Origin of the sequence: Irregularibacter muris (genome assembly GCF_024622505.1) — a bacterium.
Classification (GTDB): Bacteria; Bacillota; Clostridia; order Eubacteriales; family Garciellaceae; genus Irregularibacter; species Irregularibacter muris.
The window spans coordinates 346,027-403,480 of the sequence record NZ_JANKAS010000002.1; the positions used below are offsets into that span (position 1 = coordinate 346,027).

The following is a 57,454-nucleotide window of genomic DNA, read 5'->3' on the forward strand; positions in this document are numbered from 1 at the left end:
ATCTCTTCTTCCTCTTCTTCCACCTTTTTTAATTCATTATTACTTTCCTTTGTAGCTATAATAGGAGTAATCTGAGTAGGTGCATTTTCATCAAATTTTTTGAATGTATTCCAATTAGGTTCTACTAAAATCTTTTTTAAATCTTTAATTAAATCCTGTGCATTAGGATATCTTTCTTCAGAATTCTTTTTTAATAATCGCATTATGATTTCATTTAAACCTTCAGGAATAGTATTATTTTTTTCAATAGGGGCCATTAATTCCCCTTGCAGATGTTGTAATGCCACTGACACCGATGTTTCTCCATTAAATGGCACCTCACCTATTACCATCTCATATAAAACTATTCCCAAGGAATACAAGTCTGATTTTTCATTTACAAAACCACCCCGTGCTTGTTCTGGAGAAAAATAATGCACTGATCCCATTGTATCCTCTACTTGGGTCAAAGTAGAACTTGTTATTGCTCTAGCAATTCCAAAGTCTGTAACTTTGGCCATGTTATCATTTGTGATAATAATATTATGGGGTTTAATATCTCTATGAATAATATGATTTTTATGGGCATGATCTAAAGCTGAAGCAATTTGAATAGCTATATCTACAGCTTTTTCCCAGGAGAGTTTTTTATTCTCCACAATATATTCTTTTAAAGTTTTTCCCTTAACTAGCTCCATGACTATATAATGAATATTTTCTTGTACGCCTACATCATATATGTTCACAACATTAGGATGAGAAAGGCTTGCAGCTGCTTGGGATTCTCTTTTGAATTTTTTTATAAATTGTTCATCATGGATAAATTCTTGTCTTAATATTTTAACGGCTACAAATCTATTTAATAATTGATCTTTTGCTCTATATACAATAGCCATTCCGCCTTGTCCAACTTCTTCTATTAGTTCATAACGGTTTCCCAATAGTTTACCTACTAACATTTGTCTATTCACCACCTAACATTGAAAAATAATTAAAGTAATATTGTCAGTTCCACCCTTGGCATTTGCCAATTGAACTAAGGAATTAGCAGCTTCTTGAAGGTCTACGTTACTTTCTATAATATGCTTAATCTCACTCTCCGAAACTAAGTTAGATAGTCCATCTGTACAAAGCAGAATAATATCTTCATCCTGTAATGTATAATGATACGTATCAGATTTAACATTTAAATCTGTACCTATGGCCCGGGTTATAACATTTTTTTGTGGATGAGATCTTGCTTGTTCTTTAGTAATGGTGCCTTCCCTAATTAACCCTGCAACCAAGGAATGATCCTCTGTGAGTTGTTCTATACCCTCATCATTTATTCTATATACTCTACTATCCCCAATATGGCTTATGTATAGTTGATTTTGTCTATAAAGAACAGAAGTAAGTGTCGTACCCATTCCATGTAATTCTGGTTTTTCTAAGGACACATTATAGATATTAGAATTTATATTATTTATGAGCTTTTGAATACGCTCGCTCTTTTGGTATGTTTTATTAATAATATTCTGTTTAACGAAAAATTTTTTAAGTCCTTCAATAGCCATAGCGCTTGCCACCTCACCCGCTTGATGACCACCCATTCCATCTGCAACTGCAAACACGCAATAATCAGGAGAATGTTCTTGTATTACCAATAATGAATCTTCATTATTTTCTCTTATCCTACCAACGTCGCTTTTGTAACCAATTTTCATTTTAACACCTCACTATATTGTAGAATCATATAACCTCTTCAGCATCTTATTTTTTCATTGAATCAAGATATCCCTTTCTCAATTGGCCACAAGCCGCATTAATATTACTTCCCATTTCCTTTCTTATGGTTGTAGGTATTTTAAAGGATTCTAATTTTTCCTTAAAGACCTGAATTTGACCCTTTGTACTTTGTTGAAAATCTCTTTCCTTTATAGGGTTAATAGGAATAAGATTAACATGACAAAGTAGCCCCTTCAATAGACTTCCAAGTATCTCAGCATCTCTTATTTGATCATTTTTATCATGAATTAACGCATACTCAAAGGTTATTCTTCTATTTGTTTTTTTAATATAATATTGACAGGCTTTCATTAGTTCATCCAATTTATATTTTTTAGCTATCGGCATGATTTCCATCCTCTGGATATCATTGGAAGCATGAAGGGAAATGGATAAATTGATTTGAAGATTTTCATCTGCTAGTTGAATTATCTCAGGTACTAAACCACAAGTAGATAAAGTAATGTGCCTTTGGCCTATATTCAATGAGTCTGGATGATTGACTAGGTGTAGAAATTTCAGAACTTCTTCCATATTGTCTAAGGGTTCTCCACTGCCCATTAATACGATATTGGATATTCTCTCTCCTATTACTTCTTGGGCTTTTAAAACCTGATCTAGCATTTCCCCAGCAGATAAATTACGGGTCTTGCCATCTAAAGTAGAAGCACAAAAGGAACACCCCATTCTACAACCCACTTGAGTAGAAATGCAGATTGTATTTCCATAATTATATTTCATTACTACACTTTCTATAATGTTGTCATCTTCCAAAGCAAATAATAACTTAATTGTTCTCCCATCTATTCCTTGATACTTTTCTACAATTTTCAATCTAAAAATATAATATTCTTTGTCTAGTTTTTCCTTGAAATCATTAGGTAAATTGGTTATCTCATCAATACTATTGATTCCTTTATATATCCATTGAAACAATTGTTTCCCCCGATATTTAGGTTGCCTATAATTCTTAACAACCCTATTTAATTCCTGTATATCCATTCCCAGCAGGTTGTTTTTACTCAAATTTTTATCTCCTTTTTTATCTTTTACTTTTATTGCAACAATAAACAATCCTATTATATCAAATATCTTCTTTACAACAAACATTTACTTTTATCTATAACACAATCATGGGGATAAGAATATATTATTATTAGGAATATCAATATTTATGATTAGATTACTCAAATATAAAATTTCCTATACTGAAAGGAGATCTACTATGAACTATTATGATTGGCTTGCTTCCCAATACGCCTATATGTATCCAGATTTATATAATACAATGTTGCCACTAATCGAAGAAGAATTGGATAAATGGGGGAGAGATGATTTAAGTCCTTATCAGATGGATGAACTTGTTGATAGCATTATGAGAAGATATAATGGTCTCTATCCACAAGCTCTACAACGGGGGTATCGAGATCAAAATACAGTAAGAAATATTATTCTAGTACTTCTATTGTCTAGATTATTTAGACGGGGCAGCTATCCAGGATACTCAAGACCTTTTTATTGATAACATGATAAAACCCCATTATACGATTTAATGGGGTTTTATCACGTTATATTCTTTGCATCCTACATATAAAAAAGCCATCGATGTCGTCGACGTGAGGAAAAATCTGCAAATACCCCTTTTGAATTTCTTCATGGGTTTTCATTGGATCTGCTATTGCTTCTATAGGCAATAATTTAAATGATGAATTGCTGTCTAAAAATCCTTCTATAATATCCTGGTTTTCTTCGGGATTAATCGTGCATGTGCTGTAAACTAAAAAGCCATCTTTCTTTACATAATTAGAGGCATTTTGTAGAATTTTTATTTGCATTTCTCTAATACTTGCAATATCCTCAGGGTTTTTATTCCATTTTAGGTCTGGTTTTCTCCTTATGATACCTAAACCAGAACAGGGGGCGTCAACCAATACCCTATCTGCTTTATTAAATAGTTTCTCATCTATTTTTAGAGCATCAAAGTCCTCTAATTGAATATTAGTTATTCCTAATCTTTCAACGTTCTTTTTAACAATAGTTAATTTATGCTGATAAATATCTCTTGCAATAACTTTACCCGTATTTTTCATTATCTGAGCAATATGAGTGGTCTTTCCACCGGGAGCGGCACAAGTGTCTATGACCAGCTGATCTTCCAGTGGATTTAAAATATGGGCAACCAACATTGAGCTTTGATCTTGGATTTGAAATAACCCCTTTTTAAAGCTTGGGCTGTCTTCAATATTTGAAATGTTATGGACAATAATTGCTTCTGCACACCATTTCCCTTTCTTAACTTCAAAACCTTCCTGGGATAGCAATTCCATAAGCTCCTCCCTAGAAATCTTTAGGGTGTTCGTTCTTATAGTGATATCGGGACTTAAATTATTTTTTTCTAGAATTTCTTTGGCAGCTATTGGGCCAAAATCCTCAATATATTTTTTTACTAACCATTTTGGATGGGAATAGATAATAGATAAATATTTAATTTCATCATTTCTTTCAGGCATTAAGTCACCGCTATTGGCTCTTATAATATGTCTCAGCACACCATTAATATAGCCTCCTATTTTATGATGCCCATATTTCTTTCCTAATTTTACACTTTCATTTACTGCTGCCGACTTAGGAACTTTATCTAAAAAAACGATTTGATAAATTCCCAAACGTAAAATGTTTTGTACCCATGGAGATATTTTTTTAATGGGTGTTTTTGAAAACTTTGAAATTATCCAATCAATTCTAGATTTATTTCTTACAACACCATAGACCAATTGGGTAATAAAAGCCCGATCTATTGCACTTAGATCAGACGTATTTAAAGCATTTTTTAAGCTTATGTTGCTATATGCATTATTTACATTCACATCATATAGAACTTTTAAGGCTATCTCTCTAGGTCTATCTACCAATATGTTATTCTTCATTTAATCTCTTCTACCCCTTATCATTAATAGCCTCAATAACTGTGACAGTGCTACTACGGTTGCCGCTACATAGGTCAATGCTGCTGCTTGAAGAACCTTTTTAGTGGGTACCAATTCACCTGATGATAATAGTCCTTGGTTTTCTAATAATCCTATAGCTCTATTGCTGGCATTAAATTCTACAGGCAAGGTAATAATTTGAAAGAGTACCGCTACCAAGAAAAACAATATCCCAATATCCATCATTCCCGTAGCTGGAAACATTAAGCCAATGACAAAAAGAAACCAAGCTGCTTGGGAACCAAAACTTGCTATAGGAGCTATGAAATTTCTAATCATAAGCGGTGCATAGCCCTTAGCATGTTGTATGGCATGACCTACTTCATGGGCCGCTACCCCTACAGATGCTACCGAAGAGCCATTATATACAGCATTGGACAATCTTAATACTTTTTTTCTTGGATCATAATGATCACTTAAATGTCCTCCAGTTAACTCTATAGGCACATCATATAGACCTTGAGAATCTAAAATTCTTCTTGCTACCTGCATGCCAGTATATCCTCGACTATTCCTTACTCTTAAATATCTATCAAAGGTTGTTTTTACCTTTCCTTGGGCATATATTGCAAATATCATAGCTGGAATCAATAAGATAAAACTCATATCTCCCCAATATAGCATTCTTTATTCCTCCCCATTCAAAAAATATAATATTGCCTCTTCTACCTTTGTTATACTAACCATGGTATTATGACAGGGGCCTTCTGGCCTCTCATTTACCACTCCTAAAATTGGTATTATTTTTATATCTTGTATACCACTTGATAAATCTCGTTCACATGCGATCGCTACTATAGCTTTAGGTTTTCTGTCAATAATGGTACTTCGTGCCAAGGTACCCCCTGTTACAATAGCAAATTGTGTCCCATATTTTGTAGATAATTCTATTAAATCTTTTACAGCACAACGACCACACATTTTGCAGTTATATATGTTATTGGTAATTTTATGGGGACAGTTTGCCCACTGGATACAATGGGGGGATAATATTAGTATTTCATTTGCCTTGACCTTTATCCTTTCTTTACTGACTATATAGTTATTGACCTGAGCAAACTCCCCTCTTATTCTATCTTTTTCTATGCCCATTAAGTTTCCGATCATATAAATGAGGGGATAAAAAACTACAAAAGACTTTTTTAACCATTTTAAAAACAATGGATTTGACTTCTTATTCGGATTAGAAAACAATATAGTTATACCAGCAACCATAATAGAGAACAAGCTTATTATTAAAAGAATCAGAAAAAACATTAATGCATTGTGATAGATGTTTAGATTATCCGTAATAATAAATATGCCTAAGACTATAGCAAATAAAAGTATGGTAAAGATTGTAGCTGCTAATAGTTGGGCAAATAACCTATAATCTTTTTTTACTTTACTATTCATCCTATTCACATCTACCTTGACCTAAAATAGTACCCTTTTGAATCTGATTACCCAACACAAAGGCATCTACACTCATTCTTTTTCCATTAGGCATTTGTATTTGGGAGATAACTATACAGCCATCACCTGTCTTTACAATCCAACCTACATGAGGAATATGCTGTAAAATTTCACCTGGTTTTCCAGAGACATCCTTATAATCATCAAAAATACCAGCTTTCCAAACTTTCATTTTCTTCCCTAATAATTCTGTAAATGCTCCAGGCCATGGATTGGTACCCCTTATTAAGTTAAAAATATGATCAGCCGACTGTGACCAATCAATTTTTCCAACATTCTTATCTAACATAGGTGCATAGGTATGCATTGTATGATCTTGGGGTATGGATATAATCTTATCATTTTCAATATTATCTAAGGTATTCAGTAGAGTTTTTGCTCCTAAATTTGCCAATACATCATGAAGTTCCCCAGCGGTCATATCCTCTTTAATTTCTACTTCGTCCTTTAGAATCATATCTCCAGTGTCTAGTCCTTCATCCATATACATAGTGGTAATTCCTGTCTTTTTCTCTCCCTTTATAATTGCCCAATGAATGGGGGCGGCTCCCCTATACGCAGGAAGTAAAGAAGCATGCACATTTACACATCCCTTTTCAGGAATAGTTAGAATTTCCTTTGGTAAAATCTGTCCGTAGGCAATAACCACTATAATATCAGGTTTTAATGCTTTAAGACTTGAAATAAAGGACTCCTCCCTTATTTTTTTAGGTTGTAGTACCTGTATATTATGTTCCAATGCCACTTCCTTTACTGGGGGCATTTTAAGTTTTTTCCCCCTACCACTAGGCCTATCTGGTTGAGTAATAACCGATAAAATTTTATGTTTACTTTTTATTAGTGCCGATAAAGATGGTACAGCAAAGTCTGGCGTACCCATAAATACAATATTCAAAATAATCACCTACTTATCAATATATCTTATCACTTTATCTGTAAATAATATCCCATCTAAATGATCTATCTCATGACAAAAAGCCTGGGCTAAGAAACCTTCCGCTTCATGTTGAACTTCTTGCCCCTCTATATCTATGCCCTTTACAATTACTTTTTTAGGTCTGTCAACTACTCCAGATTTTCCGGGAATACTTAAACATCCCTCAACTACTTGCTGTTGTCCTTCATCATGAATAATTTGGGGATTTACTATGACAACTGGCCCCTCACCCACATCAATTACAACTAACCTTTTTAATATCCCCACCTGGGGAGCTGCAAGTCCAACTCCTTCAGCATGATACATGGTCTCAAGCATATCTTCAGCCAATATTTTTATCTTATCGTCTACTTTATCTATTGGTCGAGATTTTTTTCTCAATATTGGGTCTGCATCTAAACGAATATTTCTTATAGCCATATTCTTCCTCCTTATTCTTTCCACGTTTCTACTCCTATTTTATCATAATATATTTTATAAATCATATTATGCTCATAGGATTAATGTCAATAGCAATATTAAGATTATTACTTTCTTCTACTCCTTTAGGATACCCCTTTTTTAGAATATGACTAAAGAGTAAAAGGTCATTTGTTTTTATAATAAGATGCCATCTATATTTATTCTTAATCTTGGATATAGAACACGGCACAGGTTTAAATATATCATTGATTAGATGTCCTTTCCCTGCCTCTCTTAAATAATCGGTTAACTGAAGGTAAAATGTGTTTATCTTTCTTATTAAACTTTCTTCATCTTCACCAGTAAACACGATGTTGATTAATTTTTTGAAGGGAGGATACTGCATTTCTCTTCTTAGATTTATTTCTTCCTTGTAAAAATTATCATAATCGTGCTGTTGGGCATGGATTAGGCTATAATGGCTGGGCTCATAAGTTTGTACGATAACCTGACCCGAAAGAACACTTCTACCTGCTCTACCAGCTACCTGAGTTGTTAATTGGAAGGTACGCTCAGCTGCACGAAAATCAGGCAAATTCAATGATGTATCTGCAATAATTACTCCTACCAATGTTACTCTAGGAAAATCCAACCCTTTAGAAATCATTTGAGTGCCTATAAGGATATCCGCCTCCTGGTTTTTAAAAGCATTGATTATCTGATCATGAGATCCTTTTTTCCTAGTTGTATCGACATCCATACGTAATATCCTAGCCTGAGGGAATTCTTTTTTTATAATGGTCTCCACTTTTTGTGTGCCTGTTCCAAAAAATCTAATTTTTCTACTTTTACAGCAGGGACATATCTTTGGAGTTGGTTTAGTATAGCCACAATAATGACATAGCAACCTATGATTGTTTTGATGATAAGTTAATGAGACATCACATTTTGGGCATTTTTCCACATACCCACATTTCCTACATGACACAAAGGTAGAATAGCCCCTCCGATTTAAAAATAAAATACTTTGATGTTTCTCTTGAAGATTTTGCTCTATGGCTCTTCTAAGTTCTTTACTTAATATGGAATAGTTCCCTTCTTTTAGTTCATTTCTCATATCCACTAGGGTAATATCTGGCATTGGGATATGATCTATTCTATTTTTAAGGGATAATAAATGATACTCCCTGTTCTCAGTGCTATGATAACTTTCAATAGAAGGGGTAGCACTTCCTAATACTAGATGACAATCTACAATTTCGCACAATTTTTCTGCAACTTCTTTGGCGTGATATCTCGGCCTATTGGAAGACTTATAACTTGTTTCATGTTCCTCATCAATAATGATTAGTCCTAGGCTTTTTAATGGGGCAAAGATAGCCGATCGGGCTCCTACCACAATATTTGTTTTTCCAGCCTTAATCCTTTTCCACTGATCGTATTTTTCCCCATGGGATAAATGACTATGTAGAACAGATACCTGTTCACCGAAACGACCAATGACTCGCTCTACCATTTGGGGCGTTAAGGAAATCTCGGGTACCAAAAGAATAGATTGTTTTCCCATTTTTAGCATTTTTTCAATCATATTTAAATATATTTCGGTTTTCCCACTTCCAGTTACCCCATGAATAAGCATTTTCTGAGAAGGCTTTTTAATCAAATACTCAAATTGCTCAATAATATTTTTTTGTTCCCCTGTTAGCGTTTTTCTAGGGTTTTGAAAATTTCTGTTATGATAAGGGTTTCGAAATACCATTTTTGAAGTGATACTAATTAATTCTTTTTTAAGTAAACTTTCTATAGAGCTATTAGAAATATTGAGTTTATTTTTTATATCCCTTAATTTATAGGGAAAATGATCTAGATGCATAATTATTTCTCTCTGTTTATGCGCTGTATTTTTAATCTCCTTAAGGTAATCTTCTTGGCTTTTATATTTTCCTGATAACATGATGTATTTCTCTTCTTTTTCTCTAATGCCCATATAGAATTTCTCTTGTACATCCAAATAGTTTTCCCTAACCATTTTTTTTATTCTTCTTTTGTTCTCTTGGCCTGGAAATGTCCTATATATTGTATCTAGATCCATGGGTCTATTTTGTTCTTGAATATACTGGACTACTTTACTTTCCAATGTATTATTTTTCCCTATACATTTTTCAGTTATTCTGGCAAGGTTTAAAAATACCCTTTCCTTTTTTACTATATTCATTCCACCGGGTATCATCACTTGCAATGCTTCAATATGTAAGCATATATAATAATCTCTAATCCATTTGGCCAATTTCAGCTGATTAGCCGTTAAGGTAGGCGCCTCCTCTATAATTTGTATAATTTCTTTTATTTTATTATCTTCTATATCACAATGGTCTTTAATTCCAACAACAAAAGCATCTACTGTTCTATCGCCCCGTCCAAAGGGAACGATCACCCTTTGACCCTCCTGAATTTCCCCCAATAGGGCAGTCGGTATTTTATAGTCAAAGTACTGGTCTATATGAATGCTAGGTTGATTTATGATTACTTGGGCATATTGGCTTATCATATACATCATCCTCTTAATAATTCTAAATAATAATAAAGCGTACTTTTGTACGCTTTATTATAGTATTTTTATCGCTTCATCTAATATTGTATTGGCAACTTCTTCTTTAGACATCTTTGGCAAGCTTATAGTATTTCCACTTTTATTTATGATCTTAACAATATTTGTATCTCCTCTAAATCCAGCACCCTCTTGTGTTAAATCATTTGCTACAATAAAGTCTAGATTCTTTTTTAAAATCTTAGTCTTTGCATTATTGATTAAATTTTCAGTTTCAGCTGCAAATCCAATTAAGATTCTATTTTCTTTAACCTTTCCCAATTCATATGCAATATCAGAATTTTTCCTTAGGGATAATGATATTTCACTACTATTCTTCTTGATTTTTTGATTAGAGATTTCATTAGGGCTATAATCTGCTACTGCCGCTGCTTTAATAATAATATGAGCCGATCTATATAATTCCATCACTTTATTATACATTTCCTTGGCAGTGGTTACAGGATAATATTCTATTCCCTTAGGAACTTCCAATGAAGTTGGTCCCGAAACTAACATAACTTCTGCCCCTCTACTTTGCGCCTGGGCAGCTAGGGCATATCCCATTTTTCCTGAAGAATGATTGGTAATATAGCGCACTGGATCAATAGGTTCACGGGTTGGTCCTGCAGTAATTAAGATTTTTTTTTCCTTCAGATCCATATTCTTGCTAAAGAAACTCACAATTTCTTGTTCAATGGCCATTGGTGAAGGTAATTTACCTATTCCTACATCCCCACAGGCTAAATGTCCTGATTCAGGTTGCATAAGATAATAACCCAAGTCTCTTAGCTTTTTCATATTTCCCTCTACAATAGGATTTAGATACATCTGTGTATTCATAGCGGGCACAATAAGTTTAGGTGCTTTGGTAGCCATTATTGTAGTTGACAGCATATCATCTGCTATACCATTAGCTATTTTCCCTATAATATTCGCCGTGGCAGGTGCAACAACAAATAAATCCGCCTTTTGAGCCAAACTTATATGTTCTACCTCCCAATATTTTATGTTTTGGAAGGTATCAACAACTACTACATTTTGAGATAAGGTTTGAAAGCTTAAGGGAGTAACTAATTTTGTGGCCGCCTCTGTCATAATGACATGGATATCAGCCCCTAATTTTTTTAAACGACTTACTAAATCTATTGATTTATATGCCGAAATACCTCCAGTCACTCCTAGCACGATTGTTTTACCCTTTAACATAAAATACCTCCGTTAATTTTCATCTCCATCATATGGAGTATACTCTATTAATCCTTTGTCAATTTCATTTGTAGAAATCGTTACTGGATTATTGCTTTCTATATCAATGGAAGCTTCTTTGCCAGCAACCAGCTGTCTAGCCCTTTTGGCCGTAATTACGACTAAGGAATATTTATTATCTACTTCTTTTAACAGGGATCTTAAAGATGGTTTTATCATTATATTTTCCTCCTTACAATCTTATCTATAGAATCTTTCAATCTATCTACTCTACATTTTTCAGCAATCAAGATTGATTTTATTTTTTCTACTGCATCATCAATCTCGTCATTTATAACGATATAGTTATATTTAGATACATAATTAATTTCTTCATAAGACGCCTGAAAACGCTTTGTCAATTCTTCTTTTGTTTCTGTACCCCTTTTGGTAATTCTATTCTTCAATTCTTCCATAGAGGGTGGCATTACAAATATAAAGACTCCCTCTGGGAATTCTGATTTAACCTTTAAGGCTCCTTGTATGTCAATTTCTAATATGACATCCTTTCCCATTTGCAATTCATTCATCACTTTATCTTTTGGTGTTCCATAATAATTATTATAAACCATTGCATATTCTAAAAATGCATTTCTCTGCACCATTTCTTTAAATTCTTCTTTTTCTATAAAATTATAATTAATACCATCTATTTCCCTTGGACGTGGTTTTCTAGTAGTCGTTGATATGGACAATTTCAATTTTGGAACCTCTTTAAGCAAAGCTTTACACACTGTACCCTTTCCGGCACCAGAAGGGCCGGAAATAACGATTAAGAGTCCTTTTTGTATATTTTCCCTGCATTCCCACTTAGACATTTTGATCCTCAATTGTATTATTATCTTTATTATCCAATCGATGGGCTACAGTTTCTGGTTGAACAGCTGATAAAATAATATGATCACTATCGGTGATGATTACTGCCCTAGTTCTACGTCCATAAGTTGCATCTATCAACATTCCTCTTTCCCTTGCTTCCTGAATAATTCTCTTAATTGGTGCTGATTCGGGACTAACAATTGCAATAAGCCTATTGGCAGATACAATGTTTCCAAATCCAATATTTATCAGTTTTATTGACATAACTATACCTCTCTTTATTCAATATTTTGTATTTGCTCGCGAATTTTTTCTAATTCACTTTTAATATCTACCACTTCTCTAGATATGGAATATGAATTTCCCTTAGAGCCGATTGTATTAATTTCCCTATTCATTTCTTGGACAATAAAATCAAGCTTTCTCCCTACAAGTTCATTTTTAAAAGTATTCTTAAATTGTTTCATATGGCTATATAATCTAATAATTTCTTCAGTGATATTAGACTTATCAGCAAATATCGCCACTTCTGTCATTAGTCTAGTTTCATCTATTTCAAAATTGCCGGTATATTCAATGATCTTTTCGGCAAGGCGTTTTTTATACTCATTTTCAATCTCTGGTGCCAAAGCATCAATATTTTCTACTTTTTTTTCGATTATTTCACATCGGTAAAGCAAATCTTTCTTTAAATTATTTCCTTCTTCTATTCTAGCAGAATCTAATTGGATTAGTGCTTTATTGAGTGCTCCTTTTAAAGATTCCCAAAGCTCTTCTACATCATATTCATTGTCTTCCACTTGAATAGCTTCAGGAAACCGAGCCATTAACTCTATACCAATATCTTTTTCTAGCATTGGAAATGTATTTTTTATTTGATTTAAAGCGCTATAATATCCTTTTAACAAGGCTAAATCTATTTTTACCTTTTTTTCCTGCTCCTTCAAAGATTGGAACCGAATATGTACTTCAATTCTTCCTCGGGCAACAAATTCATTAATTTTCCTTCGAATCCTATCCTCTATACTATTTAGTTGTCGAGGCATACGTATGGAAAAATCCCGATATCTATTGTTGATGGTTTTAATTTCCACGGAAAAATCATAATGATTATCTTTTGATTCTCCTCTTCCAAAACCGGTCATGCTTTTCATTATATTCATCCTTCCAAAAACATTCAATATTTTTTTATAAAGTCGTAAAATTTGTCTTGCTTGCAAGGAATCAAACTTTCCTAATGTATAAATACGACCATAGCTGCTTTCATATAAAATTTAAAATTCTATACAAAATATAATAATCCTTCTTCTAAGATAAATTTCCTGTAAAAACTTCCTCAGCCGGTCCCGTCATTAATATATGTTCCCCCGCAAAATTTATTTCTAGTGTCCCTCCTGGCAAATGTACCCTGACGGGGGAATCTATCCTTCTCTTCTCTTTTAATACTGCAGCAATAGCACAGGCTCCCGTACCACAGGCTAGAGTGAGTCCTACTCCTCTTTCCCAAGTTACTCCCCTCACTTCTTTGCGATTGACAATCTCTATGAAATTCACATTGGTTTTTTCCGGAAATAAGGGATGATTTTCTAGAGTCCGACCTATTCTTTCAACAGGATAAGTTTCTAAATGATCCACCTCTATGATGGAGTGGGGAACACCCACTAATACTGAAGAAAAAACAATTTCTTGATTATTAATATACACTACTTCATCCAAAGCATCTTTTTTATCAATATTCATTGGAATATTGGAAGGATTATAATCTACCTTTCCCATATTTACCTGTACTATTGTATCCGCATTTTTTTGCTCAATAATTTTTACATTGGTTTTTCCAGCCCTAGTTTCAATGGAAAAACACGTTTCTTGAACTATTCCGTGATCATATACATACTTGGCAAAACAGCGAACTCCATTTCCACACATAGCCGCTCTACTACCATCCTGATTATAAAAAACCATTTTTACAGCACACTTATTAGAAGGTTGAATGAGGATAAGCCCATCTGCACCTACACCTAAATGTCTATGACAAATATGTGAAATTTGTTTTGGAGTAAGATTGAGTTTTTCTTCCCTATCCTCTATTAGGACAAAGTCATTACCTAATCCATGCATTTTAGTAAATTTCATAAACTAACCCTCTTTGAGATGTTTGTATCTTTGATCATGTATACATTTATATATTTTTTGTTTTTAAAAATAATGATCACTTATTTATGTATTATACCATAAAGCTAAAGTTTATATAATTTTTAATCTTGTTTTTGTATATTATAAGGATTCCTTTATAATTATATGATTAAATGTTAAAATGAATTAATCATATAATAAGGAGGATTTTTATGGCATTTGACGGTATTACTACGATAGCCTTAATAGATGAATTATCCGGCAGACTTATAGATGGACGGATAGATAAAATATATCAGCCTGAAAGAGATGAAATACATATTAATATTAGTAACAAAAGGGATAAATGCACATTGCTACTTTCTGCTAATCCTAATAATCCCAGAGTATATCTAACAGAAAAATCTAAAGCTAATCCCCTTTCCCCTCCTAATTTTTGTATGTTGCTTAGAAAGATCTTATCCAGGGGCAGAATCCTATCCATAGATCAATTCTCTATGGATAGAATAATTGAGATGGATATCGAAACTCTAAATGAATTAGGAGATAGAGTGGTGAGATCCCTGATTATAGAAATTATGGGACGTCACAGTAATATCATCCTTTTAAATAAAAAAACCAATATCATCATAGATAGCATAAAAAAAGTGGGTTCAAATATCAGTCGATACAGGCAGGTTTTGCCTGGCAAAGAATATATTTATCCACCCAATCACAATAAAATCAACCCATTAGAAGTAGGAGAAAAGGAGATCACATCTTTAATAGATGACTATCCTCCAAATAAAAAAATAGAAAAGTTCCTTTTAGAAAATTTTACTGGCATTAGCCCAATTATCTCTAGGGAGATTTGTTATAGAAGCCACATTCACTATGACACACCTATGCAAAGTTTATCTATAGAGCAAAAAAACTATTTATTACGATGCTTTTTAGAAGTCATAGATCAAGTAAAAAATAAAGAGTTTATGCCTGTTATGATATATAATGAAAATCAAACAAAATTGATAGATTTTTCACCTATACCTCTCAGACAATATCAATCTCTAATGACTAAAAATTTCAACTCTATCTCTATGCTTTTGGAACAGTTCTATTATGAAAGAGATAAGTTAGAAAGAATAAAACAAAAAAATAGTGGATTATTACATCTTCTGCAAAATAAATTAGATAGAAATTATAAAAAATTAGGAGTTCAACAAGAAGAATATCAATTATCCAAAGAAGCTGAAATTTATAAATTATATGGGGAATTGATTATTTCCAACATTTATTCTATTAAAAAGGGATTGGACAAAGCTACTCTATTAAACTTTTATTCAGAACATCAAGAGGAGGTTGAAATTCCCCTTAACCCCAATCTTACTCCCTCGGAAAATGCACAAAAATATTTTAAAAAATATAATAAAAGTAAAAATGCTGCTCTGCAGTTAGAAATCCAAATAAGATACACCAAAGACGAAATCTACTATCTCGAAAGCCAAGTAGCCAATATAGAAAATACAACCGATCATGAAGATATTGAAGAGATTAAAGAAGAATTAAGAAAAGAAGGCTATTTATCTCCTGTTAGCAAAAAAAATACTGTTAAAGTCAAATCTTCTTCGCCATTGCATTTTAAATCCAGTGATGGTTATGACATCTATGTGGGAAAAAACAACCGTCAAAATGATCATTTAACCCTTAGGGCTTCCTCAGACAAGGATATATGGTTTCATACTAAGGATATACCAGGTTCTCATGTGGTCGTGAAAAATCTCTCTTATCATGATATCCCTGAAAAAACTTTATTAGAAGCAGCTTCCTTGGCTGCCTATTACAGTAAGGCTAAAAAATCCAGTAACGTTCCTATAGATTTTACTCAAATAAAATATGTTAGAAAGCCCAAGGGAGCAAAGCCGGGAATGGTTATTTATGACCACAATAAAACCATATTCATCACCCCTAAAGAAGAAAATATTTTATCAATAAAAAGGGTTAAGTAAATTTACTTAACCCTTAGTATATTGATAATTTTTAAAAAGTCTTCTGGTAGGTTGCATTTAAACTTTAGGGGTACATTGGTGATTGGATGGAGAAAACTCAGTTCCTTAGCATGGAGTAATTGCCCCTTTAAGTTAAACTTTTGCTTCCTATATCCATACACTGGATCTCCCACTATGGGATGGCCTATATGTTCCATATGAACACGAATCTGATGGGTTCTTCCCGTTTCTAATTTGGCCTCTATTAAAGTATTTTTATCAAACCTTTCTAAAACCTTATAGTGGGTAATCGCTCTTTTCCCATTTTTAGACACAACAGCCATTCTTTTTCGATCTATGGGATGCCTGCCTATGGGCTCATCAATTCTTCCACAATCCTCTTTTATGACGCCCTCTGTTAATGCCCTATATTTTCTGGTAATATTATGCTCCTTTAGTTCCTGAGCTAGCTTTATATGGGCAGTATCGGTTTTTGCCACCACTAATAATCCAGAAGTATCCTTGTCAATCCGATGGACAATCCCTGGCCGTAAGCTTCCATTTATTTGGGATAAGGACGGTGTATAATATAATAAAGCATTAACTAAGGTATCCCTATAATTGCCTGGTGCTGGATGGACTACCATACCTTTGGGCTTGTTAATAACAATAATATCATCATCCTCATATACAATGTCTAAGGGTATATTTTGAGGCTCTATTGCTATCTCTGTTGTTGTGGGAAATATAATTTCTACATTATCCTTAGGTTTCACTTTATAACTAGCCTTAACAAAAAAATTATTCACTTTGATATTCTCATCATTAATAAGTTTCTTTATAGAATTTCTAGAATAATCCTTTATATGATCGGATAAGTATATATCCAATCTTTTCCCTTCATCCTCTGTTTCCACATTTAATACAATACCATTTTCCAAATGCATCACCGCTATATAATTTTTATCCTACAGATTATACCATAAATCGGTTAGATTATACAATTCCCATAGGCTATTAATCTGGCAATTGATCTTTATATTGTTGGTTGGATATCTGCTCTACTTCTTCTACTGCACCTCTATCTTCATCTCTGCGGCCAATTTTAGTAGCTGTGGAATATTGCTCAACATCCTGCCATGCATCTTCACCATCATAAATAACTGAATCATCATAATCAGTGTCGGTTCTCCCAAAAGGGGGAAAAAGCACCTCCTCCTCAACAGGTCTATCCTCTTCATTATCCTTGGGAATTTGTCTTTCTTCTGAACATTCTAGACAGAATTTTGCAGAGGGTGCTACTTTAAGACGTTCTTCTTTAATATTCTTGCCGCATATTTCACACATACCATAGTTTCCTTTTTCAATTTTTTCTAATGCATCATGGATATTTCTAAGGGCCTCTTTTTCATGATTTTCTAGGGCAAAGTTCAGTTCCATTTGGTAAGTCTCTGTTCCTATATCTGCTGGATGATTATCATAAACTGACAATTCATCTACTTCATCCTTCAAATTAGTATTGAATTGGTTTTCTTCCATGTTATCCAATGTATTTAAAGTTGCTCTTCTCTCTTTTAAAAGTAGTTCTTTATAAAGTCTTAATTTCTTCTTCTCCATTGATATCACCTCTTCGTTTTTTATATGTTATTTTGAACTATTCTGACCACTTCAGAAATAAATCTTCCTATAATAGGCAGATTTAACAATACCAAATATCGTAAAAGATATATGATTAATGCTCCTAGTACGGAAAATCCTATGGCCATCCCCACTCCTCTTGCTAGTCCGCCTAAAAAGTTATTGATTAAAAGTTTCTTCCAATTATGCATAAAATCAACATAGTCTTCTATTTTGGACTTTTCTAATTGCACTGAAATATTCTCCATTTTATCATTTATCTTTTCCAATAACTCTTGAGGGTCTTGCACAATTAGACCTCCTTGATAGTACTTGTATATATTTATATTATCTCTCTATATTTCTTTTTTAATAAAAATAAGTGGGGAATTAATATTAATATTAATTCCCCACTTATTTTTATTCATCCCTTATTTACATTAAATTTACTAGATTAAATATATAGAAAAACTTAATTATTAAATTCTATCTCTTCTTCTACATATTCCTTTCTATTATCAATGTCATCTATTTCATTTAATATTTCTTTTTGTGTTTCTAATAAAGTGCTTACTTTGGTTTTAAATATTTTAACATCTTTTACCAATTCTTCTTTTTTCTTTATAATATTTATAATTTCTTTATTGGCTTCTTCAAGAATACTTTTTCCCTGGTTTTCTGCTTCTTGGATAATATTTTCTGCTTGCTTTCTTGCATTTTTTTCGATATCCTCTGATGCCTTTTGTGCCATTAATAATGTATTTTGTAATGTATTTTCCAAATTCGTATAGTGTTCCATTTTTTCATTTTGCAAATTGATCTTATCCTTTAATTCGGCATTTTCTCTGTACAGCTTTTCATAATCAACAACGATTTTATCTAAAAATTCGTCAACCTCATCTTGATCATAGCCTCGTACTTTACGCTTAAATTCCTTATTATGTATCTCCATGGGTGTTATCATTATATTTTCATTCCTTCCTATATAAATTTATGTATAAGTACTTTTTTATTCCCTTTTTTTGTTTCTCCTAATACTCGGTTAACGAGCACCCTGCCTTTCCCCCTAACCGATACAAGGTCACCTTCCTTTAGTAAAGCACTTGGTTTTTCTATATCTGTCCAATTCACTTTGACTTTTTTTGAGATAATTAGAGCAGAGGAATCCTTTCTTGAAAGACCATAAATACTACTAATCATACCATCTAATCTTAAAGATGCAGAGGTAATATATATTTCTTTAAAAGGTGGACTATAGGGCATTACTTGATCCCAGCCTATCTCTTTTACATGAACGGGGATATTTGAAATTTTTTCTAGATTATATACAATAAAATCCTTTAATTCCTCGGCTATGAAAACTTGGATAAATTCCGGGAATACATTGATATCACCAATTCTATTTCTCTCAATGCCCAAGTGAACTAAACTACCCAATATATCAGGATGTCTTAAATCTTTTTGATTATCCTTAGGGATTATGTGAAATGCCGTGATAGGCCATTCCCAAATAGTTAAATCTTCTCCTCTAGAATAAACACATAGGATTTTACGTTCAGCATGCTCATATCCTCCAAAAAATTCCCATTGAATCCCCTTAATATTTGTTAGTATTTCTTTACAGAATTGTTGTTCTCCAGGATCTAAAAAATATAAAAATTTATGTCTATGGCTAAGGGTGGCTATCTTTATACAGTCTTCCACCTTAGCTTTTAAAAGAATATCTTTTTCCTTTTTCATCTTCGCTCCTAAATGCCTATAATTGACTCCCCTATAAAGCTAAAATATTAAAAAAACTATTCTCTGATAAAGGGGTTGTATTAAAAATTGAATCACAAGTAAAGCAAACAGGGGTGAAAAGTCTATCATCCCGCCCCCAATGTTTAATCGATGAGACAAATTCCTAAAAGGGGCCAAAATAGGCTCTGTAAGATTATAAATAAGCCTAACAATATTGTTATTTGGATTTGGTCTAACCCAACTAAAAATCACATGGATAAGAATTAAAATATTGATGAATTCAAATAAATAATTTCCTGCTCTTAAAAGTGTATATTGTAATGACATTATATTTCTCCTCCATTATTTATTTGGCCAATTAAACAAACTTTTATTTTTAATCTCTTCACCTATTTCACTTAATATATCCACATTGTTGGGCGCCAATATAAATACCCCATTAGCTATCTTTTGGATTTTTCCATCCAATGCATAAACCGCACCATTTAAGAAATCAAAAACCTTTCGTGCTTCTTCATGATCAGCTTTTTCTAAATTCACCACTATGGTTTTTCTATTTTTAAGATTATCGCAAATTTGGGGCGCATCATTAAATGAAAGGGGTTCTACTAAAACCACTTTTACATTACTATTGGTTTGTATGTTCACTATTTTTCCCTTATTGCTAATAGGAATATATGGTTCAATTTCTTCATCATCTTCCATATCTTCAAATTCTAATTCTTCCTCATCCTCGCCCAATCCAATAAAATCCATCACTTTACCCATAAATTTCTTTTTCATATTTATCCCTCCATACTTAAAAGTTTCGTTTTCCAAAAATTCCACTGCCAATACGTACCATATTGGCTCCTTCTTCAATTGCAATCAGATAATCGTTGGTCATACCCATTGATAAATATTCCATATTGATATTATTCTTTTCATTTTTCTTTATTCTATCATATATTTCCCTCAATTCCCTAAAAATAGGACGAGTTTTTTCAATATTTTCCTCAAAGGGGGCAATAGTCATTAAACCTTTAATAAGAATATTGTCATAATTTGACAAAATCTCTATACATTCCTCTATATCAGTAGTTTTAAATCCAAACTTACTTTCCTCTTGAGCGATATTTATTTGAATAAGTATTGGCATTTGTCTATTTATTTTAGCTGCTTGGTTATTTATTTCTTGAGCTAATCGGATACTGTCTACCGAGTGAATCAATTGTACTTTGTCGATAATATATTTTACTTTATTTCTTTGTAAGTGGCCTATTAAATGCCAATTAATTTCATCACCAAATTGATCATACTTTTCTTGTAATTCTTGTACCCTATTTTCACCAAAATGATTCAGACCTTTTTGTGATACCCATTTCATTTTTTGTACATCAACAGTTTTTGTAACTGCAATAAGGTGAATATCTTCTAATCCTCTACCACTTTTTTCAGCAGCATTTTTTATATTGTCTAATATTTCCTCTATATTTTGGTCTATCTGTTGATCATCTCTCATTTTTTGTCATCCTTTCATTTCCGTGATTAAAAGTGAATTTATGGATTGATTAAGATTGAGTCTCCTAGTTTAATATCTGCATTTTCCTTAGGATCTAATACAACTAAATCCTCCAATTCTTTTTTTATGGCTATTTTAGTAAATTGCTTTTCTCTATTTTTATTTAATTTAAGAACTCCCTTTTCCTTATTTTTTGTAATAACAGCACTTTTAGGCAGTAGATAACCCTTATATTCTGCATCATATAAATAAACATTGATATTTCTTTGTCCAACCAAATGGTGATTATTGGTATCTAGTTTTATGGTAGCCACTTTCTCATCCTTTACATCATCTTTATTTATATCCAATAGATACCCCCAAATCTCCTTATCTTTGTATTTTATTTTTATTCTAGGAAACTGATGAAGAATATCTTTCCTCTTTTCAACAAAAGAATATAAACTGCTATCACCACTTGTTTTCCACGAAGAATCAAGGTCTTGCCTCAAAGAAAATAGTTTTTCTTCCTTTTCCTCAAAGATGTTGAGAGGTACTTTAGCTATAAGATACATTTTTGTATCGTCTATAAATTTAATTACTTGTTCATTATTATTGTATTGGTTTTTGTCTTTAGTATTTTTATCGGCATATTCTAAAATATCTATAAAATATTTTTCATTGATATCACCTATTAAATCCTTATGTAATATGCTTTCAAATCCATCCCGCTGAAAAAAAACATATCCTGGATAGCTAATACCTAGCTTTTCCGAAGTAATATTTCCCTCTGCAATAGCATCATCTTTTTCCAATTGGTCCTTTAACTCAATTAATCTTTTCTTATCTGTAAAGGTATATCTAAATGCCCCCAGAATAATTTGTTTTTTATTATTTAGTTGTTCCTTTTTTGCCATTAATTCTTTTCTTTTATTTTTTTTAGTGGAATGGTCTATTTTTTTTTGTAAGGCTTTTAATTCTTTATTTATTTTTTCTAAATCTCTATTTAAAATATTTTCATCTTTATGTTGTTCATTCTCTATCTTCCAATTAATAATATCCAATTCTAAGGCCTCTTGGGTATTAACATTCCCTTCCCCTGAATGACCGATAACCGTATTAAGAGATATTTTAGCCCCCTCATCCACATCGAATTGAATGCTATTTGCACCTTTAAAACTTATGATATTTTCATTTTGTAAAATAAAAGCTGCAGTATCAATTCCCTGCTCATAGGTAGTAATATTAACCTCCATAGTCTTTAGTTTTATTTTTTTAACAAACGCAGTAGTAACTATCAATAGCACTATACATAGCAAAAGCAATAGGGTTTTTTTGTTCTTATTCATCCTTATCTCACTCCTAATATAACCTACTATATTAAAATTCTCCATAAATATTTTTATTCCTGCAATTTGTTCTATATTTGCTATGAAAATAATGAATAATGAGAGAAATAGCCTGGTTAGCACACATGTAATTTAAAAAACAAAGAATAATCCTGTTTAAGAATCATATATATATTATGACAAGTATAGACATCCTTGTATTTTTAGCATAATTGAATGATAAGAGAATAAACATTAATTAAATTAAGATATTTATTAAGGAGGGAATATAGGTGGGGGCATATAATATATACCAAGATATTGCAGAGAGGACCCAAGGTGATATTTACTTAGGCATTGTAGGTCCTGTTCGTACTGGTAAATCCACATTTATTAAAAGATTTATGGAATTACTTGTTTTGCCTAATATTGAAAACAACTATATTAAAGAAAGAACACAGGATGAACTTCCTCAAAGTGGATCGGGAAAAACCATTATGACAACAGAACCAAAATTTGTACCTAATGAAGCTGTAGAAATTGTTTTAAAGGATAATGCCTCATTCAAAGTAAGACTAATTGACTGTGTGGGTTATTTAGTAAAAGGAGCTTTAGGCCATGAAGAAAATGAATTTCCAAGAATGGTGTCTACCCCTTGGTTAAAGGAAGAGGTACCCTTTGAACAGGCTGCAGAACTAGGTACAAAAAAGGTGATTAATGAACATTCTACCATAGGGATTGTTATTACTACAGACGGTAGTATTACAGATATTTCAAGACAGAGCTATATAGAAGCAGAAGAAAGGGTGATCAGTGAGTTAAAGGATATCAACAAGCCCTTTGTTATTCTATTAAATTCTACTAATCCAGAACATCCAGATACTATAAATTTAAAGGATAAACTTTATGAAAAATATGATGTTCCAGTTATAGCTATTGATTGTTTAAACATGAGTTTGGAAGATGTAAACTTCATATTGGAAAAAACATTATTTGAATTCCCTGTAAAGGAATTAACCTTTTCTCTTCCTAAATGGACTGAAAGTCTGGAGACTGGGCATTGGTTACAAAATGAAATTATTGAAAATGTAAAATTGTCTGTAGAAAAAATTCAAAAATTAAGAGATGTGGAAAGTATAGGAAGTAATTTTAAAGAAAGTGCAAGTATTTCATCTATTGGTATAGAAGACATAAATTTAGGTGAAGGTCTAACAAACCTACAAATGAAATTGAAGGAAAATTTATTCTATGAAATTCTAGGTGAGGAATCAGGATATAATATCAATGGAGAACATCAGCTTTTAGCATTAATAAAGGAATTAGCCTATGCAAAAAAAGAATATGATAAGGTTGCAGATGCTTTAGAGGATGTCCGTACTTTAGGTTATGGAGTAGTAACACCTACAGTAGAGGAAATGACCTTAGAAGAGCCAGAAATGGTTAAACAAGGAAATCGCTTTGGAATGAAACTAAGGGCAAGTGCACCAAGTTTGCACCTTATACGAGCTGATGTAGAGGCTGAAGTAGCACCAATTATAGGAACTGAAAAACAAAGTGAGGATTTGGTAAATTATCTATTAGACCAATTTGAAAATGATCCAGGCAAGTTATGGGAGACAAATATGTTTGGAAAATCCTTACATGAACTTGTGCAGGAAGGATTACAAGGTAAACTAGCAAAAATGTCCCAAGAATCCCAGATGAAGCTACAACAAACTTTGACCAGAATTATAAATGAAGGTAATGGTGGATTAATTTGTATAATCCTTTAAGAAACTAAATTGATTAATATCGAAAAGTAGAGGAAATGGTGTTAATATTAAAATATTGGCATATAATTAGATAAAATCAATTGTTATACTCTAAAATCTCTTAATAAAATGAAAAAAACATATTGCATATTATTTGTATATTTTGTATACTATACAAGTAATATATAAGTCTGGGTGTAGCGCAGCTTGGTAGCGCGCGTGAATGGGGTTCACGAGGCCGGAGGTTCAAATCCTCTCACTCAGACCATTTCAATCTTAGAAAACATCGAAGTCCCAAGGGTTTGGGACTTTTTTTATTTGTTTTAGCAATTTTGTTAAAATGCACACAAAATCGTAGATTTTCATCTTGGTCTTTTTTATTTAGAAATAATCCTATTTCTATTGAAGGACTTTTGTGAATGGTGTCAAATATATAACATAATATCATTTAAAATTAGTTAGGAGGTAGCTTATGGAATACGAGTATTTAAAAGAACTTAATAATATAATAAATACTTTCCTAAATCTAGCTGAAACCTTACTAAGAGATGGAGTTATAGATACAAAAACTTATATGGATATTACAAATAAAAAGAAAGAGTTTTTGCGGGATATTAAGAATATCAGAAAATAGTTTAGAGCCATATTGGCTCTTTTTTTAAAAATAATAAAAAAACAACTATCATCCCCTTGGGATCAAGACCAGCTTTTCTATTCCACAAAAAATAGCCTGGTTATTTCCAAGCTATTCTACATTCATTCTATTTAATATTCATTACCAAGATGTGTTATGAGCTACTTCTTCCACCTCATGGGTTTTATTTCTTAACATTAGTTTCATTACTGAATCCTTCACATTACCATTGTTATAGAGTACATCATGAATTTCAGAAGTAATAGGCATTTCAATCCCCAACTTTTGGGATAAATTATATGCTGCACGGGTGGTTTTCACTCCCTCTACTACCATTCCAATGTTATTTAATACTTCCTCAAGACTATTCCCCTGACCTAGCTGTATTCCTGCTCTTCTATTGCGGCTATGCATACTCGTGCAAGTAACAATTAGATCTCCTATCCCTGATAACCCGGCAAAAGTTGACATATTGGCTCCCATAGCTATACCCAACCTACTGATTTCAACAATTCCTCTAGTCATCAAAGCTGATTTTGTATTATCTCCATAACCTAAACCATCTGAAATACCAGCTCCTAAAGCGATGACATTTTTTAAAGCTCCTCCCAATTCTACTCCTATCACATCGGGGTTGGTATATACTCTAAAGGTAGTGGACATAAAAAGTTCTTGTATGTATTCTGTTTTTTTACGATTTACTCCTGCCACCACCACCGTTGTTGGAATATCCCTGGCCACCTCCTCCGCATGACTGGGACCCGACAGCGTAATTAAATCATTATTAGGGATTTCCTGTGCTATTACTTCAGACATTCTAAGAAGGGTATCCTTTTCAATACCTTTGGCAACATTAACTAAAATATGTGTTTCTGTAAGAAAAGGAGATATTTTTTTGCAAATTTCTCGTATTCCATGGGAGGCCACTGCAAGTACGATAATATTAGAATGTTCTATACAATATTGTAATTGCTCACAAACAGCAATATTCTCAGGAAACTTTATGCCTGGTAAATATCTGCTATTCTCCCTTTTGTCATGCATTTCATGAACAAGTTGTTCGTCTCTATGCCATAGATAAATATTATGACCATTTTTAGCTAAAAGAATACCGAGAGCTGTCCCCCAGCTGCCCGCACCAATTATACTTATTGTTTCCTTCATCATTTAAGCTCTCCTACTTTCTAGATAGATATTTTCTTAATGTCCACCTATTCATTACGTTGTCTAACAATAAATCGTATAGGTGTTCCCTCAAATCCAAAAGCACTCCTGATTTGATTTTCAATATAACGTTCATAAGAAAAATGCATTAAATCAGGATCATTTACAAAAAGAATAAAGGTAGGTGGCTTTACACTTGCCTGTGTACAGTATAAAATATTTAATCTTCTACCCTTATTGGATGGAGGTTGATTCATTAAAACAGCTTCTCCTATCGTCTCATTTAACATCCCCGTAGCGATTCTCATAGAATGTTGATTGGATACATAGTTTACCAATTCCATAATTTTATTTACTCTTTGTCCTGTTTTCGCTGAAATAAAGAGAATAGGAGCATAGGCCATAAAGGATAATTTATTCCTAATGTCCTTACGATATGCATCCATTGATTTTGTATCTTTTTCAATGATGTCCCATTTATTTACAATAATAATAGAAGCCCTTCCCTCCTCATGGGCATAGCCAGCTATTTTCGTATCCTGTTCCGTAACCCCCTCTTCAGCATCAATAAGAATCAAGCATACATCAGAGCGCTCTATGCCAGTGAAGGAACGGATTACACTATATTTTTCAACATTTTCAACAATCTTACTTTTTCGCCTTACCCCCGCTGTATCGATTAAGATATAATCCTCTCCATTGTAAGAAAAAGGAGTATCTATAGCATCTCGAGTAGTACCGGGAATATTACTAACAATCACCCGATTTTCCCCTAGTAATTTGTTAATAAGGGTTGATTTCCCTGCATTTGGTTTCCCAATTACGGCGATTTTCATTTTATCTTCTTCCTCAATCCCCTTTTTATCCTTAGGAAAAAGTGCAACAATCTCATCTAATAGATCTCCAAGCCCCAATGCTTGTTGGGCAGATATTGTAATGGGCTCTCCCAGTCCTAAATTATAGAATTCAAAGGCATTATTTTCAAGGGATTTTCCCTCAATTTTATTGACCACAACTAATGTGGGTCGATTTGCCTTTCTTAACATATTTGCAACCTCATAATCAGCTGCTGTAATCCCTTCTCTACCATCAACCATGAATACAATAACATCTGCTGTTTCAATAGCAATCTCTGCTTGAGCTCTCATTTGATGCAAAATGATATCCTTTGTAAAGGGTTCTATCCCTCCTGTATCAATCAAGGTAAAAGTGTTCCCAATCCATTCAGCCTCGGCATATATTCGATCCCTAGTTACTCCAGGGGTATCTTCTACAATGGAAATTCTCTTGCCTGCAATTTTATTAAAAAAAGTAGATTTACCTACATTAGGTCTTCCTACAATTGCAACGATGGGTTTTGACATATTGCAACCTCCTAAAATTTATTCAAAAACCTTTTTGATTAACTCCTCACCATTTACTTCTATAGGATAAACTGGTACTTTTAGTTCCTGTGCCACTCTATCAAGAGTATAATCATCTAAAAATATATTTTCCTCTGCTTTCAGCATAGATTGAGGCATTAATACAAATTCTCCTAATTGCTTGTCCTTTAACTGTTCAACAATATCTTGTCCGGTTATTAATCCACTTACTGTTATTTTTTCTCCAAAGAATTGATTTTCTATAGGGAATACATTAATTTGTATTTGATTCCATTTTTGGGATATCTTTTGGATTAACTCCTTCATATAGGGAAAAATTAATTGCCCAGTGACAATGGAGAATCTTTTTTCTAAAGGCTGATCATTTCTTTCATTTATGGAATGATTAAACTGTTGAGCAAAAAGAGTTACCATGCCCACGCCATTTTCCAATTGACCAAATCCCTCATAATAATTAAAGTCAGGAAAATCAATTCCAGCCTTTATAAAAAACTCATCTCCTGGAAAAACAAATCGAGTATCATAGGTTTTTAGCATTTTCTCCTGAAAATCTGAAATTTGATTTATAACATAAATTGCTTCTTCTTTGGTAAATTCCCTCAAAGGATAAAGATACTGTCTGTGTTTTGAAATGCCCACAGGTACAATGGTAATAGATTTTATCCATGGATGGTATTGGGATAGATCCTTTAGAGTTCGTTCCAACTCTGCCCCATCATTTATTTCTGGGCATAAAACAATTTGTGTATTCATCGTCAATTGGGCATCTGCAAATTTTGATATAATCTCCATAATTCTATCTGCTCTTTTATTGTTTAGCATTCTTTTTCTTAAATCAGGGTTGGAGGTATGTACTGAAATATTGATAGGATGAATTCTATACTTTATTATTCTTTCAATTTCCTCATCTGTTATATTGGTTAGGGTAACATAGTTTCCCTGTAAAAATGATAATCTGGTATCATCATCTTTAAAGTAAAGAGTTTTCCTTAAACCAGTTGGCAGTTGATCAATGAAACAAAAAATACATTTATTATGACATCCTCTAGCTTTATCTATGATAGCACTTTCAAAAATTAATCCTAAGTCTTCATCATAATCTTTTTCTATTTCTATATCCCAGTATTCTCCATTGTCTTTTTTAATTTCTAACAACAATTCTTCATCTGTTATAAGATATTTATATTCAATAATATCGTGCGCTGGATAACCGTTTATGCTGATTAATATATCTCCTGGCTCTATACCGGCTTCCTCTGCAATACTATTGGTTTTTACTTCTTTTATTAAAATATTATCCATATTACGCCTCCATAAATACACAATCTTCAATTCCACATTATGCTATAATATCATTCCTAATAATTAGCGTCAAGAAAGGTTACGAGGAACTTCTTTAGAATCTTTTAAAATATTATGGGATATTACCCTATTAACTAACTTAACAAATTCAAAATATCTTCTTTGCAACCCCTGAATAATTATTGTTCTTCCCAAAAATGTTATTCCTAATCCCCTAGATAAAAAACCTCCTATTCTTACTCCCACATCTACTATGGGAAGGGCATAGATAAAAATTGCCTGCTCACATAAAAATTCCTCTCTATGTTTTTCAAGAAATAATATGGAAGATAGAGCCTTTTCTTTCAGAGGACCCAGACCCATACAATATACCTCATTATACCAGATATCCATCCCCATATATAATGGGGTTCCAATCTCATCATTGGTTGTAATATCAAAATTAGGAATGGAAAAAAACTCTTCTTTTCGGGGTATTCTGTAAGTAGGCAACATTCCAACATGAATTGCCGCTGAAAGCACTGAAGAATGGGCCCCTCCATAACAATAATAGATGATTTTCATGTATTCATTCTCTCCCTTGGATTTTTATTTTTTATAGGGGATAAAATCGATATCTCTATTTTCTAATATATCCAGTGTGATATTTCTTACTATTTTAAGAAGTAATTGATTATCTTTTTTATGAATAGTATATATTTCCTCTTCCCCTTTATCCTTTTTAAAATAGGATATGAATCCATTAGGATCTAAATTCCCTCCTAAAAGCTCTCCATGTTTTTTCACCTTATTCTGTTTTTCTCTCTTGATCTTATTAGGATAATAATATATTATTCTCATAGTTTTCTCCTAACATTATAGAATTAGTCTTTTCATCAGAAAATTAGTCAAACTCTTCTTATGGGGCAATCATAGTGCTTCTGCAACAAAAAGAAGTTTTCTATTAAAAGATAAAGGAATAGTTGCAGCATCAAGTGACAGAGCAACTATTCCTTAAATAACTGGATAATATTATATTGTACATGTTTTTCTACTAATATTAAAATAATTTGAATAGATACCTTTGTCAATGTTCATATGATTGTATTGACAGTTGATATTATCATTATTTTTATTTTTTCTTTCTCCCTATGAAACTTGAGAAAGTGTCTCCGAATTTAGAACGTAATTCCTTACCTCCACTACTTATAAATAGAAAACCAATTCCCAAAACTGCAGCAACTGCTAGTACAATAAAGATTCCTTTGCCTGAACCGGTGTTATCAGTAGCAGCAGGATTATCATTTCTTACGGTCTTCCTTGGTTGCTCTTGCGTAGGTGCCGTGGTTTCTTCTCCACCAAATACTGCTACTTTAATGACATCAGCAAAAGCATTGGCTGTATTTTCAGCAGCTTCTCTAGTATTCTTATGGGCACCCATTTCTAATAATATTGTATTAGGCGCCATATCTTGATTATAATTTCCCTTCCCCATAAATATATCCTTAATCATGCCTGGATACATTTCATCTGCAACAGCCTTTAATTTATAGGCTAGATTTTTATTTTTCTCAATATTTTGATTTCTTTGTCCTAAAACCATCCTTACCTTTGTAGCATCTTTATCCTTTAACTTAAAAGCGTATTGCTCAGGGGGAATGGCATCACGATGTACATCAAAGATTGCCGATGGTCCGTTTTTCAAAGTATCTTGGGCAGTAGGTCTTGATCTTCTATAGGCGCCAGCATCATGAGGTAAATGAAGATTTTGTCTATGGTCTACTTTTATTCCATTATTCTCCAATCCCTTTGTTAAGGCATCTCCAACTTTATATATTCCACCCTTTCCATCGATACTATACGTTCCATCAGAAGGTTCATAGGATTCATCACTATGGGTGTGGTATATTCCAATTTTTCTTTCTTGTCCTTGGGCCATTGAGACCAATGCTTGCTCTTCTATTGAGGAAATCTCTGGTAATTCCACGTCCTCTTTGTACTTCGCATAACCGATGTACTCTTTATCGTCAATCTCTGTAACTTCATATAATTTATTATCTTCGCTTAAATACTGGTCCCCAACTTCAACCTTGCGGGCAATCATAAATAGAGTTTCCTTTGAATCTTCAATATATATTGTAAAGTACCCCTCATCTTCATACCAGTCGTCGGCATAAACTGTAATAGAGCCTAATAAAATAGATATTAAAATTAATATTGAGGGAAGGATCACTTTTATTTTACTTTTCATCCTTATTACCTCCCTCATTAAAATCATTTTTGCTTTTATCATTGTCCTCTACTTTATTTTCTCCTAAAGTACTTGCAAACTCTCCATGATCAAAATGCATATGCTTCTTATCGGTTCCTCCACCCATTTTTTCCCTTGCTTCTCCAATGAATTCTGCAAGAAGAACGGCTATTATTCCTGATATAACCACTGAATCAACTACACCTGCTCCCCCAATATTTATTCTTCCTGGCACTCCATTAACAATATTGGCTATTACTTGAGCGATATCTGCCAGCACTATACCCATAATTCCGGCAATGAAGGCTGATCTTCTAGATCGCCCAATAATATAAGCGACTAGTCCACCAACTATACCATAGATTAAAAAGGGATCGCTAAAGATTGAGGAATATTCCTCTCCTGTAAAGTATCTACTTAAGAAAAAGACAATGGCAGCGGAAATAATGGAAGCTAAAACTGCTCTAAATTTCTCTTTTCCGGTACCTGCCTTAACAAATAAATATACCACTAAAACCATAGGAACTACTGCTCCACCTAGGTTAATCCCTATTTTACTTCCCAGAGGTATATTGGGAATAAATGTTCCTATAATCATGGCTATGAAAAAAAACACTGCTGTTTTATCATTTAAACGCATTCTGTCTAAAACAGTATGGGCAAATCCAAACAAAATAAGTATGGTCAAAATACTTAATAAAAGGACTCCTAAAGGCATAAAACATTCACCTCTCTTTTAGATTTTGTAATGTTATATTGCCCTATTTTTTTCAAAATATGCAAAAAATAAGAGAGTGAACAAGTCACTCTCTTATTTTTAAAATCTTAAAATCAATATATTTCAATGGGTGTAGACAATATTTTTGTTTGAATAAAAATCGTCTAAGGCCACTGTTTGGAAAAGTATGTTTTTCTATTTTACAATTAAAATCCAATAAATATTGGATTTTTAATTTTCTATAATCCTTAATATCGTTGGTCGGTATGCTTTATCTTTTACAAATCTTTTTTCATTGAATTTAACAACTAGATAGGACAGAATTGTAAATAAAATACCGCTTCCAAAAGCAATAAAATTAGCTGGGTGGTCATACCCCATAGAGATTGCAATTTGATATCCTAATACCGTGCCTACAATAAATGATATCAGCGGAAAGGCATAAATAATGAAAGAAGCTTTTAGAATATTTACTGTTTCTGTTTCAATTTCTACTCGATCTCCTATTTTAGCAGAAATTAAATTCTCCACTAGGGCTTCCATGGTCATTTTTTCCTGTCCAATTTGGCAGGCTCCACAATCTCCACAGGCTGCATGCCTTTGTATTTGAACCTTGGCCATTTCCTTTTGCACACTGACAACATATCCCGTTTCTCTCACTGTTTACCCCCCTTTCATCTGGCAGATTTTTACTTCTATTAGATAAAGGATTCTATACATGACATGACTTTTAATTTTTTATGCTTTGACTTTCTTTTTAAATAATAACACTAGTCTTAGGCCAATAGCAAGTGATCTTTGTATACATTATTCATCTTTATTTCTAGTTTTTTCAATACCTATACCTAATTCCTCCATCCTATCTTTTTCGGCTATAGTTGGAGCCTCTGTCATTAAACAGGAATGATTTTGTGTTTTAGGGAAGGCTATAACATCCCTAATGTTATCGGTATTGGTCAATAACATGATCAATCGATCTAAGCCAAAGGCAATTCCTCCATGGGGTGGGGTGCCATATTTAAAAGCCTCTAATAAAAAGCCAAATTGCTCCCAGGCCTGTTCCGTAGAGAATCCAAGGACACCAAACATTTTTTCTTGTAATTGGCTATCATGTATCCTTATACTCCCTCCCCCCAACTCCACACCATTTAGTACTAAATCATATGCTCTAGCCCGGACATTTTCGGGTGATGTTTCTAGCATAGGGATATCTTCCTCCATAGGTGAGGTAAAAGGATGATGTTTAGCTACAAATCTTTTCTCCTCCTCATCAAACTCCAATAAAGGGAACTCCGTTACCCACAAAAATTTATATTGATTGTCCCTATTTAATTGTAGCTTTTTAGCTAATTCTAACCGTAATTGTCCTAAGGCATCATAAACAATTTGAGGTTTATCCGCAACAATAAGAATTAAATCTCCCACTTCTGCATCCATTTGCTTAACTATGTTGTTTAATTCAATGTCTGAAAGGAATTTAGCAATAGGCGATTTTATTCCCTCTTCTGTAATATTTATCCATGCCAATCCTTTAGCCTTATAGGTTTTGACAAATTCTCCTAAGGCATCTATCTCTCTTCTACTAAACTTTTTGCCACCTTCCTTTGCATTTATTGCTCTAACATGACCACCATTTTTTACTGTAGTACTAAAAACCTTGAAATCACTTTGATTCACTATTTCTGTTAAGTCCTTGAGTTCAAGTGCAAATCGTAAATCTGGTTTGTCAGATCCAAATCTTTCCATGGCCTCCTGGTAGGTCATTCGCTCAATTGGGTTAGGAATTGTTATCCCTAAGATTTCTTCAAATACTTTAGAGATCAGTTCTTCATTTAATTTAATAATATCTTCTTCATTAACAAAGGACATCTCCATATCTATTTGAGTGAATTCAGGCTGCCTATCTGCCCTTAAATCTTCATCTCTAAAACATTTCACAATTTGAAAATATCTATCCATACCCGCTACCATTAAAATTTGTTTAAATAACTGTGGAGACTGAGGTAGCGCAAAAAACTTTCCTTTTTGTACTCTACTGGGAACCAAATAATCTCTAGCTCCTTCTGGAGTCGGTTTGGTTAATATAGGGGTTTCAATTTCTAGAAATCCATTGGCATCAAGGAAATCTCTAACGATTTTAGTCGCCCTATGTCTTATCATGAGTTTATTTAACATTTTAGGTTTTCTTAAATCTAAATATCTATATTTTAATCTAATATTTTCAGAAACCTTTGATTCATTCTCTATATATATGGGAGGAGTTTCTGCCTTGCTCAATATTTCTAGTTCATCCCCCATTATTTCAATATGCCCTGTTTTCAGTTTTTCATTGACCTGCTCCGGTTGTCTCCCTGTAACAGTCCCCTTAATATTTATAACATATTCATTTCTAATGGTGCTGGCTTTTTCAAAGGCCTGTTCATTAATTTCTTTACCGAAAACTAATTGCACCACTCCACTTCTATCTCTTAAATCAATAAATATTAAACCGCCTAAATCCCTTCTTTTTTGTACCCATCCACTGAGTACCACCTTTTTACCGATAAAATTTTCTCTAATTTCACCACATGTATGACTTCGTTTTGATGTTTCCATTTTCTTGTCCATGCTTTTCCTCCCCTTATCTAAGTAAGCCCTTTAATGTTTCATCAATTGTTAATAGGTTTATTTCTTGTTGTTCACCCAATCTCATATTTTTTAAAACAGCTTTATTATTTTCTATTTCTTCTTGGCCTAATATAACTACATAGTGTGCATTAATTTTATTCGCATACTTAAGTTGTGCTTTTAAGCTTCTTTCCATATAATCTTTCTCGGCTTTTATATCAGACTTTCGAAGATTATAGACAATTTCAAAGGCCTTCTTATCAGCCTCTTGGCCTAGGGTTGCAATAAATAGATCAAATCCCTTGGAACTTGGAATATCTATATTTTGATTTTCTAATGATAACAGTAATCTTTCAATTCCCATACCAAAGCCTATACCTGGAGTTTCTGGGCCACCTACTTCTTGGATTAAGCCATCATATCTTCCTCCACCACATACTGTTCCCTTAGCTCCAATTTCAGTAGAAATAATCTCAAAAGCTGTTTTTGTATAGTAATCTAATCCCCTAACAATTTTAGGATCTACTATAAAGTCTATATTTAATTCCTTTAGATAGTTTTGTAACAATTCAAAATGACTTTTACAATCTTCACAAAGGTAGTCTATCATCAGAGGAGCATCCTGTAATTCTTTTTGACAGTTTTCCACCTTACAATCCAATATTCTCATTGGGTTTGTTTCATATCTGTCATTACAAGTACTGCATAATGAAGGCAGTTTTATGGCCAGAAATTCCCTCAGCAATTTATTATATTTTTCTCTGCATTTTGGACAACCTACACTATTAATATGAAGTTCTAAATTCTTAATGCTTAGTTTTTCGTAGAGGGTCATTGCTATACTGATGACCTCAGCATCTACTGATGGATGTTGGCTTCCAAATACTTCAACCCCAAACTGATGGTGAATTCTTAATCGTCCAGCCTGAGGGCGTTCATATCTAAAAGCTGGTGTAATATAATACATTTTTGTAGGTTGGGCATCTGCATATAGCTTATTTTCTATAAAGGCTCTTACAACCGGTGATGTTCCTTCCGGCTTTAAAGTAATATTTCTATCCCCTTTATCTTTAAAGGAATACATTTCTTTTTGAACAATATCTGTACTATCCCCCACTCCTCTTTGGAATAATTCAGTATGTTCAAATTCGGGAGTACGAATTTCTTTATATCCAAAGATATCACACAAATCTTTGATTACTTTCTCAATATATTGCCATTTATAAACTTCCGCTGGTATAACATCCTTAGTTCCTCTTGGTGCCTTCGTTAACATTAACCATTCAACTCCTCATTACGATATATTTAAATGTGAAAAGTCTCGTCCCTGACATAGCTAATACAATGTCAGGGACGAGACTTTTCTCCCGCGGTGCCACCCTGTTTAGAATAAATTCCACTTATTCCTTTAACGCAGGAAACGGTTAAATTTACTATGATTTCAATTTAACGGCTCTAGAGAGTCCTTCCATAAATCTCCACCAAAAAATGCTTTCAGTCACGGCACTTTCTCCCTGCTGGCTTCCTTTTGTGTACTTTCTCCTTCATAGCCTTTTATATATAAGAATTTATTAAATATTGAACATTATTATAATCTTTCCCATGACTTCTGTCAACTTCAAATTCCTAAGTTTCATACAAATCATTTAACATAACTATTTTTTTGTTAACCAATTCATCTACTCTTTGGATATATTGTTCTACATTTTTTACATTGGGCACTCTTTCTAATCTATCTTCTTCAAGATAGATTACCTTGGTTACTGAGCCGGCTCCCAATCCTATAATTGTTTGTTTCTCCGCCATCATCTGAATATTATAAATCCCTTTGTTATCCGCCGTACAGTAGCCCACATTTTCTAAATTTCCCATCATATACTTTTGTCTATATAAATAATAGGGCTGATATCCATTTAAACGTGCAAATTCTTCAGTAGCTTCTAACATTTTATTGATCTCTTCTTCTTTGCTTAAATCTACATCCTGTAATTTGTCCTTTAATCTAGATCCTTTTTTGACAGCCATTGTGTGTATAGTTAAATTTTCTGGCCTTAAATCCTTTATTTTGGCTAATGTATTTTTTACCTCATTTACACTTTCATTGGGCAATCCAAGGATTAAATCCATATTCATACATTGGAAACCTGTTTCACAGGCTAAATTATAAGCTCTGAGTATATCCTCTGAGGAATGATTTCTACCGATGAGATGCAGTGTATCATCATTCATACTTTGAGGATTAATACTAATACGGTTGATACCATATTGATAAGCTATTTGAAGTTTCTCTCTATCTATAGTATCTGGTCTTCCTGCCTCTAAAGTATATTCTATAATTCCTTCTACATTTATGTTGCTTTTTATTGTAAATAGAAGATGTTTTAATTCTTCTGCATTTAAAACAGTGGGTGTACCCCCACCTATATAAATAGACTCCACATTAAGCTTATGATTATTTATATACTTCCCAATTTGAACAATTTCATGATGTAGAGCCTGTAAATATTTTTCTAATAAATCCCTCTTTTCACCAATAGTAGATGAAATAAATGAGCAATAGATACATCTGGAAGGACAAAAAGGAATGCCAATATATATACTGATTTTATTTTTATCTCCAGGATAAATAATATTTCTCTCATTAAGAGCTATTTTTAAAAGTAGATCTATTTTTTTATGATGAAGGAGGTATTCAGATTCTAGATATTCTATAATTTCTTTTTTCATTTTACCCATATTGAGCAATTGATGTACTATTTTTGTTGGTCTTATTCCAGTTAAAATGCCCCAAGGTAAGGAATTGTTAAAAGCCTTTTCCATAGCCTTGTAAATAGTGATTTTTAACTTTCTCTTCACTAATTTTATAACCTCATTATGCGTCAATGGGAGAGGAGAGGGCAATTGTATTTCATATTTTGAAATCAACTGTTGATTTTTTTTAATCACAGTATAAAAGATATACTCATCTTTTCTTATACTAAGTCCATTAGTGATAACCGTCTCATAGTCATAGGTGTCTTCTCTGCTTTCCCCTTGAAAGATAATGTTTTTCCTAGGAAAATACTGCATTAACATTTCTCTAATATCAAATTGATAGTCATGTCCTTCTAGAATTACTAAATTCATAAGATCACCTTAATCGATTCAAAATAATATCCTTTAGTGTATATGTCTACACCTATACTTCTTCATAAAGTATTGATTTTTACCAGCGAATATACTAATTAAAAAATGGGTTGGTAGCCTTTTCCTTCCCTATAGTAGTCCAAGCACCATGCCCTGGATAAACCACTACATTGTCCTCTAAGGTGAAAAGTTTTTCACTAATAGAACTTATGATATCTTGGGTACTTCCCTTGGGAAAATCTGTTCTGCCCACCGATCCTGCAAATAAAGTATCCCCGCTAAATAAAGAATCGTTAGCTAAAATACAAATTCCTCCTGGGGTATGGCCTGGCGTATGGATAATTTCTAATGAAATATTTCCTATATTTAAGACATCCTTGTCTTTTAACTCTATATCACAAGGTTGTGTAATAATATGCCTACCCATATTTTTAGATAAATTCAACTCTGGATCCATCAACATATCTTTATCCAAGGAGTGTATACAGATAGCTGCTTGGGTCTTTCTCTTGATCTCATTGACTCCCCCTATATGATCTAAATGTCCATGGGTAAGGATAATATATTTTATGTTTAATTGTAATTTTTTTATTTTAAATAATAATCCTAAAGCATCTCCACCGGGATCAATAATTGCCCCTTCCTTTGTCTCTTCGCAACCAATAATATAACAATTTGCAGCATAAATTCCTGATGGGACTGTTTCTATAATCATTTCTTCTCCTCCTTATTCAAGTTAGAATAATTTTTCACTATCTATTAGCATGGTTACAGGGCCATCATTTTGCAAATTTACCAACATATGCGTTTGAAATTTTCCTGTTTGAGTACGAATTCCCTGTCCTCTGGTTTTCTCTACAAATTTTTCATATAGCTTTTCTGCTCTTTCAGGTTTAGCAGCCATGGTAAAGCTTGGCCTTCTGCCTTTTTTGCAATCTCCATATAAAGTAAATTGTGATGCCACTAGAAGTTCTCCTCCAATATCCATTAAAGATAGATTCATCTTCTCCTCTCTATCTTCAAAAATGCGAAGGTTAATAATTTTATCTACTAAATAGTTTACATCTTCTTCTGTGTCATCATTCTTTACACCAAGAAGTACAAGCAATCCTTTTCCGATTCTTCCTACTTCCTGTTGATCTACTTCTATATGGGAAAAATTAACCCTTTGTACAACTGCTCTCATAAATACACTCCCTTTTTAAACTCTATAGGTAGAGATAACCCCTTTAATTTTTTTGAAACGTTTTAACAATTGATCCAGTTCTGTTGCACTTTTTACTTCTATAGTCATATTAATATAGGCAATATCGTTTTTTCCTGTTCTAGCATTCATGGCCGTAACCGATGTTTTTGTTTCTGCAAGAATATTTGAAAGATTTGAAAGCAAACCTTTTTGATCCTTGGCCTTAATCTGTATTTCTGATTGGTAGTTTACTTGATCATCTTTATCCCAGGAAACATCAACAAAACGCTGTGCACCTTCTAAACTTTTTATATTTGTACAGTCCGCTCTATGAATGGAAACCCCTCTGCCTCTGGTGATATACCCTAAAATCTCATCTCCAGGTACGGGATTACAGCATTTGGAAAAGCGTACCGCTATGTCTCCAAAGCCTTCCACTTTTATCCCTCTACCAAAGGTCTTCTGTTTTGCCCGATTGGACTTCCTAGGTTGTTCAATCTCTAATATGTTCTTATTTTTTGCCTTACCATGTATTTTGTTATATTCATCTTTTAAACGAATTAAAATTTGATTAGAAGTCAACCCGCCATAACCAACAGCTGCATATAAATCGTCAACAGAATGATAATTAAACTTTCTAAGAACTTTCTCTACCCATTCAGCTTTAAAAAGTTCTGAAAATTGGTATCCTTGCCTTTTTACATCTTTTTCTAAAATTTCTTTCCCTTTTTGGATATTTTCTTCTCTTTTTTCCTTTTTAAACCATTGTTTAATTTTATTTTTAGCTTGGGAACTTCTAACTATATTTAGCCAATCTCTACTTGGTCCATTGGAATTTACTGAAGTTAATACCTCAATAATATTTCCATTTTGCAGTTTATAATCCAAAGGAACTATTTTTCCATTCACTTTGGCACCTACACACTGGTTCCCAATGGCACTATGAATACTATAGGCAAAATCAATAGGGCAAGATCCTTGGGGTAGGCTTAACACATCCCCCTTAGGCGTAAATACAAAAACCTCGTCTGTAAATAAATCAATTTTTAGGGTTTCCATAAATTCTCTAGCATCTTTTAGTTCTTTTTGCCATTCCAAAAGTTGCCTTAACCATGTTAATTTGCGTTCAAAGTCATCTATGGAATCTTTCCCCTCTTTATATTTCCAATGGGCTGCAATACCAAATTCTGCAATTCTATGCATTTCCCAAGTCCGTATTTGAATTTCTACTGGATCTCCCTTAGGGCCGATAACCGTGGTATGAAGGGATTGATACATATTTGGTTTTGGCATAGCAATATAATCTTTGAAACGACCTGGTATTGGTTTCCATAGGGTATGGACTATACCCAATACTCCATAACAATCCTTAATACTATTTACAATAATTCTAACTGCAGTTAAGTCAAAAATTTCATCGAAATTTTTATTTTTATAGACCATTTTACTATATATACTATAAAAATGTTTTGGTCTACCTTGTATATCTGCTTCTATATTCATTTCTTCTACTTTTTCATTTAAAATATCAATAACATTTTGAATATATTCTTCTCTTTCTCTTCGTTTAACGGCTACTTTTTCAACCAATGAATAATATCCCTTAGGATCTAAATAGCGAAGGGAAGAATCCTCTAGTTCCCATTTAATAGCTGATATTCCTAGACGGTGGGCAATAGGTGCAAAAATTTCTATAGTCTCTTGTGCCTTAGCTTTTTGCTTTTCAGGAGGCATATGTTTCATTGTTCTCATATTGTGCAGTCGGTCAGCTAATTTTATCAGAATAACCCGGATATCCTTGGCCATGGCTATAATCATTTTCCTAAGATTTTCTGCCTGCTGTTCTTCCTTGGATACAAAATCTAGTTTACCTAATTTTGTTACTCCATCCACTAAAATTGCTACTTCTTCTCCAAATTCTTTTTGAATGTCTTCAAAATCATAGGGTGTATCTTCAATAACATCGTGAAGAATACCGGCAGTAATTGTTGCTACGTCCAACTGTAAATCAGCTAAAATGTAGGCAACAGCTATTGGATGATGAATATAATCTTCTCCAGATGCTCTTTTCTGTCCCTCATGAGCCTCTACGGCAAGCTGGTAAGCTTTAACGATCGGCGACAAATCCGCATCTTTATAATATTCTCTTATTTTATCCTTCAATTTCTCTATCATAGGCACCCTGCTCTCTAGTACTTTTATATCAATTATCAAAACAATATGATCTTACTATCCAAATAAAATCTTTTTTCTGTCAGCTACTCTCTATCGTAGTAAAAATATTTAAAAAGAAAGCCGGTTTATACCAGCTTTTAAAATTTGATGAGAGACTCTACATTATATCCTTTCAAAGTATCTCTACCTTTTAAATAGGTAAGTTCTATTAAGAAAAATATACCTACTACCTCGCCACCAAGTTTTTCAACCAATTTTGCTGTAGACAAAAGTGTTCCTCCTGTAGCCAGTAAATCATCTATGATGACTACTCTTTGGCCCGGTTTTATGGCATCTTTATGCATTTCCAATGAATCTTTCCCGTATTCAAGAGAATATTCCTGACGAATAACCTCTGCTGGTAATTTACCTGGCTTCCGCACCGGCACAAAGCCTACGTTCATTGCATAGGACAGAGGAGTCCCAAAAATAAATCCTCTAGCCTCTGGGCCTACTACTACATCAGCATTCAAGCTTTCCGCTAATTCTTTCATCTTATCTATGGTATATTTAAATGCATTTTTATCTTGTAATAATGGAGTAATATCTTTAAATCTTACTCCCTTTTCAGGAAAATCTGGTATGACTCTAATTTTTTCTTTTAAATCCAAGGTTACCCCTCCTAGTTTTATTCCTTAATGGTTATCTTATAGGATATTTTTCCAATAAGTAAATTGTATTTCAATTTAAAATATTCACTGAAGTTTTTCGCTGGATTGGTGCAAATATCCTTCTTTAAACAATTTTAGGATTTTTTTCTCCCCTTGTTTTTATGACATACCAAATTGGCGATGCAATAAAGATTGATGAAAATGTTCCAGCCATAAATCCAACAATTATTGGTAGAGCAAAGCTTCTAATGGCTTCTACTCCAAATATATATAGTGCAGTAATTGTAATTAAAGTTGTTAAAGATGTATTAATAGAACGTGATAGGGTTTGCGAAATACTTGTATTAATTAACTTAGTATAGTCATTTCTTTTAATTACCCTTCTATTTTCCCGAATCCGGTCAAAAATAACTATAGTATCATTTATTGAATAGCCTAAAACTGTCAAAATAGCCGCTATAAAAGGGGTATTCACTTGAATCCTCATCAATGAATAAAAGGCCAGAACAATTAATGCGTCATGAATTAAGGCTATAATTGCCGCTAGGGCAAAGGAAAGTTCAAATCTCAGGGTGATATAAATCAGCATTCCCACAACAGCAATAGCCAAAGCCACAAGGACTTGGTTTGTCAATTCTTTTCCAATTACAGGATCTACCTTATCTACGGAAAGGATGTCTTTTTCTTGGATATTGTATTTACTTTGAAAGGATTTTAAAATTTCCTGCCGTTGTTCATCGGATATATTGACCTTGGTTTGAATAACGACTTGCTGTCTGTCCTCTCCAGCAAAAGTTATATCTGCACCGGGATCAAAGGTTTTTGAAATTTCTTCTATATCAGATACTTCAAAGGTCTGATGCAAATCTATAGTAATAATTGTTCCTCCAGCAAAGTCAATTCCTAGGTTTAGACCGTTCATCAAAAAGAAGACCAAACCCAGTATGATAATTACTGAAGATATTCCAAACCATATTTTTCTGTATTCAACAATTTTCATCCATTTCCCCCCCTATGCTCCATATAATTTTGTGCTGGTAAATAGATTCATTTTTACAACTAGGCGCATTAAATATTTTGTTATAAACAAGGCTGTAATCATACTAATGACTATACCGATCATTAATGTAACTGCAAATCCCTTTATCGGTCCTGTGCCAAAGAAGAATAGCACTATCCCAGCAATCATCGTGGTAATATTTCCATCCAATATACTAGATAAAGCATTTGAAAATCCTGAGTCAATGGAAGAACGAATGGTTTTGCCTAATTTTAACTCTTCTTTAATTCTCTCAAAAATAATGACATTGGCATCTACCGCCATTCCAATAGAAAGAATAAGACCAGCTATACCCGGTAAAGTTAGAGTGGTGTTTATGGTAACCAAGGTACCAAAAAATAAAATCATATATGCAACTAAAGCTATACTGGCAATAACACCTGGTAGTCTATAATAAATAATCATAAATAAAAATACTAATAGAATACCAATAGAGGCAGCTTTTATACTCCTGGATAATGTATCCTGTCCAAGAGTAGGTCCTACTGAACGTATTTCCACGGGTTCTAAGTTTACAGGTAAAGCTCCTGCTCTAATTAAGGTTGCCAAATTCCCTGCTTCCTCTAAGCTTTGTTGTCCTGTGATAACAGCTTCTCCCGTTGCAATAGCATTTTGTACATGGGGAGCTGATATAACTTGTCCATCTAAAACAATAGATATTGGTTGGTTAATAAACTTTTCCGTAGCTTCTGCAAAGGCTTTTGTGCCCTCGCTATTAAATTTCAAAGTTACCACAGGTTGCTCTGCTCCTGTTTCATTACTTTGATAGACTCCCTTTGAATCTACTACCTGTCCACCTGTTAATATCACCTTTTCATCAGGACCAATAAATTCTAATCGTGCTGTTTTTCCAATAATCTCTAAGGCCTTTTCCTGATCTTGGATATCTGGAATAGAAACTCTAATTCGCTTTGTCCCTTGTTTGGCAACACTAGCCTCAGCTACACCTAGAGCATCTACTCTTTGGCGGATGGTAGCTATAGCTCTAGCCATTTTTTCATCATTTACTGGATCATTAGGAGTATCTTTCGCCTCCAAGACTACATAAGTTCCACCTCTTAAATCCAGCCCATAATTAATTCCTTCTTTAATAGGTACAACATCATAGTTTCCCAATGATAATCCATTAATTTCAACGAAAACTCCCATACCAATTATTGCTAAAATAAGTATAAATATTATGGTATATTTTGCATTCATTAACTTACCCCCTTAAAATTCAAGTAAAATAATTATATATCTTTTGCAAAACTCCGTCAATCAAGGACCTTATATTGTCTTTTGTTTTTTGTGTTCCTTAGCTAATTCTACATAGAGTAAGGTGTTTTTTTTCATTCCCTCTAAATCTGTATTGGTCACTTGTCTCATCACTTGCCCTGGATTGCCCATAACTAGAGAGTTTTCGGGAATAATTCTTCCAGGAGGAATAACCGTCCCTGCAGCGATTAGAGAATTTCTACCGATATGGACGCCATTCATAATGACAGCCCCCATACCAATTAAGGAATTTTCCTCAACTGTACAACCATGTATAATAGCATTATGCCCAATTGTTACATTTTTTTGTATTATTGTGGGCTGTCCAATATCGCAATGTATGATGGTTCCATCTTGAACATTACTATTCTCTCCTATTACAATTTGATCAATATCCCCTCTTAATACCGCATTATACCAAATATTCGAGTTTTCCTTTAATATAACATTGCCTATTAATTTTACTCCCTCTGCGATAAAGCAGCTTTCATGAATTTGAGGTTGGCAATTCCTATATTTTAATTCCATTTAATTTTCTCCTCCTTTAATCAATATGATTGGATGATCAACAACTTATATCTATTAAGATGATTTCATCTATTGATGATAGAAATATGGAGTTTTTAGCATTATAGTTATTCTACCAAAAAATAGCAGTAAATATTAGGAAATCCTAATATTACTGCTTTTTAATATGATAGATATAAATCTATATATTTTCACACTCTTGAATTTTTAGTCATTCATAAAGTTTTAGAATTTTCAGATTCACCTTTTAAAACTGTGTTTATAGAATTTTTATCATGAATGATTTAACTCCTCTTCATGTCTTTTCTTCTTAATGATTATAAGTTTGATTTCATTATAACATACATAGAAACATGTTAAAAGCTGTATTAGAAATGCATTCTATTTTATTTCAAATTTATACCTAACGCACCTCCAACAGCACCAGCTATAATTCCTATAAAAAACCTGGAAATGAGTATCTGATTTACTGCAAATTGACCGCCATTAAATAGTCCCAATAAAGTAAGTATAATTATATAGACGCATCCTGTTATTGCTCCATACATCCATCCGTTCCTATGAGCCCTTCGTGCCACATAGCCTCCGGCTAATACAACACTTATGATCATTACAATATAGGAAGTGGGCTTAATAATATTTTCTGTAATGTTAGATAATGACAATATCAGTGCTAAAACTAGAAAGCATATAAGTGAAAATACAAATGCGATTATCGTCCCCTTTAATATTAATCCTACACTCAGCTTCCCCCCAGTATTTACACCTTTTGAAGTCGTCAACTTCTTTCTCAATACCTTCACCTCCGCATTCTCCTTTTATAGAATATTTATTCTAATAAAATGGTTTTATTACATCTTTAGCAAATGAGGAGGTTATAAATATAAAAAACTATTGTTTATCCATATTTATAAACAATAGTTTTTTATATTATGCTTCTTCAATTACTTCGGCGACCGCCCATCGTCCTATTTTTATTTTTACCTTATCACCACCTACTTCTAGAGTGATGATTTCGTCATGTAAATTTAATATTTTCCCGTATATACCTCCGATAGTGATTACTTGGTTTCCTGTTTTTAAGTTTGCCCTCATCTCTTTGATTTGTTTATCCTTCTTTTGTTGTGGTCTAAGAATAAGAAGATACAAGACTGCAAACATAAGTACTAACATTATTAATGGCTGATATTGTTGCGGCATTTTTATTTTCCTCCTTTTTTGTTCTATATAATATTTTAATGGTCATTCTTTGTTAATTTCAACATTAAAGTGTAAATTCCTCTTTAATCTTTAAAATATGTTAAATTTATTTTGTATATCCATAGGCAGAGAAAAATTCTCTTTTAAAATCTAACAGCCTATCCTCCTTAATAGCCTGTCTAATGTTCTCCATTAGCTTTAGGGAAAAATACAAATTATGATAGGAGGTTAAACGAGGACCTAAGATTTCCTTTGCTTTAAATAAATGTCTTAGATAAGCCCTAGTATAATTTTTACAGGTATAACAATCACAATTGGGATCCAGTGGGGAAAAATCTCTTTCATAAGTAGCATTTCTAATAACGACTTTCCCCCCACTGGTCATTGCTGTACCATTTCGTGCTATTCTAGTCTGTAGTACACAGTCAAACATGTCTATACCACGAATAACCCCCTCTATTAATGCGTCTGGACTACCTACCCCCATCAAATAGCGGGGTTTATCCCTTGGCATCAGGGGCGTAGTATATTCTAATACTTCATACATAATTTCTTTGGGTTCCCCTACACTTAAGCCACCGATAGAATAACCAGGCAGATCAAGTTCTATCATTTCCGATACACTTTTCTGACGTAAATCTTTAAAAGCACCTCCCTGTATAATACCAAACAAAGCCTGATCCTTCGGTCGTTGATGGGCCTCCTTACATCTCTTAGCCCAGCGTATGGTTCTTTCTAATGAGTTTTTTGCATACTCATAGCTGCAGGGATAAGGGGGACATTCATCAAAGGCCATCATGATATCAGAACCTAGAGCATTCTGAATTTCCACTGCTTTTTCTGGACTAAGAAAATGCTTGGAACCATCTAAATGAGAACGAAAAGTAACTCCTTCTTCCGAAATTTCCCTTAATTCATTTAAACTAAAAACTTGGAACCCACCACTATCAGTGAGAATGGGTCTATCCCAATTCATGAACTTATGCAGTCCCCCGGCTTCTTTGATTAATTCATGACCTGGACGTAAATATAGATGATAGGTGTTACTTAAAATAATTTGGGCCTTAATTTCCTTTAGTTCCTCTGGAGTCATACTTTTCACAGTAGCCTGTGTACCTACGGGCATAAAAATAGGAGTTTCAATTACTCCATGAGGAGTATGTAGTTTCCCAAGTCTAGCTCCACTTTGTTTACATTCTTTTATTAGTTCATATCTTACTGCCATTATTTTTCCTCCTATTTTATCAACATACCATCTCCAAAACTAAAGAAGCGATATTTATTCTTTATTGCTTCTTTATATGCCTTCAAGGTTTTTTCTCTGCCAGCAAAAGCAGAAACTAGCATAATCAATGTCGATTCCGGTAAATGAAAATTTGTAATCATAGCATCTACTATTTTAAATGTGTACCCTGGATAAATAAAGATATCCGTCCAACCTGAGGAAGCCCTAATCTGATTGATATCAAGCGCTGCTGTTTCCAGAGTTCTGACCGTTGTAGTGCCTACCGCAAAAATTCTTTTATTATTTTTTTTGGTTTCATGGATTAAATCCACTGTTTGTTGCGAAATCTCATAGTATTCTGCATGCATTTTATGTTCCTCAATCTTATCTACTTTTACCGGTCTAAAGGTTCCTAGTCCAACATGGAGTGTGATAAAATCTATATTTACACCTTTGTCCAATAGCTTCTGAAAGACTTCCTGTGTAAAATGCAATCCTGCTGTTGGGGCTGCTGCTGAACCTTCTATTTTAGAGTATATGGTTTGATATCTTTCTTTATCCTCCAATTGTTCTTTTATATAGGGTGGAAGGGGCATTGTGCCTAATTGATCCAATATCTCCTCAAAAATACCATCATAAATAAACTTGATTAGACGGTTTCCATCTTCTAAAATATCTATGATTTTCCCAGTCAATATCCCTTCACCAAATATAATCTCTGTACCAACTTTCGCCCTTTTCCCAGGTTTTACTAGGATTTCCCATACATCTTTATCTATTCTTTTAAGCAATAAAATTTCTACATTGCCCTGGGTGTCCGCCTTACTGCCTAGTAATCTAGCAGGTATCACCCTAGTATTATTTAAAATTAACGTATCTCCTTCTTGAAAGTAATCTACAATATTTTTAAATACTTTATGTTCTATATTTCCTGTTTCTTTGTCCAATACTAACAATCTTGATGTGTCTCTTTTTTCTATAGGTGTTTGGGCTATTAATTCTTCTGGTAATTCAAAATAAAAATCTTCTGTATTCATGAATAAATTACTCCTCTTTATAGTCATCTAATTTTAGCATATTTTTTATCCTTGCAGCCCATTTTAAAGAATGGGTAAAATGATCTTTAATAACCCTTTAGTAATAGCAAAGTGGTTAATGCAAAATCATAATCCCTATTCCCGTGATTATTTTACTTATGTTCTTCATTTGCAGGATAAACTACCCTCTTTATGAGCTTTATGAGGGCATTTCTCTATTGAAGTGCTGATAGCACCTTTGCGTTACGATTCTACCTCTTGGGGTTCTTTTAATAAATCCTTTTTGCAATAGATAAGGCTCATATACATCTTCAATCGTTGTGGCTTCTTCTCCAATAGATGCAGCGAGGGTATCTAACCCTACTGGCCCACCGCTAAATTTATCTATAATGGTAATGAGCATTTTTCTATCTATTTCATCTAATCCTATGGCATCTACCTCTAATAATTCTAATGCTTCTTTTGCCATATGAAGATTAATATCTCCTGTTCCCTTGACTTGGGCATAGTCTCTAACTCTCTTTAAAAGCCTATTGGCAATTCGGGGCGTTCCTCTTGATCTTTTCGCCAATTCTACTGCCCCATCCTCATCAATATTGACTTTTAAAATTCGTGCAGATCTTATGAGAATCTCTTTTAACTGGTCAGGGAAGTACAATTCCAAACGGCTAATGACACCAAAACGATCCCTTAAAGGCGCTGTTAATAACCCCGCCCTAGTAGTAGCCCCAATTAAGGTAAAAGGGGGCAAGTCCAATCTAATCGAGCGGGCACTTGGTCCTTTTCCTATAATAATATCTAATGCATTATCCTCCATAGCAGGATAAAGGATTTCTTCCACATTTCTATTTAATCGATGGATTTCATCAATAAACAATACATCGCCCTCACCTAGGTTAGTTAAAATAGCTGCCAAATCTCCAGGTTTTTCTATGGCTGGTCCTGATGTAATCCGAATATTTACACCCAGTTCATAGGCTATAATATTGGCTAAAGTGGTTTTCCCAAGTCCCGGCGGACCATATAATAATACATGGTCTAAGGACTCCTTCCTTTCCTTAGCCGCTTGGATAAAAATCGATAGTTTTTCCTTGGTCTTGGTTTGACCAATATACTCTTGCAAAGATAAGGGTCTTAAATTTTCTTCTATCTCTAATTCTTCTACTATAATATCTGTACTGATAATCCTTTGTTCCACTTAAAATTCCCCTTTTCTATCATTACGTTCTAGATGCAAAGCATTTTAACGTTTCTTTTATGAGAACTTCAATACTCATCCCTTCTCTATATACATCATTGATGATTCTAAAGATCTGGGAAGATTGATAGCCTAGCGCTGACAAAGCTTCTATAGCTTCTTCTTTTACTTCAGGATTTTCAGAGGAAGTATTTGTATTTTCAGTTACTTTAATATCTTCCACCTTCAATTTATCCTTTAATTCTAAAATTATTCTTTGGGCTGTTTTCTTCCCTATACCTGGTGCCTTGGTAAGAGTTTTTGTGTCCTCACCAACGATAGCCCAGATGATTTCATTGGCATTATATATGGACAATATTCCCATTGCTGCCTTTGGCCCAACTCCTGAAACTGAATTTAAACTTCTATACATATTCCGCTCATCTTTTGATAAAAATCCATATAGAGAAATGTCATCTTCTCTAACATTCATGTGAAGATAGATTTTTATAGTACTTCCTATTGGAGGCAATTCATTTAATAGTAGTTGAGAAGTGTATATTCTATAAGCAATACCCTGAATCTCCACTACAATACCATCTGCTAATACTTCTTCTAAATTTCCTTTGATAAACTCAAACAATATTTTCCCCCCAGTTAGAACTTCTCTTCAAAAGGCTCCCTGTTACAAAACTATGGTTTTGAGGGCATCCCTTGTTTCCAAATTCATTATATATAAATTTAAATCAAAATACAAACAGAGGGGATAATCTTACAGAAAAACTTTGCCTTTTTAAAACAAAAGGTAGTTCACATAAAATGAACTACCCATCATAATTTTCCAACATACGATGTACTTCTTCTATATCGCCAAAAACAACTCCCTCTTCAAACTTTTTTTTCTCATTTTCATTCAATATGGAAATGGGTGTAGAGGTAATATGGTCCAATACTTCTTTTCCTTCCTTATCAAAATTAAATACAGCGATGTATTGCTGTTGATTTTTTTCGGCCATACCTATTTTGTAAAACCTGGGGGAGTAGCTATCAATCTTTGTATGCAATATAACTTCTTCTTCATCAAATTTGGTTATCTCCCATTGCTTATAAAGTTGTTCAAATTCATTCTTATTTAATCCTATCATGCTCTCTTCCGGTGTTTTGGTTTCATCGTCTATTTCATTACTTTTGATGTATTCTCTTTTAAAGGTTAATATAGTATTCTCTTTTATTACCGTTTCCTTGGATGGTAAATCCTTTAAAACTGCATTAGAGGGGTCTTCACCTTCTAAAACAGAATTTTCATGAGGATTTTCCTGAAGTTTCATCTGATCATATTCATGTTTTTCCCCTAGCATTTCAGTAAGAAAATAGCCAAAGGTGAATCCCAAAATAGCTAAAACTGCAAATGCTATGATCATGTTCTTATTATATAATAACTTTTTAAGGTCGGATAATCCTTTTGTAAACATTTATATCCCTCCATTTTAATCTATTTAAGGATATTTTATCCAAACTTTAAAAAGTTTATACTCTTGCCAAAAAACCAAGGAGAATATGGGCCCACAGGTGCAGGATAAACTCTCTTATGATATTAAAAAATGACACTAAATTTTACTCATCCTTCGGTAAATTTAGTGTCATTTTAAATATTTTTTTATTCCATATCCTCTGGCATACTCCAGTTATGATACACTTCTTGAATATCGTCGTGATCGTCAAACATATCCAACATCTTTTGCATTTTTTTAATATCTTCTGGGGTAAGGGATGTTTCAGTAGTTGGGATCATTGCCACTTCAGCGGATATAAAGGACAAATCTTCTTTTTCTAGGGCTTCACGCACTGTCCCAAATTCATTAGGATCTGTGACGATTTCATAACCTTCTTCCTCAACAACAAAATCCTCTGCCCCTGCATCTAGCGCTAGCATCATTAATTCATCTTCATCTATATCATGACTTCTTTCAATCATTAATTGTCCTTTTCTATCAAATAAGAAGGATACACAGCCACTTGTTCCTAAGTTGCCACCATTTTTATCAAAAATATGTCGAATGTCTCCTGCGGTTCTATTTTTATTATCCGTTAAAGCCTCTACAATTACAGCTACGCCACCAGGACCATAACCCTCATATACAATTTCTTCATAGTGACTTCCATCGAGTTCTCCTGCACCTCTTTTGATAGCTCTTTCTATATTATCATTGGGCATATTTTGCACTTTTGCTTTTGCAATAATGTCTCTTAGTTTTGCATTATGTTCAGGATCACTACCGCCTTCTTTAGCGGCTACTGCAAGGGCTTTCCCAAACTTCGTGAAAATTTTCCCTCTTACAGCATCCTGTTTTCCTTTTTTATGTTTAATATTCGCCCACTTTGAATGTCCTGCCATTACTCATTTCCCCCTCATTATTTCTACTATTGATGATACAAACATAAATATTTTAGCACAATCATCTTTTTTCTGCAATCTTTGGCTAGTACATAAAGTAATGTTATAAATTAATCAAACTTGGGAGGGACAGGTGGAACCTTTCTTTTATGCTCTGTTGCATTATGCAATCTCATAATAATTTCTTGGTCTCTTTTCGGTATAGCTTTCCCTTCGAGAAAATCATCTACCTTATTATAGGTAGTACCTATTTCTTCTTCATCTGTTTGTCCTTCCCACAGTCCAGCGGATGGAGCCTTTTCCACAATTGCCTTGGGTACACCCAATTCTAAAGCCCACTGGCCTACTTCCCTTTTAGATAGGTTAGCTATAGGGGATATATCTACACCGCCATCTCCGTACTTTGTAAAGTAACCTATATAGGTTTCAGCAGCATTATCCGTGCCCACCACAAGATAATTATTAGCATTTGCAATAGAATAAATAGTACTCATACGCAACCTAGCTCTGAGATTAGCATCAGATAATCTCAGATTTCCATTTTCAGGGTATAAGCCCTTTGTCTTTAATTCTGAGATGACTTGATGCATAATGTTGTTGTGTACCTCTGTCAGATTCACCTCCACATGGTCCATATTACAAGATTTTACTACCTTCAGCGCATCTTCTCTATCCAATGGACTGCTTTTGCAGGGTAAAATTACTCCTAAGGAATGATTGGGAAAGGCCTTCTTAGCCAAAAATGCCACTAAGGCAGAGTCAATTCCACCACTTATTCCTACCACCAAACCTTGTGTGTTGGATTGTCTTACCTGTTCCCTTAGCCAATCAACTATTTTTTCGGCCTTAGATAATATTTCTCTATTCATAATTCCCACCTCTTTTTATCTTTATCCTTTTATTATACTTTATATAAAGAATTATTTCTAGCAATGCAAATACCCCTATACAGATATTCTCTGTATAGGGGTATTCTTTTTATTCCTCTCTAAATAAAGATGTACTTAAATATCTTTCTCCAGTATCTGGTGCTATCACTACTACTCTTTTCCCTTTGCCTAATTCTTTCGCCACTTGGATAGCTGCATAGACGGCTGCACCTGAAGAAATACCTACTAATATCCCTTCCTGTTTTGCCAATAATCTAGCGGTTTCCATAGCATTTTCATCTTTAACTTTTATAATATCATCATAAATATTTGTGTCTAAAACTTCTGGAACAAATCCTGCACCAATTCCTTGGATCTTATGAGGACTAGGTAATTCACCTGATAAGACCGCTGAGCTTTGTGGCTCTACTGCTGAAATTCTTATATCCTTTAGGGTTTTTTTAAGCACCTTTCCTACCCCTGTAAGAGTACCACCTGTACCTACACCGGCAACAAAAGCATCTAGATGATTATCCATTTGACTTAATATTTCCCTTGCTGTTGTTTTCTCATGAATTTCAGGGTTGTGGGGATTATTAAATTGTTGAGGCATAAAATAGTCAGAATTTTCCTCTACCAGTTGGGTGGCTTTTGCAATAGCGCCCTTCATTCCCTTTTCTCCAGGAGTTAGAATTAGTTTTGCTCCATAGGCTTGCAATAAATTTCTTCGTTCCAAACTCATGGTGTCCGGCATAACCATAACGACTTTATATCCCTTGGATGCGCCTACCATTGCTAAACCTATACCTGTATTCCCACTAGTTGGTTCAACAATGGTGCCTTCTGGCTTTAATTTTCCTTCTTTTTCAGCGACCTCAATCATGTTTAAGGCAATTCTGTCCTTTACACTACTGCCTGGATTGAACCCCTCTAATTTCATATATACTTCAGCACTATCTTTTCCTACCATGTTATTAAGTTTCACTATAGGTGTTTCACCAATAAGTTCATAGATTTTATTTACAACTTTCATTTTTACCCTCCATTTCCATGTATTCCTACTTGTTTATATAGGTTTAATATATTCCAAAAATCTAATTTTGTCAAGGTAATGAATAATAAAGTTCATTGAAACAAAGCATAATCAAAGAAATATATCAGGTTGGTGATAAAATGGACAGATTTTATTTTGTATTAAAGGCTATAGTTGTTGGATTATTTACTGGATTTATCAACGGTCTTTTTGGTTCTGGGGGAGGAACCATTATTGTACCTGCCCTTGTTTTTCTTTTTGGGATTGAACAGCAGAAATCCCATGCCACTGCTTTACTTATTATATTACCCCTTAGTATTATAAGTTCTTTTATATATTTTAATAATCAATTAATAGATTACCCTTTAACTCTAAAAGTATCCTTTGGAGCAATTTTTGGTTCATACATTGGTGCAAAAACATTATCTAAAATTCCCAATAAATTGCTTCGAAAAATCTTTGGTGTTTTTATGATCTTAGCCGCTTTAAGGATGGTGATGTAATTGTTATATATTTTAATTGGTATTATTTCTGGATTTATAGGAGGATTGGGTATCGGCGGTGGAACTATTCTCATTCCTATTTTGGTATTTTTAATGCATACCCAGCAGCAAATTGCTCAAAGTGTCAATCTATTATCTTTTATTCCTTTAAGTATTGTTGCTCTATATATCCATATTAAAAATAAAAATGTAGAATTTAAGGTGGCAATCTATATTATTGTCTTTGGTCTTATAGGGTCTATATTAGGATCTAAATTAGCCGTTTCCATATCTTCTGCATATTTAAAAAAATATTTTGGTGTGTTTTTGCTCATTATGGGTGTATATCAATTAATATGTAAAACAAAAGATTAATCCTTTGTTTTACTTTCAAATAGGTAGTTTTACAAATTGTTTACCTAGAAATTCCATAACCACTTCACCTCTAGTAATATCTTCTATCCTACTTATAAAAGATTTTATTTGCTCCTCCTGCAAATAAAATGATAAATAAACTTTATCTAAAAATTCTACCTCTTGAATATCAAAACCCTGGGAATTACATTCATTTTCTATTCTGCCCCAATGTTGATAATCAACAGTGACCTTAATCTGCTCACATAATATATTTTTCACTTTTGCACACTGCTCTATTCCTATTTTCCCCATATGAGCATAGGCTCTGATTAAGCCCCCTGCACCTAATTTAATGCCCCCAAAATATCTAGTAACAATAATAAGGATATTGGTAAGGTCCTCCTTTTTGATAATTTCCAATACAGGAACACCAGCAGTACCACTAGGTTCTCCATCATCACTACTTCTTTGTATTTCTTTATTCTCTCCTAGGATAAAAGCATATACATTATGAGTGGCTTTCCAATGAAGTTTGTTTATTTTATGTATGATATTTGTAGCCTCTTCTTCCGATTGAATAGGAAATACATAAGATATAAATTTAGACTTCTCTATAATCTCTTCAACTTCTGCTTTTTCATTGATGGTAATATAGCTATTCATATGTAAAATCCTTTGCCCTCCTTTCTATAATTATGACCGTGATTATCATTATAGGCTAGTAAAAAAAGAGAGCATTTGCTCTCTAGGCATAAACTACCTTTCTTAAATCTCTATATTTTTCATAGGACAATCTTACTAGTGCCTTGTCCTGACTATATGTAATTTTGTCTATGGCTTCATGGATAGGAAAGTATCCTCCTCCTGTAAAGCCTTCCTCCTTGTTGATTTCAAAATTTTCATTATCTGATTCCATAATGTACCATGTTATTTGATTGCAAACAGGTTTTTTTCTCGAGTAGGAATAAAATTCATAACTAGTTTCACCAGCTGTTGAAACAATTTCTGCCTTTATACCTCCTTCTTTAAAAACGCGTTTAAGAGCAACTTCAAAGGAAAGCTCATTACTTCTTATAACACCTTTAGGTAATACCCATTCTTCCTTATCATTTTTAATGATAAAAACTTTTTCATTGTAAAAAACAATACCTCCTGAGCAATTTCTAATGAGCATATGACAAGCCTCCTCCTTTATGGTTATCTTTATCATACATGAAACAATACCTATTTTCAATATCCTTAGAAGATTGCGAATGTTCTTATAGTTATATAATTTTATCTCTATGAAATGCTATAATTCTTATATTTTTCTATTAAGGATTTATCCATCTCTATCTCTATCTGAGTGCCTTCGTTTGTGAATTCTTCATGTAATACCTTACCTCTCTCATGTAGTGCAGAAAGAATATTTCCTTTATCATAGGGGATTTTTAATGTTACAATTCTCCTATTATCCCCAATATTGTCTTTTATTTTATTTAATAAGTGTTCAATCCCTTCCTTTGAAAGAGCAGATATCTTTACTTTTTCCTCCTTGATGGTAGGATAGGTAAATTGCAATTGTTCATTTTGTTTATCTATTTTATTAAATACTACGATCTGATTCTTTTCTCCTGCACCCAATTCTTTTAAAATATTTTTTACAACCATAATTTGTTTGCCCATTTCCGGGTTGGAAGCATCCACTATGTGAAGAAGTAAATCTGCATATTTGGCCTCTTCTAGAGTAGATTTAAATGCATTTATCAGGTCATGGGGAAGCTTATTGATAAAGCCTACGGTATCTACCAACAAAACCTTCTGTTGGTTGGGTAATACCAATTGTCTAGTAGTAGGGTCTAAAGTAGCAAATAATTTATTTTCAGCCATTACATCACTCTCAGTTAGGCTATTAAATATCGTACTTTTCCCAGCATTTGTATATCCTACCAGGGATACAATAGGAATGTTTCCTTTTTCCCTTCTGTTTTTTTGCAATTCTCGATGCTTTTCTATTTCTTTTAGTTGCTTCTCTAAATCATTTATTTGTCTATGAATATGTCTCCTATCAGTCTCTAACTTTTTCTCTCCAGGTCCTCTAGTACCGATTCCTCCCCCTGTTCGAGATAAAACTGTTCCTAGACCAACAAGCCTGGGAAGTCTATACTTCAGCTGTGCCAATTCTACTTGTAACTTCCCCTCTTTACTTTTTGCCCTAGAGGCAAAAATATCTAATATTAGGGCAGCCCTATCAAGAACTTTGACTCCCAATACCTCTTCTAAATTTCTTATCTGACTACCCGATAATTCATCATCAAAAATAATAAGGTTGGCATTTTCTTTCTGTCTTAAATAGGCCAACTCTTTTAATTTTCCTTTCCCTATATAAAAGGCCTTATCAATTTTATCTCTTTTCTGCTCTATTTTTCCTATTACTTCTGCTCCTGCAGTTATAGCCAATTGTTCTAATTCATCTAAAGAAGACTCTATATCCAATAGAGACTGAGATTGGTTAAGTTCTACTCCAACAAGTATGGCTTTTTCTTTTTCTACATTTTGCTCTATTAAATATTGCAAAACGTTCATTTGCTTTTCTATTTCTCCTACAAAAGAGGAGAAATTTATATCTACAATTTCTTCTAAAGTATAAGGTCCCTTTTCTTCCATACGGAATTGTTCATCTTCAGAAACCTTTAGATATGCAATATTTGCCATAGTAGGTCTACCATCTTTTACCCCAATAGACATCATAAGATCCAGTTTTAGATTTAATCCAGCAGTTAAATCTAGCTCGGATAAGGTACTATTCCCTGATGGATGAGTATGTACGTTTCTAAAGCCACTTAGTATCTTTCTCTTGGCAAGACTGTCTATAGGAGGAAGATCTGCTGATTCTGAATCACCTATTCCTATACTAAAAATTTTTCCCCTACGATCTATCATAATACTTACTTCTCTATTGGTTTTCTCGGTTATATCAGCCAAAATAGAAACCACGTACTCATCAATAATATTATCTTTTTCCATTCTATAATCCAATAAAGATTCTAACCTATCTAGCTCAACCTTTCGGATTCCTTCTATATTTCCTATAATCATAAATTTTCTCCTTTTAATTATATGATTTTACTCTATATTTATTACTATATCATATTTTAGAATAAAAAATACAAAGGAAAACAGATTGTCCGGGTTAGTTCTTGTTCTATTTTTCTTTAAAAATAAACAAAAGACACAAGGGGGCAGTTCCCTTATGTCTTTTCAAAAAATAAAAAAAAATCCCGCAACGACCTACTCTCCCAGGACGTCACCGTCCAAGTACCATCAGCGCTGGAGGGCTTAACTTCTGTGTTCGGTATGGGAACAGGTGTGACCCCTCCGCTATTGTCACGGAATCTTTCTTAGAGTTTATGCTCTTTGAAATCTACACAAGGAAAATTCTTTTAGGTCAAGCCCTCGACCGATTAGTATCAGTCAGCTCCAT

The 57,454-nt window shown here is 33.4% G+C and carries 61 protein-coding genes, 1 tRNA gene, 1 rRNA gene and 1 other annotated feature (1 of these 64 cut by a window edge); of the genes, 7 read left to right on the forward strand and 56 right to left on the reverse strand.

The genetic code is table 11. The annotated features are described in order from the left end of the window. The 3 genes in view from pknB to rlmN are tightly spaced (at most 46 nt apart) and all read right to left on the reverse strand, a layout consistent with a single transcriptional unit that may run on beyond the window. Positions 1-938, reverse strand: the 5' portion of a protein-coding gene (pknB, locus tag NSA47_RS04085; RefSeq protein ID WP_257529622.1) for a Stk1 family PASTA domain-containing Ser/Thr kinase. 997 nt of this gene lie to the left of the window's left edge; 938 of the gene's 1,935 nt are visible here — the first part of the coding sequence; it begins with the start codon at positions 936-938; its stop codon lies beyond the left edge, outside the window. 15 nt (positions 939-953) lie between these two features. Further along, positions 954-1,685 carry a Stp1/IreP family PP2C-type Ser/Thr phosphatase gene (locus tag NSA47_RS04090; protein ID WP_257529623.1) on the reverse strand — a complete coding sequence of 244 codons (732 nt, stop codon included), beginning with the start codon at positions 1,683-1,685 and terminating at the stop codon, positions 954-956. A gap of 46 nt (positions 1,686-1,731) precedes the next feature. Further along, complete coding sequence (rlmN, locus tag NSA47_RS04095; RefSeq protein ID WP_257529624.1) at positions 1,732-2,772, reverse strand: dual-specificity RNA methyltransferase RlmN; 1,041 nt, start codon at positions 2,770-2,772, stop codon at positions 1,732-1,734. Positions 2,773-2,971: 199 nt separating this feature from the next. On the opposite strand from rlmN, the gene NSA47_RS04100 reads away from it, so the two are divergent. Continuing rightward, a complete protein-coding gene (locus NSA47_RS04100) occupies positions 2,972-3,268 on the forward strand; it encodes a hypothetical protein (RefSeq protein WP_257529625.1) in 297 nt (98 codons plus the stop codon). 46 nt (positions 3,269-3,314) lie between these two features. Here the strand turns inward: NSA47_RS04100 and rsmB are convergent, their stop codons facing one another. The 12 genes from rsmB to dapF form a co-directional block, all read right to left on the reverse strand. Continuing rightward, positions 3,315-4,673: a 16S rRNA (cytosine(967)-C(5))-methyltransferase RsmB gene (rsmB, locus tag NSA47_RS04105; RefSeq protein WP_257529626.1), complete on the reverse strand. Its 1,359-nt coding sequence runs from the start codon at positions 4,671-4,673 to the stop codon at positions 3,315-3,317. Beyond that, positions 4,674-5,357 (reverse strand): zinc metallopeptidase, encoded by a 684-nt coding sequence (locus tag NSA47_RS04110; RefSeq protein ID WP_257529627.1) that lies wholly within the window; start codon positions 5,355-5,357, stop codon positions 4,674-4,676. It lies immediately after the preceding gene. 3 nt (positions 5,358-5,360) lie between these two features. Then, positions 5,361-6,128, reverse strand: coding sequence for a DUF116 domain-containing protein (locus tag NSA47_RS04115; RefSeq protein ID WP_257529628.1), 768 nt, complete (start codon positions 6,126-6,128; stop codon positions 5,361-5,363). Position 6,129: 1 nt separating this feature from the next. Further along, positions 6,130-7,083, reverse strand: coding sequence for a methionyl-tRNA formyltransferase (gene fmt, locus NSA47_RS04120; RefSeq protein ID WP_257529629.1), 954 nt, complete (start codon positions 7,081-7,083; stop codon positions 6,130-6,132). Between the two features lie 9 nt (positions 7,084-7,092). Further along, the gene (def, locus tag NSA47_RS04125) at positions 7,093-7,545 is read right to left on the reverse strand and encodes a peptide deformylase (protein ID WP_257529630.1); all 453 of its coding nucleotides are present in this window, start codon (positions 7,543-7,545) and stop codon (positions 7,093-7,095) included. A 61-nt stretch (positions 7,546-7,606) separates the two neighbouring features. Beyond that, the gene (gene priA / locus NSA47_RS04130; RefSeq protein WP_257529631.1) at positions 7,607-10,075 is read right to left on the reverse strand and encodes a primosomal protein N'; all 2,469 of its coding nucleotides are present in this window, start codon (positions 10,073-10,075) and stop codon (positions 7,607-7,609) included. Positions 10,076-10,132: 57 nt separating this feature from the next. Next, positions 10,133-11,323 carry a bifunctional phosphopantothenoylcysteine decarboxylase/phosphopantothenate--cysteine ligase CoaBC gene (gene coaBC / locus NSA47_RS04135; RefSeq protein ID WP_257529632.1) on the reverse strand — a complete coding sequence of 397 codons (1,191 nt, stop codon included), beginning with the start codon at positions 11,321-11,323 and terminating at the stop codon, positions 10,133-10,135. Between the two features lie 12 nt (positions 11,324-11,335). Next, positions 11,336-11,542: a DNA-directed RNA polymerase subunit omega gene (rpoZ, locus tag NSA47_RS04140; protein WP_257529633.1), complete on the reverse strand. Its 207-nt coding sequence runs from the start codon at positions 11,540-11,542 to the stop codon at positions 11,336-11,338. Next, positions 11,542-12,180: a guanylate kinase gene (gmk, locus tag NSA47_RS04145; protein WP_257529634.1), complete on the reverse strand. Its 639-nt coding sequence runs from the start codon at positions 12,178-12,180 to the stop codon at positions 11,542-11,544. Before gmk ends, rpoZ begins: the two co-directional genes overlap by 1 nt. After that, positions 12,173-12,445 (reverse strand): extracellular matrix/biofilm regulator RemA, encoded by a 273-nt coding sequence (gene remA, locus NSA47_RS04150; protein WP_257529635.1) that lies wholly within the window; start codon positions 12,443-12,445, stop codon positions 12,173-12,175. The genes gmk and remA overlap by 8 nt, the downstream gene beginning before the upstream one ends. A gap of 14 nt (positions 12,446-12,459) precedes the next feature. Then, entirely contained in the window at positions 12,460-13,335 is an 876-nt protein-coding gene (locus NSA47_RS04155; RefSeq protein WP_257529636.1) for a YicC/YloC family endoribonuclease, read from the reverse strand. 154 nt (positions 13,336-13,489) lie between these two features. Then, complete coding sequence (gene dapF, locus NSA47_RS04160) at positions 13,490-14,314, reverse strand: diaminopimelate epimerase (protein WP_257529637.1); 825 nt, start codon at positions 14,312-14,314, stop codon at positions 13,490-13,492. Between the two features lie 212 nt (positions 14,315-14,526). Here dapF and NSA47_RS04165 point away from each other — a divergent pair, with 212 nt between their 5' ends. Then, on the forward strand, positions 14,527-16,299 hold the full coding sequence (locus tag NSA47_RS04165) for an Rqc2 family fibronectin-binding protein (RefSeq protein WP_257529638.1): 1,773 nt from the start codon (positions 14,527-14,529) through the stop codon (positions 16,297-16,299). Between the two features lie 2 nt (positions 16,300-16,301). Here the strand turns inward: NSA47_RS04165 and NSA47_RS04170 are convergent, their stop codons facing one another. From NSA47_RS04170 to NSA47_RS04210, 9 genes are all read right to left on the reverse strand, one after another. Continuing rightward, positions 16,302-17,225 carry an RluA family pseudouridine synthase gene (locus NSA47_RS04170; RefSeq protein ID WP_257529639.1) on the reverse strand — a complete coding sequence of 308 codons (924 nt, stop codon included), beginning with the start codon at positions 17,223-17,225 and terminating at the stop codon, positions 16,302-16,304. A 70-nt stretch (positions 17,226-17,295) separates the two neighbouring features. Continuing rightward, complete coding sequence (locus NSA47_RS04175) at positions 17,296-17,895, reverse strand: TraR/DksA C4-type zinc finger protein (protein ID WP_257529640.1); 600 nt, start codon at positions 17,893-17,895, stop codon at positions 17,296-17,298. A gap of 20 nt (positions 17,896-17,915) precedes the next feature. Then, the gene (locus NSA47_RS04180) at positions 17,916-18,206 is read right to left on the reverse strand and encodes a DUF5665 domain-containing protein (protein WP_257529641.1); all 291 of its coding nucleotides are present in this window, start codon (positions 18,204-18,206) and stop codon (positions 17,916-17,918) included. Positions 18,207-18,367: 161 nt separating this feature from the next. Beyond that, a complete protein-coding gene (locus NSA47_RS04185) occupies positions 18,368-18,847 on the reverse strand; it encodes a DivIVA domain-containing protein (RefSeq protein WP_257529642.1) in 480 nt (159 codons plus the stop codon). Between the two features lie 29 nt (positions 18,848-18,876). Further along, the gene (locus tag NSA47_RS04190; RefSeq protein ID WP_257529643.1) at positions 18,877-19,635 is read right to left on the reverse strand and encodes a YlmH family RNA-binding protein; all 759 of its coding nucleotides are present in this window, start codon (positions 19,633-19,635) and stop codon (positions 18,877-18,879) included. A gap of 39 nt (positions 19,636-19,674) precedes the next feature. Continuing rightward, positions 19,675-19,962 carry a YggT family protein gene (locus tag NSA47_RS04195; protein WP_257529644.1) on the reverse strand — a complete coding sequence of 96 codons (288 nt, stop codon included), beginning with the start codon at positions 19,960-19,962 and terminating at the stop codon, positions 19,675-19,677. A 15-nt stretch (positions 19,963-19,977) separates the two neighbouring features. After that, positions 19,978-20,418, reverse strand: a complete 441-nt coding sequence (locus NSA47_RS04200; protein ID WP_257529645.1) for a cell division protein SepF — start codon at positions 20,416-20,418, stop codon at positions 19,978-19,980. A gap of 16 nt (positions 20,419-20,434) precedes the next feature. Beyond that, on the reverse strand, positions 20,435-21,136 hold the full coding sequence (locus tag NSA47_RS04205; protein ID WP_257529646.1) for a YggS family pyridoxal phosphate-dependent enzyme: 702 nt from the start codon (positions 21,134-21,136) through the stop codon (positions 20,435-20,437). 38 nt (positions 21,137-21,174) lie between these two features. Further along, on the reverse strand, positions 21,175-22,464 hold the full coding sequence (locus NSA47_RS04210; RefSeq protein ID WP_257529647.1) for a biotin/lipoyl attachment domain-containing protein: 1,290 nt from the start codon (positions 22,462-22,464) through the stop codon (positions 21,175-21,177). Positions 22,465-22,736: 272 nt separating this feature from the next. On the opposite strand from NSA47_RS04210, the gene spoIVA reads away from it, so the two are divergent. From spoIVA to NSA47_RS04225, 3 genes are all read left to right on the forward strand, one after another. After that, complete coding sequence (spoIVA, locus tag NSA47_RS04215; protein ID WP_257529648.1) at positions 22,737-24,215, forward strand: stage IV sporulation protein A; 1,479 nt, start codon at positions 22,737-22,739, stop codon at positions 24,213-24,215. Between the two features lie 170 nt (positions 24,216-24,385). Beyond that, positions 24,386-24,462 (forward strand) — tRNA-Pro (locus tag NSA47_RS04220). A 204-nt stretch (positions 24,463-24,666) separates the two neighbouring features. Beyond that, entirely contained in the window at positions 24,667-24,828 is a 162-nt protein-coding gene (locus tag NSA47_RS04225) for a hypothetical protein (RefSeq protein ID WP_257529649.1), read from the forward strand. A gap of 141 nt (positions 24,829-24,969) precedes the next feature. Here NSA47_RS04225 and NSA47_RS04230 read toward each other — a convergent pair whose 3' ends face one another. From NSA47_RS04230 to cysK, 28 genes are all read right to left on the reverse strand, one after another. Continuing rightward, the gene (locus NSA47_RS04230; protein ID WP_257529698.1) at positions 24,970-25,992 is read right to left on the reverse strand and encodes an NAD(P)H-dependent glycerol-3-phosphate dehydrogenase; all 1,023 of its coding nucleotides are present in this window, start codon (positions 25,990-25,992) and stop codon (positions 24,970-24,972) included. 47 nt (positions 25,993-26,039) lie between these two features. Further along, positions 26,040-27,356 carry a ribosome biogenesis GTPase Der gene (der, locus tag NSA47_RS04235; protein WP_257529650.1) on the reverse strand — a complete coding sequence of 439 codons (1,317 nt, stop codon included), beginning with the start codon at positions 27,354-27,356 and terminating at the stop codon, positions 26,040-26,042. An 18-nt stretch (positions 27,357-27,374) separates the two neighbouring features. Then, on the reverse strand, positions 27,375-28,679 hold the full coding sequence (locus NSA47_RS04240) for a DUF512 domain-containing protein (RefSeq protein WP_257529651.1): 1,305 nt from the start codon (positions 28,677-28,679) through the stop codon (positions 27,375-27,377). Positions 28,680-28,748: 69 nt separating this feature from the next. Beyond that, positions 28,749-29,243 (reverse strand): DUF3189 family protein, encoded by a 495-nt coding sequence (locus NSA47_RS04245; protein ID WP_257529652.1) that lies wholly within the window; start codon positions 29,241-29,243, stop codon positions 28,749-28,751. Positions 29,244-29,267: 24 nt separating this feature from the next. Beyond that, on the reverse strand, positions 29,268-29,519 hold the full coding sequence (locus NSA47_RS04250) for a hypothetical protein (RefSeq protein ID WP_257529653.1): 252 nt from the start codon (positions 29,517-29,519) through the stop codon (positions 29,268-29,270). Between the two features lie 271 nt (positions 29,520-29,790). Continuing rightward, on the reverse strand, positions 29,791-30,909 hold the full coding sequence (gene spoIIP / locus NSA47_RS04255; RefSeq protein ID WP_257529654.1) for a stage II sporulation protein P: 1,119 nt from the start codon (positions 30,907-30,909) through the stop codon (positions 29,791-29,793). Beyond that, positions 30,899-31,627 carry a DUF1614 domain-containing protein gene (locus NSA47_RS04260; RefSeq protein WP_257529655.1) on the reverse strand — a complete coding sequence of 243 codons (729 nt, stop codon included), beginning with the start codon at positions 31,625-31,627 and terminating at the stop codon, positions 30,899-30,901. The genes spoIIP and NSA47_RS04260 overlap by 11 nt, the downstream gene beginning before the upstream one ends. Before the next feature lie 231 nt (positions 31,628-31,858). Then, positions 31,859-32,287, reverse strand: a complete 429-nt coding sequence (locus NSA47_RS04265; protein ID WP_257529656.1) for a SoxR reducing system RseC family protein — start codon at positions 32,285-32,287, stop codon at positions 31,859-31,861. A 147-nt stretch (positions 32,288-32,434) separates the two neighbouring features. Beyond that, positions 32,435-34,234, reverse strand: a complete 1,800-nt coding sequence (gene aspS / locus NSA47_RS04270; protein WP_257529657.1) for an aspartate--tRNA ligase — start codon at positions 34,232-34,234, stop codon at positions 32,435-32,437. A 13-nt stretch (positions 34,235-34,247) separates the two neighbouring features. Continuing rightward, on the reverse strand, positions 34,248-35,510 hold the full coding sequence (hisS, locus tag NSA47_RS04275) for a histidine--tRNA ligase (RefSeq protein ID WP_257529658.1): 1,263 nt from the start codon (positions 35,508-35,510) through the stop codon (positions 34,248-34,250). A 70-nt stretch (positions 35,511-35,580) separates the two neighbouring features. Continuing rightward, positions 35,581-35,791: a binding site (T-box leader), on the reverse strand. A gap of 69 nt (positions 35,792-35,860) precedes the next feature. Further along, entirely contained in the window at positions 35,861-37,360 is a 1,500-nt protein-coding gene (gene hemZ / locus NSA47_RS04280) for a coproporphyrinogen dehydrogenase HemZ (RefSeq protein WP_257529659.1), read from the reverse strand. A 94-nt stretch (positions 37,361-37,454) separates the two neighbouring features. Next, a complete protein-coding gene (locus tag NSA47_RS04285) occupies positions 37,455-38,075 on the reverse strand; it encodes an MBL fold metallo-hydrolase (protein WP_257529660.1) in 621 nt (206 codons plus the stop codon). A gap of 21 nt (positions 38,076-38,096) precedes the next feature. Continuing rightward, positions 38,097-38,546, reverse strand: coding sequence for a D-aminoacyl-tRNA deacylase (gene dtd, locus NSA47_RS04290; RefSeq protein ID WP_257529661.1), 450 nt, complete (start codon positions 38,544-38,546; stop codon positions 38,097-38,099). A 15-nt stretch (positions 38,547-38,561) separates the two neighbouring features. After that, on the reverse strand, positions 38,562-40,721 hold the full coding sequence (locus NSA47_RS04295; protein ID WP_257529662.1) for a RelA/SpoT family protein: 2,160 nt from the start codon (positions 40,719-40,721) through the stop codon (positions 38,562-38,564). A 137-nt stretch (positions 40,722-40,858) separates the two neighbouring features. Continuing rightward, positions 40,859-41,371: an adenine phosphoribosyltransferase gene (locus NSA47_RS04300; RefSeq protein WP_257529663.1), complete on the reverse strand. Its 513-nt coding sequence runs from the start codon at positions 41,369-41,371 to the stop codon at positions 40,859-40,861. 124 nt (positions 41,372-41,495) lie between these two features. Next, the gene (gene secF, locus NSA47_RS04305; protein WP_257529664.1) at positions 41,496-42,371 is read right to left on the reverse strand and encodes a protein translocase subunit SecF; all 876 of its coding nucleotides are present in this window, start codon (positions 42,369-42,371) and stop codon (positions 41,496-41,498) included. A 12-nt stretch (positions 42,372-42,383) separates the two neighbouring features. Next, positions 42,384-43,631 carry a protein translocase subunit SecD gene (secD, locus tag NSA47_RS04310; protein ID WP_257529665.1) on the reverse strand — a complete coding sequence of 416 codons (1,248 nt, stop codon included), beginning with the start codon at positions 43,629-43,631 and terminating at the stop codon, positions 42,384-42,386. 69 nt (positions 43,632-43,700) lie between these two features. Then, positions 43,701-44,216 (reverse strand): gamma carbonic anhydrase family protein, encoded by a 516-nt coding sequence (locus NSA47_RS04315; RefSeq protein WP_257529666.1) that lies wholly within the window; start codon positions 44,214-44,216, stop codon positions 43,701-43,703. Between the two features lie 386 nt (positions 44,217-44,602). Then, entirely contained in the window at positions 44,603-45,019 is a 417-nt protein-coding gene (locus NSA47_RS04320) for a TIGR04086 family membrane protein (protein ID WP_257529667.1), read from the reverse strand. 127 nt (positions 45,020-45,146) lie between these two features. Next, entirely contained in the window at positions 45,147-45,416 is a 270-nt protein-coding gene (gene yajC, locus NSA47_RS04325; RefSeq protein WP_257529668.1) for a preprotein translocase subunit YajC, read from the reverse strand. A gap of 106 nt (positions 45,417-45,522) precedes the next feature. Continuing rightward, positions 45,523-46,641 (reverse strand): tRNA guanosine(34) transglycosylase Tgt, encoded by a 1,119-nt coding sequence (tgt, locus tag NSA47_RS04330; protein ID WP_306811096.1) that lies wholly within the window; start codon positions 46,639-46,641, stop codon positions 45,523-45,525. 11 nt (positions 46,642-46,652) lie between these two features. Continuing rightward, a complete protein-coding gene (gene queA, locus NSA47_RS04335) occupies positions 46,653-47,678 on the reverse strand; it encodes a tRNA preQ1(34) S-adenosylmethionine ribosyltransferase-isomerase QueA (RefSeq protein WP_257529669.1) in 1,026 nt (341 codons plus the stop codon). A gap of 199 nt (positions 47,679-47,877) precedes the next feature. Next, positions 47,878-48,876: a Holliday junction branch migration DNA helicase RuvB gene (ruvB, locus tag NSA47_RS04340; protein WP_257529670.1), complete on the reverse strand. Its 999-nt coding sequence runs from the start codon at positions 48,874-48,876 to the stop codon at positions 47,878-47,880. Between the two features lie 22 nt (positions 48,877-48,898). Next, complete coding sequence (gene ruvA / locus NSA47_RS04345; protein WP_257529671.1) at positions 48,899-49,498, reverse strand: Holliday junction branch migration protein RuvA; 600 nt, start codon at positions 49,496-49,498, stop codon at positions 48,899-48,901. A gap of 181 nt (positions 49,499-49,679) precedes the next feature. Next, on the reverse strand, positions 49,680-50,327 hold the full coding sequence (locus NSA47_RS04350) for a hypothetical protein (RefSeq protein WP_257529672.1): 648 nt from the start codon (positions 50,325-50,327) through the stop codon (positions 49,680-49,682). A gap of 185 nt (positions 50,328-50,512) precedes the next feature. Further along, complete coding sequence (locus NSA47_RS04355) at positions 50,513-51,250, reverse strand: YebC/PmpR family DNA-binding transcriptional regulator (protein ID WP_257529673.1); 738 nt, start codon at positions 51,248-51,250, stop codon at positions 50,513-50,515. A 110-nt stretch (positions 51,251-51,360) separates the two neighbouring features. After that, positions 51,361-52,119 (reverse strand): NAD(+) synthase, encoded by a 759-nt coding sequence (gene nadE, locus NSA47_RS04360; RefSeq protein WP_257529674.1) that lies wholly within the window; start codon positions 52,117-52,119, stop codon positions 51,361-51,363. A 109-nt stretch (positions 52,120-52,228) separates the two neighbouring features. After that, positions 52,229-53,152 (reverse strand): cysteine synthase A, encoded by a 924-nt coding sequence (gene cysK / locus NSA47_RS04365; RefSeq protein ID WP_257529675.1) that lies wholly within the window; start codon positions 53,150-53,152, stop codon positions 52,229-52,231. Positions 53,153-53,247: 95 nt separating this feature from the next. Between cysK and NSA47_RS04370 the strand changes: the two genes are divergently transcribed. Together NSA47_RS04370 and NSA47_RS04375 are read left to right on the forward strand one after the other, a co-directional pair. Next, positions 53,248-53,655: a sulfite exporter TauE/SafE family protein gene (locus tag NSA47_RS04370; protein WP_506323672.1), complete on the forward strand. Its 408-nt coding sequence runs from the start codon at positions 53,248-53,250 to the stop codon at positions 53,653-53,655. Continuing rightward, positions 53,656-54,009: a sulfite exporter TauE/SafE family protein gene (locus NSA47_RS04375; protein WP_257529676.1), complete on the forward strand. Its 354-nt coding sequence runs from the start codon at positions 53,656-53,658 to the stop codon at positions 54,007-54,009. Between the two features lie 15 nt (positions 54,010-54,024). On the opposite strand, the gene NSA47_RS04380 is transcribed toward NSA47_RS04375, so the two are convergent. The 4 genes from NSA47_RS04380 to rrf all read right to left on the reverse strand — a co-directional run bounded on the left by NSA47_RS04380 (position 54,025) and on the right by rrf (position 57,365). Continuing rightward, a complete protein-coding gene (locus NSA47_RS04380; protein ID WP_257529677.1) occupies positions 54,025-54,654 on the reverse strand; it encodes a YigZ family protein in 630 nt (209 codons plus the stop codon). A gap of 82 nt (positions 54,655-54,736) precedes the next feature. Beyond that, positions 54,737-55,165 carry an NUDIX domain-containing protein gene (locus tag NSA47_RS04385; protein WP_257529678.1) on the reverse strand — a complete coding sequence of 143 codons (429 nt, stop codon included), beginning with the start codon at positions 55,163-55,165 and terminating at the stop codon, positions 54,737-54,739. Positions 55,166-55,272: 107 nt separating this feature from the next. Further along, positions 55,273-57,069 carry a GTPase HflX gene (gene hflX, locus NSA47_RS04390; RefSeq protein ID WP_257529679.1) on the reverse strand — a complete coding sequence of 599 codons (1,797 nt, stop codon included), beginning with the start codon at positions 57,067-57,069 and terminating at the stop codon, positions 55,273-55,275. A gap of 179 nt (positions 57,070-57,248) precedes the next feature. Continuing rightward, a 5S ribosomal RNA gene (gene rrf, locus NSA47_RS04395) occupies positions 57,249-57,365 on the reverse strand. Positions 57,366-57,454 lie beyond the last annotated feature (89 nt).

What these genes read in the sequence shown, in the direction of transcription:
- NSA47_RS04090 (WP_257529623.1), bottom strand. Translation starts at nt 1,685, where the DNA reads ATGAAAATTGGTTACAAAAGCGACGTTGGTAGGATAAGAGAAAATAAT.
- NSA47_RS04100 (WP_257529625.1), top strand. Translation starts at nt 2,972, where the DNA reads ATGAACTATTATGATTGGCTTGCTTCCCAATACGCCTATATGTATCCA.
- rsmB (WP_257529626.1), bottom strand. Translation starts at nt 4,673, where the DNA reads ATGAAGAATAACATATTGGTAGATAGACCTAGAGAGATAGCCTTAAAA.
- NSA47_RS04110 (WP_257529627.1), bottom strand. Translation starts at nt 5,357, where the DNA reads ATGCTATATTGGGGAGATATGAGTTTTATCTTATTGATTCCAGCTATG.
- NSA47_RS04115 (WP_257529628.1), bottom strand. Translation starts at nt 6,128, where the DNA reads ATGAATAGTAAAGTAAAAAAAGATTATAGGTTATTTGCCCAACTATTA.
- def (WP_257529630.1), bottom strand. Translation starts at nt 7,545, where the DNA reads ATGGCTATAAGAAATATTCGTTTAGATGCAGACCCAATATTGAGAAAA.
- priA (WP_257529631.1), bottom strand. Translation starts at nt 10,075, where the DNA reads ATGATAAGCCAATATGCCCAAGTAATCATAAATCAACCTAGCATTCAT.
- coaBC (WP_257529632.1), bottom strand. Translation starts at nt 11,323, where the DNA reads ATGTTAAAGGGTAAAACAATCGTGCTAGGAGTGACTGGAGGTATTTCG.
- rpoZ (WP_257529633.1), bottom strand. Translation starts at nt 11,542, where the DNA reads ATGATAAAACCATCTTTAAGATCCCTGTTAAAAGAAGTAGATAATAAA.
- gmk (WP_257529634.1), bottom strand. Translation starts at nt 12,180, where the DNA reads ATGTCTAAGTGGGAATGCAGGGAAAATATACAAAAAGGACTCTTAATC.
- remA (WP_257529635.1), bottom strand. Translation starts at nt 12,445, where the DNA reads ATGTCAATAAAACTGATAAATATTGGATTTGGAAACATTGTATCTGCC.
- NSA47_RS04155 (WP_257529636.1), bottom strand. Translation starts at nt 13,335, where the DNA reads ATGAAAAGCATGACCGGTTTTGGAAGAGGAGAATCAAAAGATAATCAT.
- dapF (WP_257529637.1), bottom strand. Translation starts at nt 14,314, where the DNA reads ATGAAATTTACTAAAATGCATGGATTAGGTAATGACTTTGTCCTAATA.
- NSA47_RS04165 (WP_257529638.1), top strand. Translation starts at nt 14,527, where the DNA reads ATGGCATTTGACGGTATTACTACGATAGCCTTAATAGATGAATTATCC.
- NSA47_RS04170 (WP_257529639.1), bottom strand. Translation starts at nt 17,225, where the DNA reads ATGCATTTGGAAAATGGTATTGTATTAAATGTGGAAACAGAGGATGAA.
- NSA47_RS04175 (WP_257529640.1), bottom strand. Translation starts at nt 17,895, where the DNA reads ATGGAGAAGAAGAAATTAAGACTTTATAAAGAACTACTTTTAAAAGAG.
- NSA47_RS04185 (WP_257529642.1), bottom strand. Translation starts at nt 18,847, where the DNA reads ATGGAGATACATAATAAGGAATTTAAGCGTAAAGTACGAGGCTATGAT.
- NSA47_RS04190 (WP_257529643.1), bottom strand. Translation starts at nt 19,635, where the DNA reads ATGAAAAAGGAAAAAGATATTCTTTTAAAAGCTAAGGTGGAAGACTGT.
- NSA47_RS04195 (WP_257529644.1), bottom strand. Translation starts at nt 19,962, where the DNA reads ATGTCATTACAATATACACTTTTAAGAGCAGGAAATTATTTATTTGAA.
- NSA47_RS04200 (WP_257529645.1), bottom strand. Translation starts at nt 20,418, where the DNA reads ATGAAAAAGAAATTTATGGGTAAAGTGATGGATTTTATTGGATTGGGC.
- NSA47_RS04205 (WP_257529646.1), bottom strand. Translation starts at nt 21,136, where the DNA reads ATGAGAGATGATCAACAGATAGACCAAAATATAGAGGAAATATTAGAC.
- NSA47_RS04210 (WP_257529647.1), bottom strand. Translation starts at nt 22,464, where the DNA reads ATGAATAAGAACAAAAAAACCCTATTGCTTTTGCTATGTATAGTGCTA.
- NSA47_RS04225 (WP_257529649.1), top strand. Translation starts at nt 24,667, where the DNA reads ATGGAATACGAGTATTTAAAAGAACTTAATAATATAATAAATACTTTC.
- NSA47_RS04230 (WP_257529698.1), bottom strand. Translation starts at nt 25,992, where the DNA reads ATGAAGGAAACAATAAGTATAATTGGTGCGGGCAGCTGGGGGACAGCT.
- der (WP_257529650.1), bottom strand. Translation starts at nt 27,356, where the DNA reads ATGTCAAAACCCATCGTTGCAATTGTAGGAAGACCTAATGTAGGTAAA.
- NSA47_RS04240 (WP_257529651.1), bottom strand. Translation starts at nt 28,679, where the DNA reads ATGGATAATATTTTAATAAAAGAAGTAAAAACCAATAGTATTGCAGAG.
- NSA47_RS04245 (WP_257529652.1), bottom strand. Translation starts at nt 29,243, where the DNA reads ATGAAAATCATCTATTATTGTTATGGAGGGGCCCATTCTTCAGTGCTT.
- NSA47_RS04250 (WP_257529653.1), bottom strand. Translation starts at nt 29,519, where the DNA reads ATGAGAATAATATATTATTATCCTAATAAGATCAAGAGAGAAAAACAG.
- spoIIP (WP_257529654.1), bottom strand. Translation starts at nt 30,909, where the DNA reads ATGAAAAGTAAAATAAAAGTGATCCTTCCCTCAATATTAATTTTAATA.
- NSA47_RS04260 (WP_257529655.1), bottom strand. Translation starts at nt 31,627, where the DNA reads ATGCCTTTAGGAGTCCTTTTATTAAGTATTTTGACCATACTTATTTTG.
- aspS (WP_257529657.1), bottom strand. Translation starts at nt 34,234, where the DNA reads ATGGACAAGAAAATGGAAACATCAAAACGAAGTCATACATGTGGTGAA.
- hisS (WP_257529658.1), bottom strand. Translation starts at nt 35,510, where the DNA reads ATGTTAACGAAGGCACCAAGAGGAACTAAGGATGTTATACCAGCGGAA.
- hemZ (WP_257529659.1), bottom strand. Translation starts at nt 37,360, where the DNA reads ATGAATTTAGTAATTCTAGAAGGACATGACTATCAATTTGATATTAGA.
- NSA47_RS04285 (WP_257529660.1), bottom strand. Translation starts at nt 38,075, where the DNA reads ATGATTATAGAAACAGTCCCATCAGGAATTTATGCTGCAAATTGTTAT.
- dtd (WP_257529661.1), bottom strand. Translation starts at nt 38,546, where the DNA reads ATGAGAGCAGTTGTACAAAGGGTTAATTTTTCCCATATAGAAGTAGAT.
- NSA47_RS04295 (WP_257529662.1), bottom strand. Translation starts at nt 40,721, where the DNA reads ATGATAGAGAAATTGAAGGATAAAATAAGAGAATATTATAAAGATGCG.
- secF (WP_257529664.1), bottom strand. Translation starts at nt 42,371, where the DNA reads ATGAAAATTGTTGAATACAGAAAAATATGGTTTGGAATATCTTCAGTA.
- secD (WP_257529665.1), bottom strand. Translation starts at nt 43,631, where the DNA reads ATGAATGCAAAATATACCATAATATTTATACTTATTTTAGCAATAATT.
- NSA47_RS04315 (WP_257529666.1), bottom strand. Translation starts at nt 44,216, where the DNA reads ATGGAATTAAAATATAGGAATTGCCAACCTCAAATTCATGAAAGCTGC.
- yajC (WP_257529668.1), bottom strand. Translation starts at nt 45,416, where the DNA reads ATGCCGCAACAATATCAGCCATTAATAATGTTAGTACTTATGTTTGCA.
- tgt (WP_306811096.1), bottom strand. Translation starts at nt 46,641, where the DNA reads ATGGCAGTAAGATATGAACTAATAAAAGAATGTAAACAAAGTGGAGCT.
- queA (WP_257529669.1), bottom strand. Translation starts at nt 47,678, where the DNA reads ATGAATACAGAAGATTTTTATTTTGAATTACCAGAAGAATTAATAGCC.
- NSA47_RS04350 (WP_257529672.1), bottom strand. Translation starts at nt 50,327, where the DNA reads ATGTTTACAAAAGGATTATCCGACCTTAAAAAGTTATTATATAATAAG.
- NSA47_RS04355 (WP_257529673.1), bottom strand. Translation starts at nt 51,250, where the DNA reads ATGGCAGGACATTCAAAGTGGGCGAATATTAAACATAAAAAAGGAAAA.
- nadE (WP_257529674.1), bottom strand. Translation starts at nt 52,119, where the DNA reads ATGAATAGAGAAATATTATCTAAGGCCGAAAAAATAGTTGATTGGCTA.
- cysK (WP_257529675.1), bottom strand. Translation starts at nt 53,152, where the DNA reads ATGAAAGTTGTAAATAAAATCTATGAACTTATTGGTGAAACACCTATA.
- NSA47_RS04380 (WP_257529677.1), bottom strand. Translation starts at nt 54,654, where the DNA reads ATGAATAGCTATATTACCATCAATGAAAAAGCAGAAGTTGAAGAGATT.
- NSA47_RS04385 (WP_257529678.1), bottom strand. Translation starts at nt 55,165, where the DNA reads ATGCTCATTAGAAATTGCTCAGGAGGTATTGTTTTTTACAATGAAAAA.
- hflX (WP_257529679.1), bottom strand. Translation starts at nt 57,069, where the DNA reads ATGATTATAGGAAATATAGAAGGAATCCGAAAGGTTGAGCTAGATAGG.